Raw genomic sequence first — 57,671 nt, forward strand, 5'->3', positions numbered from 1 at the left:
TTTCTTGCCGCCTTCCAGCCGTTCAAGGATCGCCTGAATATGCCCCTGCGCAGAGGTGTAGCTGTCGAAATAGTTTTTCAGCTTGTTGCCGAACGGGATGATGCCAAACAGCTTGCGCGGGGCCAGCAGCTTGTTCTTGCGCCCCGGATCGAGGTCTTCGACGGTGCGGCGTAGTTCGGCCAGATCGCTGCCCACGCTGCTGTCGGCATCCATGGCGCGCACGGGCCGGTCCAGAAAACGGTTGGAATGCGCGGCGGCAGCGCGGATCTGTTCCTGACCCATGCGCGTGATCTGATCGACCTTTTCACCGAATTCTGGCGAGTTCGCATCGACCGAAACCAGATCGGCGACAAAGCCATCCACTTTCGTATCCAGTTTCGATTTCTGTTCGGTGGACACAGGGACAAGGCCCGCCGCCTTTTCAGGTGCAATTTCGGGCACGGGATCGGGCGGTGTCAGCTCGAAATCGGTGGCGGTTTTCGTCGCCGTTGCGATTTTGGTTTTCGGCGTAGTCTCTGTGCTCATGCTCGTCGCTTGCTCCCTCGGCGTGCGCTGCGCAAATCGGTGCGGCGCCCTGATCTCTGTTACTGTATTAGGTATCTAAAACACGGCTTTCAAGATTTTCAGCAAGCTAGCGTCTTTGCCCCGCCTTATCCAACAAATTGGCGAACCTGCCGATTTGCCTTTGTCGCCGGTATCGGTCTTTATGCGGCGCGAACCAGACAGCACCATCGCTGCGCGCTGCAAATCGCGCGCGGCACAGCCAATAATGTGAGCACACGTGACTGAACCACAAAGCCCATCCACCGGCACCGCCGCACCCGACAAGGTCGAGGAAAAAGAGGCAACGCAGGTGAAGGAGCAGGCGTCAACCTTCGGCAGCGTGGTTTTCAGTCTGCGCCGCTGGTGGCTGCGCGATGTGGTCGGCACGGTCGATCAGTCCGAAGTGATTGAAAAGCGGCGCGAGGATTGCCTGCTGTCCGAACGGTATCTGTTCATGACCGCGATGAGCGCGGGGATCGCGGTGCTGGGCCTGCTGCTGTCATCGCCTGCGGTGGTGATCGGGGCCATGCTGCTGTCCCCGCTGATGGGACCGATCATGGGTCTGGGATTTGCGCTGGCCATCGGTGATTACCAATGGCTCAAACAATCGGCGCGCAGTCTTGCCTGGGGAACCGTGATGGCCATCGGGCTGACCGGGTTGCTGGTGTATATGTCCCCGATCCAGACGATCACGCCGGAAATTGCCGCGCGCACGCAGCCGAACCTGTTTGACCTGTTCGTGGCGCTGTTTTCCGCGCTTGCCGGTGCGTATGCGATGATCCGCGGGCGAGAGGGCACGATTGTCGGCGTGGCGATTGCCACCGCCCTCATGCCGCCGCTGGCAACGGTCGGATTTGGCCTCGCGACGTGGAACTGGACGGTCTTTTCCGGCGCGCTGCTGCTGTATGTGACCAACCTTATCACCATCGCGCTGACCGCATGGGGCATGGCGCGGCTGTATGGTTTCAAGACCTCGCTTAGCCAGCGCAACACGGTGTTCCAGAATGTCGCCGTGGGCAGCGTGTTCATCGGGCTGGCGGTGCCGCTGGGTTTCTCGCTCCAGCAGATTGCGTGGGAGACGAACGCGCAGCGCATCGTTCGGTCGGAAATTCAGGAGCAGTTCGACAACCGCTCCCTGATTGACGAGCTGGATATCCAATTCGGGACAGAGCCACTCACGGTCAATGCGACGATGCTCACCCCGGTGCTGCAACCCGAAGCAGAGGTTGCCATTGAACGCTCGCTATCGGGCCGGTTTGAACAGCCGGTGGAACTGACATTGGTCCAGTATCAGGTCGGCACCAGCGCGAGCGCCGCCGAACAGGCCCAGCTTAGCGCCGCGCGCGCCAGTGAAGAGGCCGATGCCAATGCCCGCGCCGAAGACCTCGCACAGCGGCTATCACTGGTGGCGGGCGTTCCTGAAAGCGACGTAACCGTGGACCGCACGCGCCGCCGTGCGCTGGTCCGAGCCGAGGTGCTCGAAGGGGCAACCTTGGCGGCTTACCGCGCGCTCGAAGACCGCATTTCTGCGACCGAGCCGGACTGGACGATCCAGCTCTTGCCGCCCGCAGCCGCGTTGCCGTCCGTGATCGAGTTTGGGGAAGAGGGGCCGACAATGGCCGGATCGCGGGCACTGGGCGTGATCGAATGGGCATCAACGCGTGTCGATGTGCCGATAATGCTGGTGGGCGATCCCGAACAGGCGCAGGCAGCTGCCGATATTCTGAGCGAACGCGGCGTCAGCGTGGCGGTTCGGCCATCGCTGGGTCCGGTGCGCGCGGAATGGAGCAGCCCGGCAGAATAGCTTAGGCGGCGAGGTCGATCGGGACAATTTCGCCCGACAGATACAGCTTTTTCGCCTTGGCGCGGGAAAGTTTGCCTGAGCTGGTGCGCGGCAATGTGCGCGGGGGAACCAGTTCCACGACGCAGCTCATGCCGGTGACACTGCGCACCTTGTCGGCAATCTGTTCGCGCAGTTTGACCCGCTCCACCGGATCGGCAACGCGGCAATGGACGAGCACCGCAGGCGCCTCTTCACCAGCCTCGGTCTCAACAGAGAAGGCCGCAATATCGCCGTGGTTGAAGCCGGGCAGCTGTTCGACCGCCCATTCGATATCCTGCGGCCAATGGTTTTTGCCATTGATGATGATCATGTCCTTGGCCCGGCCAACGATGAACAGGTAGCCATCGGCAAGATAGCCCATGTCGCCTGTATCCAGCCAGCCATCGACGAGACAGTCTGCGGTCGCTTCCTCGTTGCGGAAATAGGAGTGCATGACGCTGGGGCCGCGGCACCAGACCTTGCCGATCTGGTGATCGCCGCGCGGATGGCCATCCTCGCCCTGAATTTGCACTTCCATATCGGGCAGCGCCTTGCCGCAATTGACGATGGCGCGGTAGCGGGCCGGGCGCGAGATATCGCGCGGAGTGCCCGACAGGCGCTCTTCCTCGACCAGTTCGACGCGGATCCCTTCGCCCGGCGGCATCACGGTGACGGCCAGAACCGCTTCGGCAAGGCCGTAGGACGGGGTGAAGGCGCTGGCCTTGAAACCCGCATCGCTGAACGCGTTGACGAAGTTTTGCATGACATCGGGCCGGATCATGTCCGCACCGTTGCCCGCCACGCGCCAGCGCGACAGGTCAAATCGTTCAGCGACATTGCTCTGGCTGGAAATGCGCCGTGCGCAGATATCGTAGCCAAACGTCGGTGAATAAGAGAGCGTGCTGCCCTTATTGGCGCTGATCATGTCGAGCCAGGCGAGTGGGCGGCGTGCAAAGGCATCGGGTTTCAGCATGTCGCCCGACACCTGATTGGCGATGAGCGAGAGGAAACAGCCGACGAGGCCCATATCGTGATACCACGGCAACCAGCTGATGCAGCGTTCGTTCTCGCCCAGATGCATCGTGGTCGAATGGCCGTAGAGGTTATGCAGCAATGCCTCATGCGTGACGGCAACGCCGGTCGGGAAACGGGTCGATCCGCTGGAATATTGCAGATAGCAGATATCATCCGGCTTTAATTCGGGTAGGTCGCAGTCGGGCGCATCGCGCTGGGCAAAATCCTGCCAGCTTTCGCCCTTGCAGCCCTGTTTGTCAGCGGCCGCCTGCGCCATTTCGCCAATGTCTTCGGGATAGATCAGGATCGCCGGATCGCTGCTGTTCAGCTGCACCGCAAGCTGTTCGATATAGCTGTCCTTGCCGCCAAACGTGGTTGGCAGCGGCAGCGGGACGGGCCATGCGCCGACATAGACACAGGCGCAAAACAGCGCAGCAAAATCGGGCGCGGTTTCCGCGATCAGGGCGACGCGGTCCTGCGGTTTGATCCCGTAAGCAATCAGGCGCCGGGCCATCACCAGCGCATCTTCGCGCATTTCGGAATAAGGATAGACCCGCGAAAGTTGTCCACGCATATCGTGGAAGTTCAGTCCCTTTTCGCTCTTCGCGGCGTAATCGATGGCCTCGGCAAACGTCGCAAACTGCGCGCGGATGCGCGGCAGGTCGCAGTCATTCGGCGTCGGCGTCAATGCGTCGTCGGTCATATTTTTCAAGCGATACCCGTCATTTGCAGCACGGCAAAGCGCACCCTATCATGTCCCAAACCCATCCCGGCAAATGCGCCGGACTCAGTCCAGACTTATGCATTTGATAAGGACTGTGGCACGAATAAGGCGAAAAAGTTTCAATGGATACGAATTCGTCACCAGATCGCAGCACTTCTCCCCGCAAAGATAAGGGGCGCAAAGACGCGCGCGTGGCCAAGAAAACGCGCCCGCTCGATCAAACCACGCTGCGCGATCTGGCGCTTTCCTATGCCGCGCGCTTTGCGACGACCGGAGCCAAGCTTGAGGGGTATCTGGCGCGTAAAGTTCGCGAACGCGGCGTGGCAGAGGATGACGGGCGGGCGGTGGAGCTGGACGTGACGGGGCTGGTCACGCGGTTGATAGAGCTCGGCTATGTCGATGATGATGCCTATGCGCGGGCCAAGACGCGCGATCTCACCGGGCGGGGATATGGCGCGCGCCGGGTTGAACAGGCGCTGTGGGCGGCGGGCGTGGAAGAGACTGTGCGAGAAGACAACGCGCCGGGCGAATATCGCTGCCGCGAAGCTGCGGTCCTGCTGGCGACGAAACGCCGCTTTGGCCCCTTTGCGCGGCCCGCCCATGCTGATGATGACGATGAGGAAGGCGATCCTGAACAGCGCCGCAAGCTGCGCGAGAAACAGGTTGCCGCCATGCTGCGTGCGGGCCATCAATACGACCATGTCCGCTTCATTCTGGACGCAAGCAGTCTCCGCGATATTGAGCAATGGCTGGAAGAAGCACGAGAGGACGGGGAACCTGATGGCTTTTGATTTCACTGCCTCTGCAAAACTGCCAGTCATCGCCGCGCTTGCGGTGATCGCCGCGGCATGCGCGCCTGTCGGCACGGCAGAGGACGCCGCCCCTGCCGCCGCATCGCAGGCCGATCCAGACGAGCATCCGGTCTCCGGTCTGCAAGTCATCAACCTTGAGGTGGTAAGCGGGGGCACCCGCCATCCGTTCCGGGTAGAGGTCGCCGCCTCTTCGCAGGCGCAGTCCGATGGCCTGATGTTCCGCACCGAAATGGGCGAGAACGAAGGCATGATCTTTCCCAGCGATCCGCCGCGTGCGCGCAGTTTCTGGATGAAGAACACGCCGCTATCGCTCGACATCATCTTTATCGGGACCGACGGGCGCATCACCAATATCGCAGCGAATACCGTGCCCTATTCGATGGAATCGGTGCCGTCAGCTGGCATCACCACGGGCGTTCTGGAACTGGTCGGCGGGCGCGCGGCGCAGCTTGGCATAGAGCCGGGCGATGCGGTAGTATTCGATCTGCCACCCCCGCAACCGGAGTGATCTTGACGCTTGGCGCGGGGCGGCAATTACGCTAATCGCGCGGCATGGGAATCTTCGGAAAAATCTTCACCTGGTGGGACGGCGCGACGCTGGGCACCACGTGGTGGGCAAAACGCGTTGGCGGCGACCATGTCGGCACCGATGCGCAAGGCAACAAATACTACCGCAAAAAAGCGGAAGACACCGGCGTATCAACCGGCTCCTACACGCAGGCGGAAAAACGCTGGGTGATCTATAACGGCGCAAATGATGCGAGCCGCGTGCCGCCCGAATGGCACGGCTGGCTGCACGGCGCGTTTGACGATGTGCCTGAAAGCAACCTGCCACCGGCCAAGATCTGGGAGACTGATTACACTCCCAACGCCACCGGCACCGCGCAGGCATACCGACCGCAAGGCGCGCTGGAACGCGGCGGCAAACGCGCTGCTGCAGTCGGCGATTACGAGGCGTGGTCCCCGGAAGGGTGAAGGCCATGGCCGTGCGCACTCCGATTTTTGCGGGCGTAATACTGTGCGCTCTATCGCTTGGCGGGTGCGGCTCCGACGCTGAAGAGGCGCAGCCGGTCGCCGTGCCGATTGACCAGAATGCAGAGGCGCAGCCGGCAGGCGCGGCCGATACAGCGGATGCTGGCGATGCAGCGGATGAGCCGCAGCAAACCGGCGCGACCACGATGGCGGACCGCGTGGCGACCATCGGCTTGCTCAACAAACGCAACAATGTCAGCCAGGATTTCGAGATGAGCCCCGGCGAAACGATCGAATCCGGCCCCGTTATCCTGACGCTATCCGCTTGCGAGCGCACCGCCCCGTGGGAAATGCCGCAGGAAACCGGCGCTTTCGTGCAGGTTGATGTGCTGAACCGGGGGCAAAGCGATCACACCCGCGTATTTTCGGGCTGGCTGTTCAAGGATTCGCCCAGCCTCAACGTGGTCGAACACCCGATTTACGATGTCTGGGTCAAGGACTGCGCGATGAGCTTTCCCGGCGACGAATGATCGGGATGCGCGCCTGCCTCGGCCAGCAGCGCGCTATAGGCATCGGCCAGCGTCCCGCCGGGCCGCATCCGTGCTCGCTCCACCAAAGCCATGTAATCGCGCTGAGGCAATTCGGCCGCTCCCATCGAGGCGAGGTGATCGGTCATGAACTGGCAATCGAGCAGTCTGTACCCGGCACGGCGCATCAGTGCGACGAGCCAGCAAAGCGCGACCTTGCTGGCGTTATCGGCGCGCGAAAACATGCTTTCACCGCAAAACACCGATTCGAAAGCGACACCGTATAGCCCGCCAACCAATATCGGGGCTTCGCTGCCGTTTTCCCTCCAGCATTCGATTGAATGCGCGTGTCCGGCGCCGTGCAAGTGCTGGTAACTGGCGATGATCCGTTCGCTGATCCAGCTTTCGGGATGGTCGGTGCGCGGCTCGGCGCAGGCGCGAATGACCTCTCCAAAAGCGGTGTTGATGGTGACGCGGTACCGGTCCTGACGAAGCACTTTGCGCAAGCTTTTGGATACATGCAGCCCGTTTAGCGGCAGAATCGCGCGCTCACGCGGCTCAACCCAGAAAACATCGGGATCATCGCGGCTGTCAGCCATCGGGAAGATACCGCTGCGATAGGCGAGCAGCAGGGTTTCAACCGGGATCGGGGTGCGCATGGGCGAATGCATCGTGCCGCTATAAATAGCACGCGGCCAGCGGCATACCATACCGGATGCGATTGCCAGTGCTTTAGATGCCGCGCTTTAGATATCGTGGGTCAGATGGGGCGCATCAGATGTTGCCTATCGCAAACGGCGCGGCTAAAGCGCGCGTCTCGTGCAGGGGCGTAGCTCAGTTGGTAGAGCGTCGGTCTCCAAAACCGAAGGTCCAGAGTTCGAGTCTCTGTGCCCCTGCCATTTCCCTTTGATTTGTGATGCTTGCACCCGTTTCCGGGCGGCGTTCATCGTGCCTGTTGCACATTCTATCCACATGATTGCGGGAACCAACGTAGATGCGCTCGGTTTAAATGGGCAATAAGATGAAACGATTACGCAAGGAGATCAACGCGATGACATCCGCACCCATCCGTTCGAGCAAACCAGACGCCTGGTCGAACCCGCGTCCGCATACCGATGCCTCGACTCGCCAACTGAAATATGGCCGTATCCAGCCAATGGAAGAGCCCGGCCTTCTGCAACGCTGGTTTGGCATCCGTTAACAGCGCATTCGCGAAACGGAGACTTACCGATAGAAAAAGGGCGCTGCGGGGATGAACCGCAGCGCCTTTTTCTTATGCTGTGAGCAAGACCGCTGGTTGACGGGGGCGCGCCGAAACGCGCCCGCCCGTCAATATTCCTCCGGCTCTTCCGGTGTGTCTGCGGTGAAAGTCTTGCCCGCGTCTTTTTTGCCCTTGGCAATGGCGAACACCACGCCTGATAGCAGCGCGAGCGCAAGCAGGTTGGGCAGCGCCATCGCCGCGTTGGAGATGTCGCCCAGACGCCAGACCAGTTCGGAAGGCTGCGCCGCGGCCAGCCAGATGACAACGCACCACAAGACGCGCCAGCCGATATGCAGCATTTTCTCACCGCGCCGGGTTGAACCCGGGATGCGGTCATAGATAAATGTAATCGCCCGCTCTCCGTAATAGCTCCACGTCAGCAGGGTGGTGAACACGAACAGGATCAGCGCGACGCTGGCGACCAGCGTGCCGATGGGGATCCCGGCCAGCATGACAGGGAATGCCGCAGCGAACGCACCGCTCGTCATTTCAAAGCCGACGCGGTCGGATTGCCATGCGTGCAGCACCGCTTCGCCGCCCGCGGTAAAATCACCGCGCACGGTGAGGATAACCAGTGCGGTCATGGTGCAGATGATGATCGTGTCGATAAACGTGCCCAGCATCGCCATGCGGCCCTGCTGTTCCGGGTCATTCGTCTGCGCCACGGCGTGGGCGATGGCGGTGGAGCCTTGCCCGGCCTCGTTTGAGAACAGGCCGCGCGCCACACCGGCACGGATCGCGAGGATCAGAGCCGCGCCGACGAACCCGCCGCTCGCCGCCTGAGGGTTGAATGCGCCGTGGAAGATCAGGCCGAATGTCTCGGGCAGATCGCCAAAGTTCAGGATCAGCGCAATTGCAGCCATGATGACATAGGCACCGGCCATGAACGGAATGACTTTTTCAGCCACGCTGCCGATGGATTTGATCCCGCCGATAATGACGATGAAGACAAGGATCGCGACAATCGCGCCGCCAATGGCCTCTTCGATGCCGAACAGCTCGTTCAGGCCATCCGCGACCGCATTGGCCTGGATCGAATTGCCCGTGACGAGAGCCGAAAACAGCGTGCCGATACAGAACACGATGGCGAGCCACGTCCATTTCGGACCAAGCCCCATCATGATGTAGGTCATCGGACCGCCGCGATAGACCCCGTCGGATGTCTTCTCGCGGTAACGGATCGCGAGCGACCCCTCGGCAAAAGCGAGCGCCATGCCGAACAACGCGGTGATCCACATCCAGAAAATCGCGCCCGGTCCACCCAGCGCAATCGCGGTGGCGACCCCTGCCAGATTGCCCGTGCCAACCTGTCCTGAAAGCGCGGTCGAAAGCGCAGCGAACGGCGAAATCTCGCCATCACCCGATCCCTTGCGACTGGCGAACAGCCCCTTGAACGCGCTGCCCAGCTTGATCAGCGGATAGAACCGCAGCCCGACCATGATCCACAGGCCAATGCCCAGCAGGATGATCGTCATCGGCGGGAACGGCAGAATTTCCACCCCGTTCCATGTGCCGCCCCAGATGAAATCCGAAACATTGGTAATGGGCTCGATCCACGCTTCCGCGCCGGACGGTGCTGCAGCCATTATGGCTTCCCCTCATACATTGATGTGCGTCCCCGAACGGGTATTCCCGAAATGAAGCGTCGCACGCTAGAGCCGCCTTGCGCCCTTGACTAGCCCCCAACCGGCTCTTCGCGCTTGCTTTCCGCAAGAGCGCACCATAATAGCAACCCAATTCCGAAATCAGTGAGAATCGAAGCCCATCCGCGATCTTGTCCCGGACGGCGAAGAGACCTATCTGAAACCCGGACAAAACTTATTCACGCGAAGGCGAAAGGCTGGTCATGGCCCAGGCACCCAAAGTCGAAGAAAAAAAGCGCAAGACATCGCTGGCCGAATTTGTGAACCAGGTTCGCACGGAAACCAGCAAGGTTGTGTGGCCCACGCGCGAAGAAACGGTTCGCACCGCGATCTTCGTTTTCATCTTCATGGTGATCCTGTCGCTGTTCTTCTTCGGCATCGACAGCCTGTTCAACGCAATCGTCAATTTCCTGCTCACGCTCGCATAATCGCGCCGCGTCAGACGTTCAGAATTTCAAGGATACTCCATGGCTCGCTGGTACATCATCCACGCTTATTCCGGTTTCGAGAACAAGGTCAAAGAGGCCATCCTGTCGGAGGCTGACCGTCTTGGCCTTGCCGAAGGTGTGGAAGAGGTCGAAGTGCCGACCGAGACCATCACCGAGGTGAAGCGCGGCAAGAAAGTCCAGGTCGAGCGCAAGTTCATGCCGGGCTATGTCCTTGCCAAACTGAACATGACCGATGACGTGTATCACCTTGTGAAAAACACGCCGAAAGTGACCGGTTTTCTGGGCAGCGGCAACAAACCGCAGCCGATCAGCGAAAAAGAGGCCGCCCGCTATTTCGGCGGTGTCGAGGAAGCCAGATCGGCTCCGAAACAGCAGGTCAGCGTCGATTACGAAATCGGCGATTCTGTCAAAGTGCTCGACGGGCCGTTCGCCAGCTTCAACGGCGTCGTTGAAGAGCTCGATTTCGACAAGGCGAAGGTCAAGGTATCGGTATCGATCTTTGGCCGGGCAACCCCGGTCGAGCTGGACTTTGAACAGGTCGAACTGGTCAAGTAAGCGGGCAGTTTCGGCGGGACGGCGATGAAAACCCGCCCCGGCATCTGCAATCGGAAAAAACGCTATTCGTCACGCGAGGCGGCGGAAACGGCTGCCGTAAGCGCGCCGTTCAAACTGCGCGCCTATCGCTGCGAGCTATGCCGCAAATATCACCTGACGAGCCGCACCAAAGGCATGAAAACGCCCCGGCATGAGCTCGAGCTTTAGGCCGGCTAGAATGTCCAGTCCGGCACGCCCGCGCCGCTTGGTTCGAAAACTAAGAGAAGGCGAACGGCGCAAAAGCGGACTGTCCGATAACGACCCATTTTCGGACATTCAGCTTGAGCGCTTGGACTTAGGCAGTCGCTCAAGAAGCTGTTGCGACCCGTGAAGATAAGTCGAGAAAATTACGCGGGAGCCGTCGCTAAATTGGATCCAACAATCGCCGCTAAAATCACTCTCTTTGAAAGACCGAATTTCCGAGAAATCCCAATGCCGATCTTTGCCGAGTGCGCGTCTAACTCGAAGACTGCGTCCTTTCCAAGCAATGGTCTGCGCGTAAGCAGTCCACCACAGATAAATCATCATACCTGCGAATACGGTCAGTAGGCCAACGAGATAGAGGTTTTGGGTATCGGCGTCTGGCGACGATGATCCTCCGCTGAAAACGATGTAGGCGAACAGAGAAGTGAGTGCCACGCCCAGAATGAAAATGGCATGTACAAAGAAGCTAGGGCAAAGTGTCTTCCAGCCGTCGCTGCTGACCCTCGCGTTCCGCTGGTTCCGAAGTGCGAAATAGCAAAGGACCGCAGCAATAGCGCCACCAATTAGGCCATTTATCCAAGGATTCATATATCACGGCATACCATGAAAGTCTCTCATGTCCAATGGCCGCTTCCCACCTAAATCAAGACATCAAAGCCCTTTTGTCATATGACATTAACGGACGGACTTGCCATTTTCCTACGGGCTCTTCTTATGGCACGGCGTGGCTATGATTTTGCGCCGCCTCTCGAAATCGCCTTGCGCCGTGTTGGACACATGTCACCCGTGTCCTACATGCGCAAAACCGCAGATTTCGGGGCGTTTTGCGTGTAGGCACCGGATGACATGTTGGGAAATGTGTCATGTGTGTTTTTGTTTGAGGTTTTTTGTTTGCGCGCGTTTTTTTGTGCGCCCTCAGGCGCCGGGCGCGGGCCATCCGGCCCGCTTGGCTTCGCCGCATAAGCGGCGGCGCGCGGTCGCGCGCTGGCTCGCCTGCGGCTCGCGCCATTCCAAGCCATCAGCCGAGCGCCCTGATACTTGGCGCTCGTGCGCGATGGAGCTGCGGAGCACGGCGCGCAGCGCCGCAAGGGCGACCGCCCGCCCGCAGGCCCGTCAGGGCCGAGGAAATCGCGCCCCGGATGGGGTGCGCATCAAAAAACGCGCACCAAAAACACACACAAACAAACCACTTCCCCCTCACCCCCCAACCCCTCACCACCCACCGCCGTCCCGCCCAAGCATTTCTTGCATATCCGGCCAGAATCGCTATGTGCCCCGCTTCCCAAGCAAAGCTTTGGAAATCCGTGCGGGAGGCAGGCCATCCGGTCTGCCGCTGGACCGCTTAACATGAGGCACCGCTGAAAATGCGTGCCGACAGTGCGAAAGGAGGCCCTTTGTGGCCAAGAAAATCGAAGGCTATATCAAGCTGCAGGTGCCAGCCGGCACCGCAAACCCATCGCCGCCAATCGGCCCGGCACTGGGTCAGCGCGGCGTCAACATCATGGAATTCTGCAAGGCGTTCAACGCCGCGACGCAGGACCTTGAAAAGAACGCTCCGATCCCGACCACGATCACCGTTTACGCGGACCGTTCGTTCACTTTCACCACCAAGACGCCGCCAGCGTCGTTCTACCTGAAGAAAGCTGCCAAGCTGAAATCGGGTTCGGGCGAGCCGGGCAAGGTTGTCGCCGGTTCCGTCAAAAAGAGCCAGGTGAAAGAAATCGCAGAGGCCAAGATGGCCGATCTGAACGCAAACGATATCGATCAGGCCATGAAAATCATCGAAGGCTCCGCGCGTTCGATGGGCCTCGACGTGGTGGAGGGCTGAACCCGTGGTAAAGCAAACTAAGAAACAGAAAGTCGTTGCCGAGCTGGACCGTGAAAAGCTCTACGGCATCGATGAAGCCATCGCGACCCTGCGCGAGCACAAGGCCAAGTTCGACGAAACCGTTGAAGTTGCCATGAACCTCGGTGTTGATCCGCGTCACGCAGACCAAATGGTCCGCGGGATGGTCTCGCTGCCTTCGGGCACCGGTAAAGACGTCAAGGTCGCTGTGTTCGCCAAGGGCGACAACGCTGACAAGGCGGCCGCCGCTGGCGCTGACAAGGTTGGCGCAGAAGACCTGATGGAAGACATGCAGAACGGCAATCTCGATTATGACCGTGTCATCGCGACACCGGACATGATGGGTGTCGTTGGCCGTCTGGGTAAGATCCTCGGTCCCAAAGGCCTGATGCCTAACCCGAAACTGGGCACCGTCACGCCGAACGTGGAACAGGCTGTTAAGGACGCCAAGGGCGGCCAGGTCGAATTCCGCGTTGAGAAGATGGGCATCATCCACTCCGGCATTGGCAAGCTTTCGTTCTCCGACGACGCGTTGAAAGCCAATTTCGAAGCGATGACGCAGGCTATCGTCAAGGCCAAGCCATCGGGCGCCAAGGGCAAGTATGTGAAGAAGGTCTCGCTGACCACGACCATGGGTCCGGGTCTGAAGATCGACACGGCAGGTATCGAGGGCGCGTAAGTCTTCGCAGCCTGCGCCGCACCGCGGCAGCGGGCTTTCCTACCTGGCAAAAGCCATTCAAGAGGGCCGGGAGCTGACGCTTCCGGCCTTTTTTGCGCCGGTCTGATGCCGCGATGCGGCAAACTGTTGGATTTCCTAGGGAACTTTGGCCTGCTCAAGCGTTAAGCTTGCAAAGGAGTTCGCTTTGAAAAACGCAGGCTGGGTAGTCGCATTCGCAGGATCGCTGGTTCTCGGCGGGAGCATCTTTGTGGAGACTCAGGTTGCGCCCCTGATCGGCGCGCTGATGCTGTCGGGCGGCCTGCTGTATTCGACGCTGCTCAATGCGCTGGATTCGAGAGAGGGCGAGGCGCACCTCGCCGGGCGGAGATCACGCCGGTTCGGCGGATGGCGCCGGCGGACGTAAGCGGCGCTCAGATACCGCCGGGGGTAAAGTCCCAACCGTTTTCGCCCAGCCCCTCGCACAGGGTGTCGAAACAGCTTTGCAGAGCCTCACGGTCAGTGGACCGGATGACGAAATTGGAGCCAACCTTGCCTTCCCGGAAAAAGGGGTAGGAGCCGATCTGGCAGTTTTCATGCGCCTGTTCGACTTCGCGAAGCAGGTGAGCGACTTCGCTTTCGGGAATGAACCCACCGACAGTTTCGGAAACGAGCGGAGCGCCGCCTTCCAGCTCTCCCGTAAGCGCATCGAGCATACCGGCGGTGATGTGCGGTACGCCTGCCATCAGGAAGACATTGCCGCGCCGAATACCGGGTGCACCCGATTTGCGGTTGGGGATCAGTTCAGATCCTTCGGGTGCGCGGGCCATGCGCAGACGGCCTTCGTTGATGCCGCCCTTGTCCGCGTAATAGCGTTCGAGCAGCGCGCGGGCCTCCGGGTGGATGATGACCGGCACGCCCAGCGCCTTGGCCACAGCATCGACTGTGATGTCGTCATGCGTCGGGCCGATGCCGCCGGTGGTAAAAAGATAATCGTTGGCCGCGCGCAGGGCATTCACAGCCTCGACGATGTGGTCTTCGATATCAGCGACCACCCGCACTTCGGCGAGGCGGATGCCCTGCACCTGCAGCCAGCTTGCGACTTGCGCGATGTTCTTGTCATGGGTGCGGCCCGACAGGATCTCGTCGCCAATCACGACAAGTCCAGCGGTCCATATCTTTTCGGATGAACTCATATCTCGCGGTCTAATCGAAGCGGGCCGTGATGACTACAAGCAAAGCGCGGCAGCTTACTCCGCAGCCTCCAATTGTTCATCAGCCGTGCGTGCATTCCCGCCAGCCTTGCGGAAAGAGAGCACGCCGTCATCGACGGGATCGTTCGCCATCCGTTTGCGGTCGACCACATATTCCTGATTGAGCCGCCATGGATAGGCCACCGCGTTCTTTGGCTGGATATGCTTGGACCGCTGGATGTATCCGCTGGAGAAATCGAAGATGTCGTCCTCCTCCAGGTCTGCTTCCTGCGCCGGTGTCAACACGGGCACCGCGATGTCCGCTCCCTTGGCCCGCATGTCATTCAAGACACGGCAGACATAATCAGAATTGATGTCCGCCCGCAGGGTCCAGCTGGCGTTGAGATAACCGAACACCACCGCCAGGTTGGGCAGGTTCGAGAACATGCAGCCCTTGTAATAATACCGTTTGCTAAAATCGACCGGCTCCCCGTTTACGCTGACGGCGATTTTGCCCGCGATCGCCATTTTCAGGCCGGTTGCGGTTATGATGATGTCGGCCTCTACCAGCTCACCCGATTTCAGTCGGATGCCGCCAGCCTCGAAGCTGTCGATGTGGCCTGTAACGATTGATGCGGTGCCCGATTTGATCGCCTCGAACATGTCGCCATCGGGAACCAGGCAAAGCCGCTCTTCCCACGGATTGTAGGGCGGCGTGAAAGCCTCCTTGTCATAATCGGGGCCAAGCACCTTGGTGATCCCTTTGACGAGGTTCTTCTTCACTTTTTCAGGATTCTTGCGGGCGGTTTTGAAAACCAGATCCTGCATCAGGATATTCTTGAAGCGGGTTATCCGGTAGGCAAGGTTTTCAGGCAGAACCTTGCGGATCGCATTGGCCAATCCGTCTTTCGCCGGACGCGCGGCCATCCATGTCGGTGTGCGCTGGAGCATGGTCACATGCGCAGCTTTTTCCGCCATCGATGGCACAATCGTTACCGCTGTCGCGCCCGATCCGATGACAACCACTTTCTTGCCCGAATAATCGAGGTCTTCGGGCCAGAATTGCGGGTGCAGCACTTGGCCCTCAAACGCGCCAAGCTGAAAGCCTGGGTCGTAGGGTTCGTCGTAATCGTAATAGCCCGATCCCAGATACAGGAAATTGGCTGTCAGCCGGGTGGTCGATCCGTCCTCCAGCTCCATCTCGACATGCCAACGCGCTTCATCTTCGCGAAAATCGGCAGAGACGACCTTGTGCCCGTAACGGATGTGTTCGCGGATGCCGCGTTCGTCCACGATCCGGTTCAGGTAGTCGAGAATGGCCGGCGCATCGGCGATGCTTTTTTCATGCCGCCACGGTTCGAAGTCAAAACCCAGCGTGTGCATATCGCTGTCCGACCTGATGCCGGGATACCGAAACAGGTCCCACGTTCCGCCCAAATTCTCGCGCCGCTCGGCAATGGCGTAGGTATGGCCCGGCGCCTTCATTTCCATATGTGCGGCCATGCCGATGCCGGAGATACCGGCGCCAACGATAAGCACATCGAAATCTGGTGGAGTGGCTAACATGATCAGGTTCTCTCTTCCCGTTTAAGCGGCGATGTAACCACACGCGCGCATGAAAAGCGAGTCTTGATGGCAAAATGCAACTGACTTTGACGGCAGGTTCGGTTAGGCGCATCGCCATGTTTATACAGCGCCCCCTTTCGACCCCGCTTTCGGTATTCGCATTTATCTGTTCCGCCATCGCGCTTTCCCATGCCGTCCCTGCGTCTGCGCAGGACACTGGTGCGGAAGAGGAACAGACCGCCGAGGAGTTCAGCGACGAAATCATCGTGACTGGGGAAGGGCTGGACCCGGCCCCGTCGGTTGGTGCTTATGCGATCACGGAAATCGACCGCGATCAGATCGTCTCCAGCGGATCTGGCCGGATCGAAGACGTGCTGGAAAATGTTGCGGGCTTTCAGCAATTTCGCAGGTCCGACAGTCGGTCTTCGAACCCTAGCGCGCAGGGCGTCACGCTGCGCGCACTCGGCGGCAACGCGACCAGCCGCGCGCTTGTCCTGCTGGACGGGGTGCCGATTGCCGATCCGTTTTTCGGATACATACCGCTGTCATCGATTACGCCGGAGACACTTGGCAGCATCCGCGTCACGCGCGGCGGCGGCGCGGGGCCATTCGGTGCGGGCGCGCTGGCCGGGACCATCGAACTGGAAAGCGCCGATGCGCAGACGCTTGGCCCAGTATCCGGCAGCCTGCTGATCAACAACCGCGAAGAGACAGAGGTCAGCGCCGCGCTCGCCGCTGAACTGGGCGGCGGTTTTGCCGTGGTCAGCGGGCGCTGGGACCGCGGGCAGGGGTTTTTCACCACTCCGGACGATCAACGTGTGCCCGCCAGCGCGCGCGCCGCATTCGACAGTTGGCAGGTCGGCATTCGCGCCGTTGCCCCGTTGTCGGATACGGTCGAACTGCAAGCGCGCGTCAGCGTTTTCGAAGACGCGCGCACGCTCCGGTTTGAAGGGGCGGATTCCACCAGCGAAGGGCAGGATGCGAGCATCAGGCTGGTCGGACGCGGGGAGTGGGAGTTTGACGCGCTGGGTTATGTGCAGGCCCGCAATTTCTCCAACGTCGTGATCAGCTCCACCCGGTTTGTGCGTGTGCTGGATCAGCGCAACACCCCCTCGACCGGGCTGGGCGGCAAGATCGAGGTGCGGCCACCGCTGGATGAGGCGCACACTTTGCGCGTCGGGGCGGATTACCGGCAATCAGACGGGGAGCTTCAGGAAGAAGCCTATAGCGCATTTACAGGTGCGCTGCGCGAACGCCGCCGGGCTGGCGGCACGAACAGCAATCTTGGCTTGTTTGTCGAGGATGACTGGCAGATCGGGCCGCTGCTGCTGACCGGCGGATTGCGCGCTGACTATACGCAGATCGAAGACGGTTTTTTCCGCGCTGTTGATGCTAGCAATGCCGTGATCAGTGAAACAATCGCCGCCGACCGGGATGACTGGTCGTTAAGCTGGAGGACGGGCGCGGTCTTTTATGCCACGCGCGATCTCGATCTGCGCGCAGCGGCCTATACCGGGCTGCGCCTGCCGACGCTGAATGAGCTTTATCGGCCCTTCGTCGTATTTCCGGTTGTGACGCAGGCCAATGCCGAGTTGGAAAATGAACGGCTGCGCGGGTTCGAGATCGGGGCGACATGGCAGCCCGTGCGCGCCGTGGTCGTGTCGCTTACTGCGTTCGATAACCGCGTCGAAAACGCGATTGCCAACGTCACGCTTGAGCCGAACCTGCGCCAGCGCCAGAACCTGCCCGCCATCGACGCGCAGGGGCTGGAGGGCTCGCTGGCCGTGAAACTGGGGCAGGTCGGGCTGGATGCGTCCGTTGCCTACACCGATGCGACCATTGACGGTGAGGGCACGTCGCTCGCGCTGGACGGCAATCGCCCGCCGCAAACACCGGAGATCGCGGCATCGGCCACGCTTTGGTGGGAACCGGCAGACGGGTATCGGCTGGCCGGTACATTGCGGCATGTCGGAGCGCAGTTTGAAGACGATCAGGAAACCAATTCCCTCGCCCCTGCAACCACACTGGACCTGTTTGCCGAGGCAAGGCTGGGCGGCGGGTTCAGCGCCGTAATTCGCGGTGAGAACCTGCTGGATGAAGAAATCATCACGCGAAATTCGGGTGGAGCGATTGATCTGGGCGTGCCCAGGACGGTGTGGGCCGGCATCCGGCTTAATTATTGATCTCGCAGCCCGCGATCCGAACGGCGTAATAAAATTACCTAAAGGGCGGCGTGTGAGCACGCATGCTGCGGCGCAACATAACATGTTGCATTTTTGCTACGGTTTCTGAAGAAGCGCCTATTACTCTTGGCAGGGCGAAACGCGCTGATAGTCTCTCATTCGACCCAATAAGCCAAAAGGTTATGGGAACGTGGAGAGGAAAATTTATGACACGTAAGTTCGCAGCCTATGCTGCCGGTCTGATGGCCTGCAGTTCGTTCACGGCCCCGGTGTTTGCGCAAGACGCTGATACCAGCGCAGCTCCTGAACCCGATGATAATGTGATTATCGTGACGGCCACACGCCGCGCGCAGGACGTTCAGGACATTCCTATCGCGGTTACTGCCGTGTCGCCGCAGCAGCTGGAAAACCAGGGCGTCGACAACATCCAGGAAGTGACCTCGGTCGCCCCAAGTTTTAGCAGCAGCCAGGCGCAGACATCTTCAGGTTCGGTTGTGCTGAGGGTTCGCGGTGTCGGTACGACATCAAACAATATCGGGTTCGAAAGCGCAGTCGGCATCTTCATCGACGGCGCGTATCAATCGCGTCCCGGCGTCGCGCTCAACGAATTTGTCGACATTGAGCGGGTCGAGGTCCTTCGCGGACCACAGGGTACACTATTTGGCCGCAACACGTCGGCAGGTGCGCTCAACATCACGACCAAGCGTCCCGATCTCGAGGAGTTCGGCGGGTTCGTGAACGCCTCCTACGGCAATTTCAACGAGATCAGCGTCCAAGGGGCCGTGAACGCGCCGCTGGTCGAGGATACGCTCGCCTTCCGTCTTACTGGCGCCTATCGCGAGCGCGATGGCTACATTGATGTGGTCGATGCAGACGGCAACAAGTTCGACGAAACCAACGATGCCGACCAGTACCTCATCCGCGCGCAGCTCGGCCTTGAGACCGAGAGCGGTCTTCGGGGGCGTCTGATCGCAGACTATTCGCGGAGCACGCCAAGCCTTGGCGGCGCGATCGAGCTATTCCAAGCGCCGTTGGTGACCGCTGGTGCCTATGCCGCAGTTGGCCTAGGTGCGAATGGCGGGAACGGTCAGCCATCGGTTGCAACCGATAAGTTTGATCAGACCGGTTTTGAGGAAGCACTCGACAACCGTGTGCTCTCGGCCAATTTCGCGCCGTTTGCGAAGGTCGAGAATTACGGTGTTACGGGCGAGATCGAATTTCCGATTTCTGACTCCGCAGACCTCATTTTCATCGGGTCATATCGGAAGTTCGATGCGAACGAGAACTACGATTCCGATTTCACCGCAGCTGATATTTTTAACGTCGGACCGCTCGACACCGAGATTGACACGTACACCGCCGAACTGCGCCTGCAGGGCGAGGGTTTCGATGGCAAGCTGAACTATGTAATTGGCGGCTTCTTCTCGGATGAGACGATCGATCAGTCGGTCGCGTTTGTAGCGGGCGAAGATTACGATGCGAATATCGGGGCACTGTTCGGCGGCATTGCCGGCCCCTCTCCGCTCCTGACCTTCACTGGATCGGATATCGCAGGCAACGGTGTTACCAACCGGTTCCAGCAGGAAGCGCAGAGCTATTCGATTTTCACGAACAACTCTTATGAGATCGCCGACGGGCTCGAAATCACGCTCGGTGCGCGCTATTCCTGGGAAGAAAAGTCCGGTGGCTTCACGCAGACTTCGGCCAACAACCCGACCTGCCCGGCTGTTCTCGACAGTCTGTTTACCGGTGGTCTGGCACCGCTGGGTGGTGCTGGCTCAACACTGGCTGCGCTGGGCTGTCTTGGCTTCCTCGCGCCAGCTGACCTTCCGGAAGCCGGGGTGTTCCCGCTGCCGGTCACCTTCGAGGAGACCTTCGATGACGAGGAACTCATCTGGACAGCGCGTGTCGCATACGCCTTTGCTGCGCCGGTCAACATCTATGCAAGCTTCACGCACGGCTACAAATCGGGCGGTATCAACCTTGATACGACCGCCGCCGTTTTGGGGGCGAGCCCGGTGTTCGATTCCGAAGAGGTCGACGCATACGAGATCGGTTTCAAGAGCCGCCTTATCGACGATGCGGTGACGCTTAACGTTGCGGCGTTCTATCAGGAATTCACCGACTTCCAGGTGCTCGAATTCACCGGCACCGCGTTTGCCACCTTCAACGTCCCGCGGGCGGTTTCGCAAGGTGTCGAGATCGAGAGCGTTATTCGTCCGACCGACGAACTGACCTTCAACGCATCAGCAACGATCCTCGATGCGAAATATCCCGAGGATTGCGCCGGCGATTCAATCTCGCCGCAGGTCGTCTCGCTCTGCGGTTTCTCGCTTACCAATGCTGCGGACATCGTCGCGATCTTCGGCGGTCTGTGGGAAAAACCGATTAACGACAGCACTGAATTCTTCCTCGCGGGCCAGATCCGCATGGAAGGTGACCAGCGCACCTCGACGCAGGGGATTGTTCCGCCAAGCGCGGCGCAGATCGCTACCCTCGGTGTTGACGCGGCCGTCGCCGCCCAGCCGTTGATCGTAGCAGACGTGCAGGATGGGAAGTCCTTCATCAACCTGCGCACGGGCCTGCGTTTTGCCGATGGCGCCTATTCGATCGAAGGGTTCGTCAACAACCTGACCGATCAGGTGGTGCGGGGCGTGACGTTCAACACCACACTGCGCGGCAGCGGCGCGAATAACTCGCGTTCAGCCTTCTCGCTGCAACCGCGCACTTACGGCGTTGCTGTTCGCGCCAAGTTCTAAACCGCAAGGTTCAGACGCAAAAAAAGGGCGGCTCGGGAAACCGGGCCGCCCTTTTTGTTATGACGATGAAAGCGGGCGCTACATTGAGCGCGCGATGAGCATTTTCATGATCTCGTTCGACCCGCCGTAAATGCGGGCGATACGGGTATCGCGGTACATGCGGGCGATCGGATAATCGTTGATATATCCGGCCCCGCCGTGGAATTGCAGGCACTTGTCGACGACTTCGCTTTGCAGCTCGGTCACCCAGTATTTCGCCATGCTCGCGGTGGCTACGTCCAGCTTGCCTTCCAGCAGCTTTGCGATGCAATCGTTGACGAAGACCCGTGCAGCCGTGCCGCGCGCCTTTAGGTCGGCGAGCGTGAACTGCGTGTTCTGGAAATCCCAGATCGTCTTGCCGAATGCCTTGCGGTTCTTGACATATTCGACCGTCACCTCGAGCGCTTTTTCAATGCCAGTCATCGCGCCCATGGCAATCACGAGCCGTTCCTGCGGCAGTTCGCCCATCAGCTGGTAGAAGCCTTTGCCTTCTTCCCCGCCAAGGATGTTGTCGCCGGGGATGAACACATCATCAAAGAACAGCTCGGACGTGTCCTGCGCATCCAGCCCGATCTTGTCGAGTTTCTTGCCGCGCGCGAACCCTTCTGCGCCGTCTGTCTCAAGCAGCAGCAGCGATATGCCCTTGGCGCCTTCGCTGGGGTCGGTTTTCGCAACGACGATCATGAAATCGGCGGTCTGCCCGTTTGAAATCCACGTTTTCGATCCGTTGAGGCGGTAGCCATTGCCGTCTTTAAGCGCGGTGGTCTTGATGCTTTGAAGGTCCGATCCTGCGTCGGGCTCGCTCATCGCGATTGCGCTGACCAGTTCGCCGGTCACCAGCTTTGGCAGGTATTTCTGCTTCTGCTCCTCGGTCCCGTGCCGCACGAGATAGGGCAGGATGATGGTGTTGTGGAGGCTGGCGGCGAACCCATCGACGCCGTGCTTCGCCTGCTGGTCGATCACGACCATATCGTGCCGGAAATCGCCGCCATGGCCGCCATATGCTTCCGGTACGGATACGCCGAGCAGCCCGGCCTCGCCGGCCTCGTTCCAGAATTCGCGTTCGACCTGGCCGTTCTCGCGCCATTTCTCAATCCGCTTTTGCGGGGCTTTGTCCTGATAGAATTTGCCGACTGCATCTGCGAAGATCGAGATTTCCTCGTCTTCCATGAATTCCGGCTGGGGTACGTCGATGACCGGCATGTTATTTTCCCTTCCAGTTGGGGGCGCGCTTTTCAGCAAAGGCAGCCGCACCTTCGCGCGCGTCTTCGGAACCGAAAACTGGCGCGATCAGCTGCGCCTGGTTCTTGTACCGATCCTCCATCGCCCAGCCGCGCGATTCCTTCATCACCTGCTTTGACACCCGCACGGCGAGCGGGCCGTTGGCGGCGATTTTCTTCGCCAGCGCCTTCGCACCGTCGAGCGCGGATCCGTCTGTCACCTCGTTGATAAGGCCCAGATCAAAAGCGCGTTCGGCACCGATGAAATCACCTGTTAGCGCCAGTTCCATCGCAATCCGCTCAGGAATCTGATCCGGCAGCATCATCACGCCGCCCGCTGCGGCGACAAGGCCGCGCTTGGCTTCGGGAATGCCGAACTTCGCGCCCGAATGGGCCACCACAAGATCGCAGGCGATCATCAGCTCAAGCCCGCCGGCAAGAGCGTATCCCTCAACCGCGGCGATCAGCGGTTTTGCAGGAGGAGCCTGCACCACACCGCCAAATCCGCGGTTTTCAACGCTGGGGCTTTCACCGCGCAGGAAGCCTTTCAAATCCATGCCCGAACAAAAGGTGCCGCCTGCACCCGTCAGGATGCCGACGCGCAGATCATCGTCGCTGTCGAGCCGGTCCATCGCCGCTGCGATGCCTTCAGCCGCAGCCTTGGTCATGGCGTTCTTTGCCTCTGGCCGGTTGATCGTGACGATCAGGACGCCGTCATCGACTTCGGTCAGGACTTCTTGGGTGGGGGTATCTGACAAGGTGCTCTCCCTAGCTAATTTGCCATTTCGTTTTGAAACTCAATTCTTGTGTGAGTGGTGCAGGGGGCTTACGAATACGTCAACCGCAATTTCAATAAGAGAAACAGAGGATCTCCATGGCCGAGGCATATATCATCGACGCAGTCCGCACTCCGCGCGGTATTGGCAAACAGGGCAAGGGCGCGCTGGCTGCCGAACATCCGCAGCACCTGGCGGCGACCGTGCTGAAAGCGATTGCGACGCGTAACGGGCTGGACACCTCAACAGTTGATGACGTGATCTGGTCGGTTTCGACGCAGGACGGGATGCAGGCCGGTGATCTGGGCCGCATGGCGGCTCTCGATGCGGGCTATGACGTAAGTTCATCGGGCACCACGCTGGACCGGTTCTGCGGCGGCGGGATCACTTCGGTTAGCCTTGCAGCAGCGCAGATCATGAGCGGGATGGAAGACTGCATCGTCGCAGGCGGCACCGAAATGATGAGCCTGACTGCTGCCATGTCGAAAGAGAAAATGCAGGCCGGGTTAAAGCCGCCGATGATGGGCAGTTACAATGAGCGACTGCAATCGGTTCACCCGCAATCGCATCAGGGCATATGCGGCGATGCCATCGCCACGATGGAGGGCTTCACGCGCGAAGAGCTGGACGAGGTTGGCTATCGTTCGCAGCAGCGCGCTGCGACGGCTTTGGACGAGGGGCGCTTTGAAAAATCAGTCATTCCGGTCACTGCGGATGACGGAACGGTGCTGCTCGACAAGGATGAATATCCGCGCCCGCAAACCACACTTGAAGGGCTGGGCCAGCTGGAACCTGCCTTTACCAAGATTGCCGACGTTCCGCTCGATGCGAACGGCACAACATTTCGCGGGCTGATCAACCAGAAATATCCCGACCTCGACATCCAGCATTTCCATCACGCCGGCAATTCCTCGGGCGTGGTTGACGGCGCGGCTGCGGTTCTGGTCGTCAGCAAGGAATATGCCGAAAAGCATGGGCTGAAACCGCGTGCGCGGATCGTGCAGACGGCGAATATGGGCGATGATCCGACACTGATGCTGAACGCTCCGGTCCCGGCGGCAAAGAAGGTGCTCGAAAAAGCGGGCATGTCGCTCGACGATATCGACCTGTTTGAAATCAACGAGGCGTTCGCGGTTGTTGCGGCGAAATTTGTGCGCGATCTGGGCCTCGATTGGGACAAGGTGAACGTGAATGGCGGCTCGATCGCTCTGGGCCATCCGATTGGTGCGACCGGATCGATCCTGATCGGTACGGTGATTGACGAGCTTGAACGCCGCGATCTCAAAACCGGCCTTGTCACCATGTGCGCCGCTGGCGGCATGGCCCCTGCGATCATTGTCGAGCGGGTCGATGGCTTCGTAGACTGATCGTGAGCGCGCGCATGATCGCCGACAACACGCCTGTCATCATCGGGGTGGGCCAATATTCCGAACGGGTCGGCGAGCCGCACTATGAGGCGCTGTCCTACATGGACCTCGCCGGGCGGGCACTGGCGGCGGCGATTGCGGATAGCGGCGCGAGCGAGGCGGTTGCACCTGCAATCGACACGCTCGCCGCAATCCGCGCGTTCGAAATGTCCCGTCCGGGGCGCGAGCCTCCATTTGGGGCGGCTAGCAATGTGCCGCGCGCCATCGCGAAACGCGCCGGCGCCGATCCGCAGCGCGCGATCCTGACACCGACGGGCGGGCAGACGAACCAGCAATTGGTCGGAGAATTCGCCGCGAACATTGCCGCAGGTGACAGCCAGTGTGCGGTGATTGTCGGGTCCGAAGCGATCTCCACTGTGCTTGCTCTCTCGGCCAAGGGGGAAAAGCCCGACTGGTCCGAGGAGGTCGAGGGCGATTTCGAAGATCACGGCTTCGGCGTTGAGGGGATGATGGAGAACGCGCTGTTTGCGCACGGCGCGGCGGGCGCAATTCCGCTCTATGCGCTGGCGGAAAACGCGCGGCGGGCAAAGCTTGGCAAATCTCTCGACGAATACCGCCGCGATATCGGAGAACTCTTCGAACCCTTCACCAAAGTGGCGGCGAATAATCCGCACGCGGCGGCACCTATCGAGAGGTCGGCGCAGGAGCTTGCGACGGTGACGGAGCGCAATCGGATAGTGGCGGAGCCCTACACCCGCATGACCGTCGCCCGCGATCAGGTGAACCAGGCCGCCGCGATTATCGTGGCCAGCGCCGCCAGAGCGCGGGCACTGGGCATACCTGAAGACAAATGGGTGCACATCCACGCAGTGACCGCCGCGACGGAACTGATGCTGTCCAATCGCCCGGACCTTTCCGCCAATCCCGCCTCCATCGCGAGCGTAGAGGCTGCGCTGGAGCGCGCGGGCAAGGGGATGGAGGATATGCGCTATCTCGATTTTTATTCATGCTTTGCCATCCCGGTTTTCAACCAGATCGACCATTTCGGGATCGCGCCCGATGATGCGCGCGGCCTGACGCTGACCGGCGGCCTGCCGTTCTTTGGCGGGGCGGGGAACAACTATTCCGCGCACGCTATATGCGAAGCGGTGCAGGCGGCGCGCAAGGATCGCGGCGCCTACGCTCTGGTCGGCGCGAATGGCGGCTGGATGAGCAAATATGCCACCGGCATCTACTCCACCGACACCGCCGACTGGTCCGCCAATGATCGTTACGCCAAGCTGCCCGACGCCAATAACGCCGTCCCCGCCGCGAAGGGCGCATTTTCCAAAGCGGTGGTAGAAACCTACACTATCAACAACACCAAAACCGGCAGCGTCGCCGTCTTCCTCGGGCGCAATCCCGATGGCGAGCGGGTGTGCGGCAATGCCGATCTGGAACATGGGCCGACCCGCGCGCTGTTCGAAGGCGGAAAACCGTTCGGCGCACGGCTGTCTGTCATTCAGGATGACAAGGGCCGCAATATCGGCCGTGTGGCCTAAGCGGGGGCGACTTTTTCTAACCCGACTGCGCCATCACACCTTTGACAAACCAGTGCCTTTCCCGTATTTAGTTACAAACGTAACTAAATTGACATATTCAGAGGCCCCCTCCCATGACCAAGCATCCCGGCGACCTATTCGATAACCCCGCCGGCCTCGACGGCTTTGAATTCGTGGAATTCTGCGCGCCGGAAAAAGGCCAGCTTGAACCTGTATTCGAAGCAATGGGCTTTACCCTCGTGGCCAAGCATCGCAGCAAGGACGTTCACCTTTGGCGGCAAGGCGGCATCAACCTGATCGCCAATTACGAACCGCGCAGCGCCGCATGGTTCTTTGCCCGTGAACACGGCGCCAGCGCGTGCGGCATGGCGTTCCGCGTGCGCGATGCGAAGGCAGCGTATGACCATCTGATCGCTCAGGGAGCAGAGCCTGTTGCCAATGAGCCGGGTCCGATGGAGCTTCGAATTCCGGCCATCCGCGGCATCGGCGGCGCGATCCTGTATCTGGTGGACCGGTATGCCGGGGCCGACGATAAGAGCCTTACTATCTATGACATCGATTTCGATTACCTGCCCGATGTCGATCCCTATCCAGAGGGCGCAGGTTTCCACACGATCGATCACCTGACGCACAACGTCTATTCCGGGCGCATGAAATACTGGGCCGATTATTACGAAACGCTGTTCAACTTTCAGGAAATCCGGTTCTTCGACATCAAGGGCGAATATACCGGCCTCACGTCAAAGGCGCTGACCGCACCGGACGGCAAGATTCGCATTCCTCTCAACGAAGAAGGCGAGGGCGGCAAAGGCCAGATCGAGGAATTCTTGCGCGAATTCAACGGCGAAGGCATTCAGCATATTGCCCTGATCTGTGACGATCTGATCGGGTGCTGGGACCGGCTTAAAGAATTCGGCGTACCGTTCATGACAGCACCGCCCGAAACTTATTACGAGATGCTGGATGAGCGTTTGCCGAACCACGGCGAACTTGCCGACGAGTTGAAAATGCGCGGCATCCTGCTCGACGGAACGACCGAAGGCGGACAGCCGCGCCTGCTGCTGCAAATCTTTGCCGAGGCGCAGGTCGGTCCGGTGTTCTTCGAATTCATCCAGCGCAAAGGCGATGACGGCTTTGGCGAGGGCAATTTCAAGGCTTTGTTCGAAAGCATCGAACGCGATCAGATTGCGCGCGGCGTGCTCGACACTAAACCCGCGCAGCCCGCCGGGGAGCCTGCCGAATGAGCGCGGTGAAGCCATCGGGCATCCACCACGCGGCCTATCGCTGCAAGGATGCCAAAGAGACGGTCGAATGGTATGGCCGCGTGCTCGGCATGGAATACACCACGGCCTTTGCCGAGGATCATGTGCCCTCGACCGGTGAATACGATCCGTACATGCACGTCTTCCTCGATGCGGGGAACGGCAATATCCTCGCGTTTTTCGAACTGCCCAATCAGCCGGAAATGGGCCGCGACGAAAACACGCCGCAATGGGTTCAGCACCTCGCCTTCCGGGTCAGCAGCGAAGAGGAATTGCTGGCCGCAAAAGCGCATGTCGAGGCAGAGGGCATCGACGTGCTTGGCCCGACGCATCACGGCATTTTCAAATCCATCTATTTCTTCGATCCCAATGGTCACAGGGTCGAACTGGCGGCTGATATCGGCACCGACGATCAATATGCCGAGTTGGCGCGCGTTGCGCCGATGATGCTGGACGAATGGAGCGAGACCAAAAAGGCCCCGCGTCATGCCGATTGGCTGCACGAACTCGCCCGGGCGGCACATCAAAACGACTGAAGCGCTGGGTTGGCCACGCAGGGCGGCGTTCATCGATTGATGATCGGCGTTGGTCGGTGCTGTTCATAAAGCTGCTTTACAACGGTAACACACCTCCATAGCTTGCCTTGCAACAGGAGGGATTGTTGCAATGCTCGAACTCAGCGGTGTCAGCCACGTCTATTCAAACGGCGTTCGCGCGCTGGACAATGTAACGCTCTCCATTCCCAAGGGAATGTTCGGACTGCTTGGGCCCAATGGCGCGGGCAAGTCCACTTTGATGCGAACCGTGGCGACTTTGCAGACGCCGACATCGGGCGGGATAACGTTTGGCGGCATAGATATCCTTCAGGACCCGGAGGCGCTGCGCAAACGGCTGGGCTACCTGCCGCAGGATTTCGGTGTCTATCCGCGCGTATCGGCATACGACATGCTCGATCACATGGCCGTGCTGAAGGGCATCGGATCAAAGGGCGCGCGCAAGGACACAGTCGAAACCCTGCTCAATCAGGTCAATCTGTGGGACATGCGCAAGAAAGCGATTGCCGGCTTTTCCGGCGGGATGCGCCAGCGGTTTGGCATTGCGCAGGCGCTGATCGGCAATCCTGATCTCATCATCGTCGATGAACCGACCGCGGGTCTGGACCCAGAGGAACGCAACCGGTTCCTGAACCTGCTGGCCGAGATTGGCGAGAATGTGGTGGTCATCCTCTCGACCCATATCGTCGAGGATGTCGCCGATCTGTGCCCGCGAATGGCGGTTATCGTGGAAGGGGCAATCCAGCTGGAAGGCGCGCCGCTCGACCTCATCCAGAAATCGCAAGGCACCATCTGGGCGAAGGAAATCGAACGCGGCGAACTCGAAGCGTATCGCAAGATGTACGAGGTGATCTCCACCCGGCTGTTCGCGGGAAGGACCATCGTGCACATCCTGTCGGACACCGATCCAGGCGATGGATTCTCGTCTGTCGATGGCGGGCTTGAGGATGTGTATTTCTCGACCCTCGCCTCCAGCCGCCGCGTCGATCCCGCCGCAATCGCAGCCGCCTGAGCGCAGGGAGCCACCATGTTCGCAAAAATCGCGCTGTTTGAACTGCGTTACCAGATCCGCAACCCGGTGTTCTGGGTCGCGCTTGTCATTTTCTTCCTGCTCACATTCGGCGCGACCGCCAGCGACAGCATCCAGATTGGCGGCGGCGGCAATGTGAATGTGAACAGCCCATTTGCGATCCTGCAAACGCAGATGATCCTCTCGCTGTTCTATATGTTCGTCACCACCGCGTTCGTAGCGAATGTCGTCGTGCGCGATGATGAAAGCGGTTTCGGGCCGATGGTCCGCACCACGCAGGTTTCCAAGTTTTCGTACCTTATCGGGCGGTTTGCCGGTGCAAGCATCGCCGCGCTGCTCGCCTTTCTCGTCATTCCGCTGGCGATTTTTGTCGGTTCGATGATGCCGTGGGTCGATCCTGAGACTGTGGGGCCGAACAGGCTATCCGATTATCTCGTAGCCTATGCGCTGTTCGCAGCGCCGACGGTTGTGCTGCTGTGCGCGATCTTCTTCGCCGTGGCGACGATCACTCGATCGATGATGTACTCATACGTCGCGGTCGTCGGTTTTCTTGTGCTCTACGTCGTGTTCAGCGTCGTGGCAGGGGATGAACCGGAATACCGCGAGCTCGCCGCGATGATCGATCCATTGGGCTTCAGCGCGGTCGCAAACGAAACGCAGTACTGGACCGCGGCGGAGCGCAATTCGATGCTGCCCGCATTTGAGGGCAACATCCTGTTCAACCGGCTGCTTGCACTCGCGCTTGCGGCACTCTCGCTCGCTTTGGCGTACTGGCGTTTCAGTTTTGCTGACAACGGTGTCTCCGCGCGCAAGGCGAAACGGCTGGCGAGAAAGGCTGAAAAGCTGGGCCGCAGCAAGCCGCAAATGGTTTCCGTGCTGCCGCCGACCGAACCGGAAAAAGCAGGCCTTGCAAGGCTGCTGAAAACCACCCGGTTCGAAATTGGCCAGGTGCTGCGCAGTCCGGCATTCGTCATCCTGCTCGCAATTGGCCTGTTCAACAGCATCACTGCGCTCATGTTCGGCAATGAACTTTACGGGACGCCGCCTGTCCCGGCGACATTTGCGCTGATCCCGCTTTTGGAGGGGTCATTCACGCTCATCCCGATCATCATCGCGATCTATTATGGCGGCGAACTGGTCTGGCGCGACCGCGACCGGAAATTCCACGAAGTCATCGACAGCACATCGCTTCCGGGCTGGGCTTACATGGTGCCAAAGACGATTGCGGTGACGCTTGTGCTGCTTTCTACCCTGCTTGTATCGGTCATCGCGGCAGTCGGCGTGCAGGCCGCGCGTGGGTATTTCAACTTTGAAATCGACAAGTATTTCGCGTGGTACATCCTGCCGACGACGGTCGATCTGGTTTTCATCGCCGTGCTATCGGTGTTTGTGCAGGCGCTTAGCCCGAACAAGTTCGTCGGCTGGGGCATCATGGTCCTTTATCTCGTAGCGTCGATCACGCTGTCCAATCTCGGTTTTGATCACCCGCTGATCCTCTATGGATCGATTGGACCTTCGCCGGTTTCCGACATGAACGGTGATGCGGTTGGCGGCGCGCTAGGTTGGCTGATGCGGCTGTACTGGGGCGGAGTGGCATTGCTCCTGGCGGTCCTTGCCCATCTGCTCTGGCGGCGCGGGACAGAGACGCGTCTGATGCCGCGCCTTAAGCAGCTGCCCCGTAAGATTGCCTCACCTGCAGGCGGGCTGGGCATTGCAGGCGTGCTCGTCTCGGTCGCCACCGGCGCGTTTCTCTACAACCAGATGAATGTCGAGAACACCTACCGCAATCAGGACATGACCGAAGAGCTGCTGGCCAATTACGAGAAGGAGTATCTCCAATATGCCAGCCTGAAACAGCCTTCCATCACCGACGTAACGCTTGCCGTGGATATCTACCCGGAAGAACGCCGGCTGGAGGCGAGCGGCACTTATCAGTTGGTCAACGACACCGGCGCCCCGGTTGAGATGCTGCATGTTCGCCTGACCGATCCCGAGACAGAACTGCTCGAAGTTGAAATTCCGGGTGCGACGCTGGAAAACAATGACGAAACGTATCAGCACCGGATCTACCGCTTCGACACACCGCTTGCCTCCGGTGAAACGGCGACGCTCAGCTTCACCAGTCGGCGTTGGCACAGGGCGCTGTCTACAAACGGATATGGCACGCGCCTGGTTGAGAACGGCACGTTCCTGAACAACAGCGAATTTGCGCCTCAAATCGGGATGGACCGCAGCGGTCTGCTGACCGACAGGGCGACACGCCGCAGCTATGATCTGGAACCGGAACTGCGTCTGCCCAAACTCGAAGACGATAGCGCGCGCGAGCGGAACTATGTCGGCAATGTCGATTGGGTGAACTCCGACATCACTATTACCACATCGGCGGACCAGGTGCCGATTGCGCCGGGGTCCAAGGTGTCGGACGAAACGCGCGGCGACCGGCGTGTTGCCCGGTTCCGTTCAACCTCGCCCATCCTCGCATTCTTCTCGATCCAGTCGGCTGACTACGAAATCGCTACCAAGAATGCAGACGGCGTTGAACTGCAGGTTTATTACGATGCCCAGCACCCCTACAATGTGGACCGGATGCTGGACGCGATGGACCGGTCGCTTTCCTATAACCGTGCCAATTTCGGGCCCTATCAATTCGACCATGCCCGCGTGATCGAATTTCCCGGCTATGCCTCGTTCGCTCAGGCATTTGCAGGCACGATGCCGTATTCCGAAAGCATCGGTTTCCTCGCCAATCTGGGTGATCCCGGAGAGATCGATTACGTCACCTACATCACCGCGCACGAGGTCGCCCACCAATACTGGGCGCACCAGCTGATCAGTGCGGACATGCAGGGCGGCACGATGCTGGTGGAAACGCTGGCGCAATATTCCGCGCTGATGGTGATGAAAGAGATGTATGGCGAAGACCAGATGCGCCGGTTCCTGAAATACGAGCTCGACAGTTACCTGCGCGCACGCGGCAGCGAAGCGATTGAGGAACTCCCGCTGGAGCGGGTCGAGAACCAGGGGTATATCCATTACCGCAAGGGTTCGGTGGCGCTTTACCTGTTGCAGGACCGGCTGGGTGAGGACCGCGTGAATGTCATGCTGTCAGACCTGCTTGACCGGTATAAATTCAAAAGTCAGCCCTATGCGAGCTCCAAGGATCTGGTCGAAGGATTTTATTCGCTGACCCGCAGCGATGCCGAACGTGATCTGGTTCGCGACCTGCTGCAGCGGATCACAGTTTACGATTTGAAGGCGGATAATGCGCAAGTGCGCGAGCTTTCCGATGGCCGGTTTGAAACCACGCTGACGATTGCCGCGGCAAAATTCTATGCCGACGGCGAGGGCGCTGAAACCGAGGCTGACCTGTCCGATGAGATTGAAATCGGGTTATTCACCGAACGGCCCGGCGGGGAGGCATTCGACAAAGCAAACGTGATCCTGTTGGAGCGCCGTCCGGTGGTTTCAGGTGAGCAGAACATTACCGTAGTCACAGACCAGCGCCCGTCATGGGCAGGGATCGATCCATATAATAAATATGTCGATCGGAATTCGGATGACAATCTGGTTGAACCTGACTGAACCGATAGGGTCGCAGCTGCCCTTGGTCACAACCAGTCCTGCAACCGCGGTGCGCGCAATTTTGATTGTCATGCTTGCGGGAGTTTCATAGATCGTGGTTAACAGATCACTTGATCGCGGCGTCACTCAACACCTCGGCCGCGCAAATCTTTATGGTCGATTAACCATTGTGCACTAGCCGCTGCTTTGGCCGTCAAATATGACTGATTGGCCGCGATAAAGAAATTCAGCTTAACCCCCGAGCATTTCATTTCACACGACGCTTAAATTTAACTGGTCTGGTTTTACATTAGGCGCACTTAGAGGATGATATGACGGTTGTAATCGGGGCGAGCGGACGTTTGGGGCAGGGGCTCATCCGGGCACATGGCGCTCAAGATGTAGTCGCCTTGGGCCGGACCGATTGCCACGCTTGGGCGGAAGATGACGCGTCAGACCGCGTCGCCGATAAGTTGGCAGCCGCTACGAGGCCCGGTGACACCGTTTACGTGGCGACAGGGCTTCTCGACCCCCGGCTCCCGGCACACGCGCTGGACGAGGTGAATTTTACCCTTCCCCGAAATGTGATCCTTGCAGCCGAAGAGCTGGGGTTGAGCGTCGTTACATTTGGCACCGTGCTTGAAGGCATGATGAAGCAGCCCAACGCTTATGTCCGATCAAAAGAGCGGCTCTCCGCCTATGTGGCAGAAGCCGTGTCGCGCAATGCAAACGTTCTGCATTGCCGTATGCATACCCTGTTTGGATTGGGCGATCCGCCGCCCTTCATGTTCCTGGGACAGCTATTTGCAGCTGCGCGGGCGCGGGTGCCGCTGGAGATGACATCGGGACTGCAGCTGCGCGAATACCAGCACGTTCTCGATACGGCTGCAGCGGTATGCGCGGTTCAGGAAAGCGGCTGCCGGGGCCATGTGACAATCAGTCACGGCAAACCGGTAACGCTCAGGGACATTGCGACGTCCGTTGCAGAGGCGGTGCAGTTTCCCGAATTGGCAAAATTTGGAGCTCTCGCCGATCCGTCAGAAGAAAATTATGGCGTGGTTTTCGAAGCCACTTTGCTGCCCGAACAGATTGAGTTTCGCGATACGCTGCCTGCCATTGCAGAATATGCTGCACAGCGTATTAAACTGGACGCTGATGACTGACCGGGGCGCTGTTGCGGCAAACCGATCGGTCCGATGCGTTGCTGCGGGAACTTGAAAGACGCTATGACAGAAGATGCAAAGCCTCTCATTTCGATCTCGGTTCCGGTTTTCAATGAAGAGGAAAACGTAGAACAGCTCTATCAGCGACTATCTGCGCTTGCAGATAAAATGTCCGACCGGTGCATGTTCGAATTTGTTTTCTCCGACAACCATTCCAGCGATGAAACCTGGTCCAGGCTAAGGCATCTGGCTGAAAATGATGGGCGCGTGCGGGCCATCAGATTTTCTAAAAATTTCGGGTTCCAGAATTCGATCCTGGCCAATTACATGCACACGCGCGGCGATGCCGTGCTGCAAATCGATGCAGACCTTCAGGATCCGCCCGAGCTTCTGGAGGAATTCTTTGACCTTTGGCAGCAGGGTTATCAGGTCGTTTACGGCATCCGAAAGGGCCGCAAAGAAGGGCCATTTGTTAATCTATTCCGAAAGATTGGGTATTGGGTCATCGATAAGGTGAGCGAAAATCCGATCCCCAGAGACGTCGGTGATTTTCGTCTCGTCGATCGCCGGGTTATCGAGGCTGTTTCCCGCAGTGGTCAACCAAACCCTTACCTGCGCGGTATAATCGCAGGAATGGGCTTCAACCAGACCGGCGTTGCATATGACCGGGATGCCCGGACAGCTGGCCGAAGCCAGTTTGGCACTTTGCGGCTTGTCAGCCTTGGTCTGACAGCAGTTCTCAATCATTCGACCGTCCCGTTGAGAATTGCGACATACACTGGCCTTATAATCATCCTTGGCACTGTTGCCCTGACAATTTTCTATTTAATTTCAAAGTTCCTCAATCCCAATCTGCCTCCGGGCTTCATCAGCATCCAGCTTCTGATTTTGTTTGGGATCGGTCTGAACGCATTTCTTCTGGGTATTATTGGTGAATATATCTTGAGAATTTACCGCACAATCCGCTCTGATCCGATAGCAATCATCGAGCAAAGCCTAAACATCAAGGATGGCGATTTGAAACTCTGACAGCACCAGAGGCAGCAGCAATTACACATAAGCCAGCGCGGCTTTCGATGTCTGATGACGATGGATTGAATGCCAGATGCCAGCAAAACTGGCCAAGATTCAGTCCAGCGCAAGCCAGACACTTAATGAGATAATGAAAAGACAAGAGGGCAGGACAAATGCAAGTTGCGATACTTTGTGGCGGACTGGGAACGCGGATCCGGGAAGAGACCGAACTGAAGCCGAAGCCGATGGTCGAAATCGGGCACAAACCGATCCTGTGGCATATCATGCGAAGCTACAGCCATTTCGGTCATAACGATTTCGTGCTCTGCACTGGTTACAAGAGCGATGTAATAAAACAGTACTTCCTGAATTACCCGAACCACAGCCAGGATATCGAAATCGATCTCGAGTCTGCTTCGGTCACCAACCTTGGTTCCGCTGAAGAGCAGTTGCCGTGGAAAATCCGCATTCAGGATTCCGGTGTCCAGACGCTGACGGGCTCACGCTTGAAACGCGCGACCAAGTATATCGATGATGATATTTTTCTGGCGACCTATGGTGACGGGGTGAGCAATGTCGATATCAACGCCGTGATCGAACATCACCGGGCCAATGGGAAGCTTGCGACAGTTGTCGCCGTTCGCCCGTCATCGCGTTTCGGCGAACTCGCTCTTGACGGAGATGTCGTGTCTTCGTTCACGGAGAAACCGCAGACAGGCTCTGGCTGGATCAATGGCGGCTTTTTTGTTTTCAGCAAAAGCATTTTCGAAGGCCTGTCGGATGCGGATGACATCACGCTTGAAGAAGGTGTCTTGCAAGGGCTGTCCGAACGAGGTCAGCTCAGCGTGTATCGCCATGACGATTACTGGCAATGCATGGATACGCAGCGCGAGATGAACCTGCTGGAATCCTACTGGCAATCCGGGAAAGCGCCGTGGAAAACGTGGTGACCCCTGATAATTGGTGGCAAGACAGACGCGTTTTCGTAACGGGCCACACCGGCTTCATGGGCGGCTGGCTTTGCAGCTATCTGCTTAGCAAAGGTGCGACCGTATCAGGCTACGCGCTGTCGCCGATCACCACGCCGTCATTCTTTGAATCCGTTTCGCTTGGTGACAGGCTGCACAAATCGACAATCGGTGATGTCCGCGATCTGGAAAGCTTGTCAGCCGCAATGAAAGAGGCTGCGCCAGAGATCATATTTCATCTGGCAGCGCAGCCACTGGTGTTGACGGCCCACCATGACCCCGTCGAAACTTTCGAGACCAACGTGATGGGCACCGTGAATGTCCTGCAGGCCGCCCGAAGCCTTGCGGATTTGAAGGCATTGTTGCTGGTTACGACCGATAAGGTTTATCAGAACAACAACTGGCATTGGCCCTACCGGGAAAACGATCCTTTAGGCGGAAAAGAGCCTTACAGTTCGAGCAAGGCGGCCAGCGAGCACGTGATCACGGCTTATGCGAACAGCTATTTCCCCGATCTCGGGATAGCGGCGCTACGCGTTGGCAACATTATCGGCGGCGGCGATTGGTCTGCCAATCGGTTGTTGCCTGACGCCGTGCGCTGTTTCGCAGCTGGTGAGCCGCTGACCTTGCGCAATCCGCGCGCCACGCGGCCATGGCAGCACGTGCTTGATCCGCTACCGGGATACCTCGCTTTGGCAAAGGCGCTGGCTGAAAATGGGACTGCATTTTCTGGCGGCTGGAATTTTGCATCAGCTGCCGAGGATTGCCAGCCTGTCGAAATTGTCGCTCGCCAATTATCCGATATCTGGGGCGCGGGGGCCGAAGTCGAGGTTGAGCAGAATTCCAAGGTATTTGAAGAAAAACTGTTGGCGCTCGATAGTTCCAAGGCCCGCGCCGAGCTTGGGTGGTCGCCGAACTGGCGATTGTCCGACGCGATTTCGGCTTTGGTCACGTGGTACAAATCCCATGCCGAGGGTGCCGATATGTGGGCAATGACCCAAACCCAAATTGCTCAATTCGAAAGTGACGGGAGCCAGCATGGCCAGTGAATGTAGATTCTGCAAATCACCTCTTGAGCATGTCGTGGTCGACCTTGGGTTAAGCCCGGTTTCGAACCATTTTCGCGATTCAAGCCGTGTCGATCATGAGGGGCAAACCTTCTATCCGCTCAAGGCATTGGTGTGTGAGAGCTGCTGGCTGGTCCAGTTAAGCGATGTGGAGACACCGCCCCATTTTTACGAAGACTACGCCTATTTCTCGTCGTTTTCGACCTCATGGCTGGCGCATTCCGAACGCTATGCAAAAGAGATGCAAAAGCGGCTCGGCCTTGGCTCGGAATCGTTCGTGCTCGAACTTGCCAGCAATGACGGATATTTGCTGCAACACTTCAAGAATGCCGGCATCAATGTTCTGGGCGTGGAGCCATCGGAAAATGTCGCTGCCTATGCAAAAGAGCATCATGGCATTGATAGTATTGTTGAATTTTTTGGCAAATCGCTCGGCGATGAGCTGCGGGGCAAGGGTATCTCTGCAGACCTGATTTGCTGCAACAATGTGCTGGCCCACGTTCCCGACATTCGCGATTTTGTTTCCGGTATCGGGCCGGTGTTGAGCCCCGATGGAACCGTAACGATCGAATTTCCCCACCTGCTGCAAATGCTGACGCAAGGGCAGTTCGATACGGTCTATCACGAACACTATTTCTATCTCTCCCTGCTCAGCGTGGAGCGCATTCTCGGAGAATGCGGCTTGGCCGTTTATGGTCTTGAACAGCTCAATACTCACGGCGGATCGCTGCGGGTCTTTGCCAAGCATACCGAAAGCGATGTCAGTGATGAGGCTTTGGCCGCGACACTGACAGAGGTGCGCAATGCCGAGGCGGAATTCGGGTTGAACAGCATCGCTGGATACAGCGGTTTTGCCGCGCGGCCGGCCGACTGCAAGGCGGACCTTCTGTCGTTCCTGATTGACGTCCGGAAAGCGGGCAAAACGGTCTGTGGCTACGGTGCGCCCGCAAAAGGCAACACAATCCTGAATTATAGCGGCGTGGGGCCGGAGTTGCTGCCTTTCACCACGGATTTAAGCCCGCAAAAACAGGGCAAATTCCTGCCAGGGGTCAACATTCCGGTGTTTCACCCCGATCATATCAAAGCCACGCGGCCAGATTATGTGCTGATCCTGCCATGGAACCTGCGGGAAGAAATTGTGCAGCAATTAAGCGATGTTCGTGACTGGGGCGGGCAATTTGTCGTGGCCATCCCAGAGCTTGAGATCTTTTGATGGAATTTGCCGAGACATCATTACCGGGTGTCTTCCGGATCACGACGACGCCTCATCATGATGCCCGCGGGCACTTCGCGCGAACATTCTGCCAAGAAAGCTTCGCAGCTCATGAATTGGAGCAACCAACGGCGCAGATGGCATTGTCCTATAATGCTAAAAAGGGGACGCTGCGCGGTTTGCACTTCATCCCCGCCGCGGAGGGTGAGAGCAAACTTGTCCGCTGCGTATCCGGCGCGATTTTTGATGTTGCAGCCGATCTGCGCCCCGCATCGCCGACTTTTCGCCAATGGACCAGTGTTGAGTTGAACGCCGAGAATATGGAGGCACTCTACATCCCTCGCGGCGTCGCCCATGGCTTTGTGACGTTAACCGATGACGCGCAGGTTCTGTATCAGTTTAGCGAGCCCCATCGCGCTGGCGTTGAAAAAGGCATTGCGTGGAACGACCCGGATATCGGCGTCGAGTGGCCGGTTGCGCCAACAATCATGTCGAGCCGTGACGAAACGCTGCCTTTTCTTGCTCAAATAGATCCGTTGTCATGACGACGCCGCGGGTCTTGATCACAGGCGCGCGCGGGTTTGTCGGATCGCAAATCCGCGCGTGTCTGCCTGATGGCTATGATGTGCACGCGGTCGCGCGCGGTCGTGTCGCCGCCGATGGTGCCACTTGGCATCAGGCGGATCTGCGTGATCCTGCCGACTGCCATGCGCTGATCCGGGATGTCAGGCCCACGCACCTCGTCCATAGCGCGTGGGAAACGACCCACGGTGCGTTTTGGGAATCGGACAAAAACCGCGCCTGGCTGGAGGCGGGTAAGGCGCTTTTTACGGCTTTCCATACCAACGGGGGGCAACGCATCGTCGGCTGCGGGACCTGCGCCGAATATGTCGGCGCATCAAGGCCGCTGCGTGAGGAGGATGACGATCAGGTGCCGCCTTCGCAATATGGACGCGCGAAACGCGACCTGCTCAATGCGCTGCGCGAAATGCCCGTTTCCTTTGCATGGGCGCGGATTTTTTATCCCTATGGAGCGCATGAGAACCCGGCGCGGTTCGTGCCGTCAATATGCCGATCATTGTTGCAAGATGATCCGGCGCAATGTTCGTCCGGCACCCAGACACGCAATTTCATTGATGTAAGAGACCTGGGGGCGGCCATCGCCGCGCTCGTCGATAGCAACCTCGTTGGCCCAATAAACGTGGGGAACCCCATTTCTCACAGACTTGGCGATGTGGCCAAGCTGCTGGGACAGATCGCAGACCGTCCTGATTTGATAGCGCTTGGAGCGTTACCGGACCGGGAGGGTGAGCCAGCCATCCTGATCCCTGACTTACGGCGCCAGACCGAGGAATTGGAGTTCGGTCCAAAAATTAACATATCCCGCGGCATGAGCGATGCTTATCGTTGGTGGGCGGATGAGATGGCCGTTGGCCACGCAAAAGACTTATCTTGATCACGAGACACTTAACCTGAGGGCCAGACATGACAGACAACGCGTTCCAGACTGAACGAAATGAAAATATCGCTGCGATCGGCAATGATGAAGAATTCGCAGCCAAAACGAGTGCCTGGCTGCACCACGCTCAAGAGCGTAAATATTCCTATCAATTTGACTGGATGGGCCTTCCGATCATTCAGTATCCGCAAGACGTCTTGGCGATGCAGGAACTGGTCTGGAACATTAAGCCAGACTTGATTGTCGAAACGGGCATCGCGCGGGGCGGCTCTGCTATCTTTTACGCATCACTGCTTGAACTGAATGCGATGTGTGGCGGACCCGCCGATGCAGAAGTGGTCGCAGTCGACATTGATATTCGCGATCACAACCGGCAGGCAATCGAGGCGCATCCGATGGCAAAGCGGCTGCATATGATCGAAGGCTCCAGCATCGACAGCGGTATCGTCGATCAAGTCAAATCGCGCGCGGCCGGGCGCAAATCAATCCTGGTCTGCCTCGATTCCAACCATACCTGCGATCATGTGCTGGAAGAACTGCGGGCCTATGCCCCGCTGGTTACCAAAGACAGCTACATGGTCGTTTTCGATACCTTGATCGAGGAACTGCCCGCAGGTGCAATCGGGGAGCGGCCATGGGGCCCCGGCGATAACCCGCTCACGGCGATCCATAAATATCTGCAAGAAGATGACCGGTTCGAGATCGATCACGATCTGCATACAAAGCTGCAGATCACCGTCGCGAAAGAAGGTTACCTAAAGTGCATCGGCTAAAATAATGGGACAGTTTTCTGTCCTTATTCCGGTTTACAACGGAGCCACGTTTTTGGCGGAGGCGCTGCAATCTGTTGCCGATCAAACGCTTGAAGATATTCAAGTGGTTGTAAGTGATAATGCATCTTCCGATGGCACGTCCGAGATACTCGACCAATGGAAAGATCGACTGAATTTGCGCGTGGTAACGCAGCAAAAGACCCTGCCTATGCAGGATCATTTCAACGCGATCCTCGGCCTGGTCGAGACGGAATTCTACATCCTGCTTTGTCACGACGACTATCTGGCGGACCCGGATGCGCTGGCGCTTGCGCGTGATGCCCTGATGGCTGAGCCAACAATCGCAGCGGTCTATTGTGATCTGCTTTATGTCAGCCCGGAACGACGCGAGCTTGCGAGACGCACGTTTCGGCGTGACCGCCTTTTTTCGGCAGAAGAGGCGGGAGTGAAGACGCTTAAAACGGCGCGCAATCAGTTCGGGATTCCCCTCGGAGTGCGCCGCTCAAGTCTGGGCGCATTGCGATATGATTCGCGTTTTCATTATGCGATGGATGTCGATCTGAGCTGGGCCATATCACGTCACCAAGATGCGCTTCACATCCCGCAGCCGCTCATCGCGAACCGATACGGCGGCACGAACATGACGTGGTCCTTGTTATCCAAGGCGCGCAAAGAATTCCTAGAGCTCGCAAACAAATACGGCATCGCCCTGGGCCCCTTGGGTCTGGTGCGTCTGACTGCTGTCAATTTTGTTGTCAGCCAGCAAAAGCGGATCTTTGGATTGTACCAAAGCCTGGTCACAAGGTGGGCGTGACCTCTAGAAACCTGTCAACGGTGGCGCAAAGCCAGTTCGTGCGGTTTGGCGTCGTCGGCGCGTTCAACACTGCGCTTAGTTTTGGCGTTTACGCCTTGGGCATTTACGCCGGGCTGACATATTATGCGGCCAGCTTTGTCGCATTGGTTTTCGGCATCGGTGTCAGTTTTGTTGTGCAGGGCAAACTTGTTTTCCAATCGCGGCTTAAAGGCCGTTTTCCGGCTTTTCTCGCGATGTGGTGTTCGCTCTACCTGCTGAATATCGCAATCATCAGACTGCTGGTGACATTTGATATGAGCTATTATCTTGCGGGACTTCTCGCGACCTTTCCGGTGGTCCTGCTTTCGTTCATTTTGCAAAAATTTATCGTATTCAAAGCGCCGTAACAGTGCCGATCCAACCTGCCCAAACCGGTTCATTCAAAGTGCGAACGGCTCTCGTGCTGATGCTGTTCTCAGTCGCGATAATGAGGCTTGTTCTGACGTTTCTTCATGAAGCCAATTGGGACGAATATCTGAATCTTGCCATGATCTACGATCATCAACGCGGCGAACTGCGCGAAATTCTTCAGACCGGTTTTGTCCATTTGTTCGGCTGGGTCACTTGGGTATCGCACAATGAAGCCGATCAGGTCATCGCCGCGCGCATCGTGTATCTTGGCGTCGGCCTTATAACATCTGCCGCGATCTGGAAGACAGCGCGAAGCCTGGTTTCGGCCGAAGGCGCGTTTTTTGCAGTCCTTTGCTATTGGGGTTTTAGCTTCAATCTGGTCCACGGCGTGTCGCTTAGGACTGATCCTCTTGCAGCAAGTGCGATGATGTGCGCGCTGTGTCTGGCCATCTCGCCGAGCCTCTCAATTCGCCGCGCAGTCGCGGCCGGTATATTGGTGGGATTGGCGGGTTTCTTTACGATCAAGGCGATTTTTTACGTACCGGCTCTGGTTGCGGTTGTTTTGATCCGCTCTGCAGGGAACGAGGCCGCATCGATGATGAAGGGTGTTGTAGCCGTCGTCATAGTCGGGGTGGCCGCCTTGCTTTCGTTTGCAGGCTTGAGTTTGGGACATGCCGCGACGTTTTCCGATGCGGCCTCTCCATTCGAATTTGTCGGCCGCACTGCAGACAGCACGTTGGCCCCGCAAAACCATCTGGTTTTAATCACGTATCTGCGTGCCGCACTTTATCAGAACGTTGTTCTGGTCGCTCTTTGGTTGGTGGGATTGTTCGGTCTTGTCATGCGTTTGAGAAATCGTGAAAGCCGAACGCAGGGTTTGCTCGGTCTGGCATTGGTCATGCCGCTACTTTCGTTTTTGATCTATCGGGATACCTATCCCTATTATTACCCGTTCATCCTCGCACCGGTCATGGTCATCACAGGTTTCGCTTGGGATGATATAAGGCGTAGATACGGGGTTATCATCGCGATGACGGCTGGTGCTGCGGCGTGTATTTCTGCTTTGCTCGCGACGGTTGAACAGGTGCAGAAACCGATTGAACGGCAGCATATGACACTAGAGGTCATCCATCGCCTGTTCCCTGATCAAACATCATATATAGACGGGCGCTCGATGGTGTCATCGTTTTCGAAACGCGGGCCTTTTATGAGCACCTGGGGGATGACTGATTACCGGCGTGACGGTGTTCCTGTCATGGGTGAACTTATCGAGCGACACCAACCTAAATTCTTGCTGGCTAACACATGGCATTTGCAGCTTGATCGGTTGTCGCCAGCACAGTCTGAGGCACTCGAATTTGGTCTGCTCTCTGCGGATATGCAAACACTGCGAGACAATTATATGCGCTATTGGGGGCCCCTTTACGTGCCGGGGAAGACCATCAAAGTAGAAGACAACAGCGTACAGATATTGGTATCGGGGACTTACCGATTAATCGCTGATGCGCCGGTTTTCATTGAGGGGAAGCCTTTGATGCCCGGCAGCGAGATTGCATTGGATGCAGCAGAATATAACGTGTCGGCCACAACCACCTCGAAGCTCATCCTGAGTGTCGAAGCACCACGTGAACCGCCCCCGGAAAAGCTGCTGTTCGGCGGGTTCTAACGAACATCTTCTGATCTCGAACTTTTGCGCCCCCGGACGAACCGCCCCGCCTCCTCCGTATGCGAAATCATCGCGCCATGCAGGCGAGGGCAAAACCCGCCGCGCTCCCGCTCAGGGCCAGGCGGTCATTGCTGCGGCCAGCACTGGGACCTCGGCCACGGGCACCTGCCACACGTGTAACAAGCCAGCCTCACCATCATATGCAGGGCGATCCGAGGTGAAAACCAGCGTCTTTCCATCAGGGGTGATGCGCCCTGCAAACTCCGAATAATCAGAATTGACCGTGTGTCCGAGCATTCGCGGCGTGGTCCATGATCCATTTTCAAACGTGGAGACATGCAGATTGGCAGGTGCCGTGCTGCCGCGCTCGCTTGTAGTGAGCAGCATCAGGCGGCCACCGGGTGCGACCCACGCGCCGTCATTCTCGCCATCATTGTTGATCGGGGCGGGCAGAATTTCCGGCCTTAGAAAGCCGCCGGCCCCATCCGAGCGAGCAACATAGATGTCGCGCAGCCCCGCTCCGTCGAGCCGCTCCGTCCAAAAATACAGATCGCGATCGCGGGTTACGACCGGCGCGGTTTCGTTGTTCACGAAACGGGTTTTGCGAATGGAGCCGCCGCGGATGCGGTTGATGTCGGGTTCGTCAATAGCCTCGGGCACCGTGAGCGGATCGGTAAGGTCGAGTTTGAACAGATCGAAATCTTCGTAGACGTCTTCGCCGGCGTGGCGATCCCGCTGCGCTGCCCATGAAAAATACAGGGTGCTGCCGTCCGGCGATACGCTGGGCCAATCCACCCGCGCCTTTTGCGGGAGTTTGACAGCCTGGGGCTGCGACCAGCCTGTCTTGGTGCGGCTTGATCGCATGAGCAGTTGCGGGCAATTCCAGATGCGTTCGCAATCGGCCTGGGCAAAATAGATCGTGTTCCCGTCGTGGGAGAAGGCCGGGGAAAGTGTGATGCGGCCTGACTGGCGCAAATCCTCATATGCGAACAGGGATGCGCCCTGCGCCGAGACTTGCCCAGAGGCCTGCCCTGAGACCTGAGCTGCGCCTTCGGGGGTGGAGGGGCCATCGCCCTCAGCGGTGCCCATCAGGCCAAGCGAGACCAAGAGGCTGAAGAAAAATTGTGTGAACGGGGTCATGTGATCGGTGAACCTTGTAATATGTCGTGATCCCGCCTTAGCTTCTAACAGGGCCGATCAGCCGATTGCGCGCGATCTTGTTCATCGACTAGATGATTTCGATCATTTAAGCAGGCCATATGACCGAAAACGATCATTCCGCGATTGATGCCACCGACCGCCGTATCCTCATTGAAATTCAACGCGACCTTCGCCGGCCTCCGGAAGACATCGCGGATGCGGCTGGTATCTCGGTATCAAGCTACCGCCGCCGGTTGAAGCGACTGCGCGCATCGGGCGTGATCGAACGTGAGGTTGCTCTGGTCAATCCGGGCCGTGTTGGCATCGAAGTGATCGTCATGGTCAGTTTGAACGAGGAACGCGGCGCAGAATATGACCGGCTTAAACGGGCATACCGCGCCTCACCAGAAGTGACGCAATGCTACAGCGTGACAGGCTGCGGACCTAATATTGCACGTGCACATGCCCGATATGGCGGGTTTCGAAACCTGGATCGAGGCAAATATTATCGAGGATTCTGCGGTGAAACGGTGCACCAGCCACGTGGTCTATTCGCGGGTGAAGTTCGACACGGCAGTCATGTTTTAGGGCAGCGGAGTAAGTGACGGTCCATTCGCGCCTGACCCGGTTGTCGGTCTGATTGAGCGAGCAAAACAATCAGGTCAATCCTTACCAACAGACACCTGAAAAACATGCTTGTGAGGCCATATCCGGGGCACGGCGAAGAATGTCTGCGCCACCGTATTAGAGTGGCATTCGAAAGCTTTCTGCTCCCCCTGGGCCTGCCAGTCGGAACAGGCAGGTCCGTCGCGGCTTATTAGGTTGGCGATGAGGTCCACAGCGGGAGAAAGACGATCGAACACTTAGCTGAAAATTTTTGGAATATCCGCGGGGTTTTCAAAATCGCGCACACGCTCAATATCGGCACGCAGATGTCATTGGTGCGCAGGCCGAGTGGCGCTTTCGTTATGCTTGATTCGTATCAACTGGACGATGCAGACCGCAGCGATTTGATGGCATTGACCAACCAAGGTGCGCAGATTGAGGCGATCCTGAACGTGCATCCATTTCATACAGTTGACTGCGAATTTCTCAGCGAATTGCTTCCTGACGCCCGATTGATTGGAACACGCCGTCATCATCAAGAGCTGAGCCATCTGAAATGGGATCCAAATCTGATCGAAGAGCAAGCTACCCAGCAGCAATTTGCAGACTGTCTCGATTTTTCCATCCCTGACGGGGTCGAGTTTGTGTGTGACGATGAGAGTATTCACGTGAGCTCGGTTTTGGTCCGGCACGGGGAAAGTGGCATCGTCCATGTTGATGACACGCTGATGTATCTCGATTTGCCGACGCTATTAGAAAAGTTCGGCGCAGGACCGAAGCTGCGATTCCATCCCAAACTTGCCGATGCCTTGCAGAAACGACCCGGTGCTGCCGACGATTTCATAGCGTGGGCGCGCCGCCTTGCTCTGGAATGGAAAGATACCCAAACCATTTGCGCTGCTCATAAAGGGATCTTGCATTTGCAAGATTCAACCTTCGGCCAAGCCATTGAGAAGGCGTTGGACCATTCTTCCAGCGTGCTCGAAAATCACCGTGAGACGTATGGATGAATGCGGACACTGCCGCGTCTTGCGCATTCACATAAAAACCGAAATTGTTCAAAAGATTAGCTTATGATTGCCCACGTGATTGCGACGAAGTTTTAGAGTGGCCGGCGATTTGCATTGCGATGTCGCTGTAATTGGCGCTGGCACGGCTGGATTGGCCGCCGAACGGGCTGCACGTTCGAGCGGTGCGACGACTTTGTTGATCGACCCTGAGTATGCAGGGACGATGTGTGCGACCGTTGGCTGCATGCCTTCAAAACTGCTGATTGCAGCAGCGCACGCAGCCCATGCCGCCAATTCCACAGAGATGTTTGGCATAAAGGTCGATAGCATCAGAATTGATGGCGCTGCAGTGATGCGGCGTGTGCGCAAGGAGCGCGATCGCTTCGCCCGGCTGACGCGCGAAGGGATAGAAGATATACCTGAAGCCGTGCGCATAACCGGCCGTGCCCGGTTTGCTGGCGCGAGCACATTGATGCTGGACGATGGCCGCACGATTGAGGCTCGGTCCGTGGTGATCGCAACAGGCTCTACGCCGTTTGTCCCTTCGGAATTCGCGGGATTGGGCCGCCGAATCCTCACCAACCAAACCATCTTTGAACTTGAAAACCTTCCTGATCGGCTTGCAGTGATTGGTGCGGGTGCAATTGGCCTGGAGCTTTCGCAGGCCATGGCGCGGCTTGGTGTTGCGGTGACGCTGTTCGACAATGGCCACCGCCTCGGCGCGATCCGCTGCGACAAAGTCCACTCAGCCCTGCGGGAAATCGTCGCGAAAGATGTCGAACTCAAAATGGGGACGACGCTCGATGCGAAGGCGAACGATAATTCAGTCACGCTCGAATGGAGCGGGGATTCAACCGGCGAGGCCGATTTCGACTACGTTCTTGTCACCACCGGCCGGCCGCCCAATCTGGAAAGTCTCGACCTTGGCCAGACTCGACTTGAGCTAGGCGATGATGGCGTTCCGCTTCATGACAGGGAAACGATGCGCTGCGGCGACAGCCCCGTTTTTCTTGCCGGCGACGCCGCCGATGATCTGCCACTGCTTCACGAAGCGTCGCATGACGGCACGATCGCCGGACGCAATGCCGCTGCGTATCCCGCTACGATTTCAGTCGATCGGTTTGTGCCGTTCAGTCTGACTTTTACCAGTCCACCGGTTTCCCGGATCGGACAATCGGAAGAAGACGGCGTGATTACCGGCACTGCCAGTTTCAGCGATCAGGGACGAGCGCGAGTAGAGGGTAAAAACGAGGGGGTGCTCACACTTTATGCAAAAGCTCCCGACGGCCGCCTGATCGGAGCTGACCTGTGTACGCCAGCGAGTGAGCATCTGGCCCACATGCTGGCATGGGCCATTCAGCAAGGGCAGACAGCTTCGCAATTGCTAGAAATGCCATTCTATCACCCGACAATGGAAGAAGGGCTAAAGCAAGCTCTGCGAACAATATGTGCAGCCACCCCGATTGAACTGCCTGATAATCAGGATCGCGGCGATCCCTCCGGAACCTGAGAGCCGAAGCAGAGGTCGCTGGATGTGAGCAAGGCCTCGAGCAGTCCAGGAACGAATTAGAGACTGATGGTTCAAGCTATACCCGAACCGTTAGGATCGACCGTGCCGCAGAGTGCTATATCGATACACTGACTATTCGGGGGCCACAATCGAAGCTGAAGGCCAAAGCAACAATATTGGCGATGTGTTTGAGGAATATAACCTTGAGCGAAATCAGCTGTTCGTCGGCATCGGCGTGGGATTTTTAAGGTTGCAAGTCTTAGTATAAGAAGGGGCCTCTCGAATTACCGAGGGGCCTTTTTTATATTTGAGGGGCACGATTGCAGGCATGTCATTTGATAGAAGCGATGATTGCGTGGCGATGAGCTTGGAATTCCACCGGGTCAGCTTGGCAAAATTGATAAGTCAGCAGCCGACTAGCCGGGGCTCGAAGTGGGCCGAGAGCGGAACGTTTCTTCTTTGCTGAAAGATAGCAGGAACCCGACATGCTCCTTGCGGCTCCTTTGTCAGCTCTCGCTTATATCGTTGGTTGAGGTCTCGTTTTTCAGGTGAAGGTTCCGCGTTTCTATCTCTGAAGCTGTCCGATTTCCGGGCGAGGTTTGAGCTGGCAGGACTTCTGATTTGCTCTGATTACTTTGCAAATGTCAAAAGCCGATCCTTATGTTTGTTTACGCTTCGCCCCCACATTCACCCCACAAAGTGTGACGGACATTGTGAGGGCACTAGGAGCAAAATAAGAACACGAGATCCCATTGCAAGTCCGAAAAACCTCCGAATTCTCCGGCTTTCAAGGACTTTCTGGGATCTCTTGGGATGGTATAGGTGGCGGAGACGGAGGCCTTATAACAACCTAACGTAATGATTTGATTAGATTTCAGAACTCCAAAACTGCCGCTCTCGTTCCCACATTTTTGACCACGCACATTCTGAAACTGCCAATTTCCAGTAGTGAAACAGTGCTCCAAATAGGTCACTCTTGTCCAGTGTTTTCCGGTTTTGTCTATGGTTGACCGAGATTGCAGGAAAGCGCTGACGGCGATCGGATCGCGGTACGGAATGATCCGCCCTCAAGAAAGGTCCCGGCCATCCTATCTACCGACCAAAGTTCTTTTGGGCGCGCATGGCTTAAGCCATGGCGCCTGCCCTCTGGCGAGGATGGGAGGGGGAGGGAAAACCGCAAATCGATGCTCTGGCGCGGGCCAGCGGGCGTCAGCCCGCCACCCGGGGGCGTCTATTTGCGGTTTCGGGAACGAGAGGGCGAAGCCTTTGGCGTTCCCGCGCAAGGATCGCGTCAGCGATCCGCACAAACAACGGCACCCTTGCACGGCGCGAAGCCGCCGGACGTCCTGCGCGCGGGCCTGTGGGCCAGCGGGCGTCCGGCAATGAGAGAGACAAGAGTGCCTGCGGGTCAGCACAAGAACGCCGCGCCCTCAGGAGCGCGTCCACCACAAACTCCCGCTCGATACCAAAATGCTCCTGATCGTCACCCGAATGGGCCGGGACTACGGGCCCGGTCCGCGCAGCGGATAGAGCAGGTCGCCCGCAAGGGCAGCGCTATAATTCGAATGAAATGACGGGATACAAATAACAAATCCTGGGCCTGATGGGGTCTGTCCGCTTTGAATGTATGAACGCTACGAAGCGGACTTTCCGCTAACGACCCAATTGCGGACATTCACGCCATTCGCCATATTTGAAATATGAAGTGTCGAATGCATCCGGTCGTAAACATCATCTGCCATGGTGTGCAAAGGCCTCAAGGAAGATGGAAAAGGCCGCTTCTCGCTGTGCTATCGCTTCCGATTATTGCCTTCGGTGCGGTCTTAGTGTTCGCCAGTATCGCCGAGAAATTGTGGGTGTTGATGCTAGGGTTGCCGGTTCTCACGTATGGCTTGTTGGCCTTCATGGTCGCTATCTTGGGTTGCGATGAATGCGTCGCGAAAATTTATGGCGATTGGAAGCATGGCTGGCCCTAGGCCATCGACCAAATACATATTTCTGAGTCCATGGCTGCGGCGTTGATCAAGGTCGCGGCCAATTTCCCAATAGCGTGCAGCGAAGTCCGCTTCCCACCCCCATTTGCTGACTATTGGCAATCACTTACCGCTAAATGAAAGCGGACTGGCAGCTATCTGGCCTTGCCAGACAAAAGCGGCTGGCCGCTTGCGACCCAAATACGGTCAATATCGAGCATCGCGCATAGGCGGCAGAGCTGACAGTAGGCAATTGCGCTGGATTGCACATTGCGGTGCAATCTCGACATGTTAGGCTCACCCCCTAGTTGATGAAGGAGAAGAAGGTGCGCTCAGGAGGATGCCGCTGCGGACAAATACGATTTGCGGTGCGTGGAGAACCGCTAGGAGGAGTGGCATGCCATTGCCGCGACTGTCAGTATATGTCTGGTGGCGCAGCAAACCTGACTTGGGTTTTCCAACGATCAGATTTTCAAATCGAGCAGGGAACCCCCCGTTGTTTTAAGGCAAAGCAATCCAGCGGTGGCACGTTCTTCTGTCCCGAATGCGGCGTCCAGATGTATTCCAAGCCGGACAGCAATGAAGCGCTGATTGCTATAAAGGTTGGGGCTTTGGATGATGCGACCGGCTTTGCTGTCGATGCTGATATGTGGATGTCCTCTGCGCCCTCGTGGCATTCGCCGCACATTAATGCTGCCCAGTTTGAAAAGAACATTCCGGTTGAAGAGTAATCGCTGCGACGCGTTCGGCGTGATATGAAAATGTTAGTTGTCAAAGTGTCCGCTCTTAAAACCAGACCGACCGCTTACACCCCCAATCTCGGTCATTGATCAGTGGCTCGAGTTGGGCCGGGAAGAGACCGTCCGGTCATAGCTCACGAAATGAGGAAAGCTGCCCTTCTAGCCATCAGCTTGCAAAAACAGCTTTGGCCAAATGGCCAGCGTCAATAGTCTGAAGGCAGGCCGGCAGCGTTCCAAGAATCAAACTCTTTGATGACGATCGCAAAGTCGCGCTTTTCCTTCGGGCCGCCTTTGTGGACGATACCGACGACCTCATCATTGGAGTTGATCACCGGACCGCCAGACATACCCTGGATGAACTTGAAGTTCACTTCGAGAAGATTGATCAAACTCTTCACAGTCGTGGAGCTGACCGTTCCTTCGCGGAAATTGACCTTGTCAGCTGGACTGAAGTCGGGATAGCCGATCGCGACAATGGGATCGCCGGTCACGGCGGCTGTAGCACTCTTGCTCAGCTCGTAAAAATCGGTTGCGGGAATTGTATGCGTCAGTATCGCTAGGTCGCGGTGCTTTGAATAGTGCGCTACCGAGACCTTGAACTTATTCGATGGCCGCGATGGGTGATGAACGATCGCGTCCTTGACCCCAGCAACGCAATGCGCCGCTGTAACTAATCCGACACCCGCGAGAAAGAAGACGCTGCCCTGCGCGTATTTGTCCATGTCGTTGAGGTGATGCTCAATCACCCAAACAGATCTGTCCAGTCGTTCGTGACGGGTCGGTTGGACTTTGATAGCTTGCTTTGGGAAGGCGGTGTTGAACCGGAGAGCGAGTGCGCGATAAACGGGATCAGCAAGACCTTTCACATTGCCAAGCCACGCAATCTTTCCTTCAAGATGAGAACTGATGTCAGCCTTCCCACCAAAGTCGGCGGCATAGCGAGCTTGAGCAGCAACTGCATCTTTCTCCACTGCGTAAAGTGCCGCGCGAATATTGCGGACGAACCGCCGGTCAACGTTCAGTCCCTCGTTGACCTTTAGCCCGGTCACTACGCGCCTTGAGTGGCGGTCTGCGTAGTGAATTTTCTCGGGGTTGAGCGCGAAACCGTTACTGACAAATGCCGCCTGGACCGCAGCTGACAAAATCTCAGGGGCAACGCGGCCCGTCGTCGGCAATGTACCGTCGAACAGTGCGGTGAGCGGACGTAAGCTCGACAGGCTGATATCATCCGCATAGCGCGTGTAGATACACTTTGCGTCCTTCGCGAGTTTGAGCAACGCCCGGTCGAGCCGAAAGCATACCATGTTGGAGAGAACCGGGCTCGCGGGACCACCTTGCGGCAGGTGGCCGCGGTAGCAGCAGATACGTGCGATCGTTTCCGCCGCATCGCGCGGGACGCCAATTGCGTGGAGAACTCCGAAAACCCTGCGCTCAGTTATCGAACTAAAGAAGTCCTTTATATCGAGATTGAGGATAAAGCGCTGCTTCAGATGAGAAGTCGCGTTCGATTTCACCGATTTACCCTGGACGTAGCCATGGACCGGATTGCGAATCGGGTATAGCTGGTCGAGCAGCTTAGCGATCTGCCGCTGGAGGAACTTTAGACGCCGATCGGGAGCGGTGATGAGCCTCGGCCTGCCGCTCTTCTTAGCAACATTGAAGCACTGATACATTTTCTCCCTGTGATACCAAATCTTCTTCAATTCAGGTTGGGAGACGCCGAGATAGGAGAGAAGCGCCGTCTTGCTCGAAAGCTCTGTAGGTATTGGCACGTGGATTGGAGCGGGGATGCCGAAGCTTAGCCAGCCGTTAGTCACGAGGTCTCCCTTCCAATCACGCCACGGTCAATCATCAATCGTCATGGCGCGCACGACATATCTAGACATTTGCTCTTACGCCGCAGTTGCTACAGCGCGTATGCGAGGGGAGACCTCGTCCGGATTGAATATCAAGAAACCTGTCTCCCTGCTAGTGCTTTGATTAGATTTACTAAGACTGCGAACACATAGTCCGAATCGCTCCACCCAAGTCCATCTTTGGTTGGACAACAAGCAATAAGGCGTACTCTGGGCGTGGGTAGCGTCTTGTGGTTGCCGACATCCACGTGCCAGTTTTAATACTCGCTGCGATAATCGGAGGTCAGTCCCATCTGATCGGCGAGGTCATCTAGTACTGCGATCGTCGTTTTGAGCAACAGCCTCATGCGGTCCGCGTCATTCCAATAAGCGCTGCCGTGCTTGCCGCCGTGGAACAGATTGTTACGCACGGTTTGGGCTAGGCGAACGACGCGTTCAAGATCGCTTGCGTTAGGATTGAAGCCCACGTCGCGAAAATCGAGATTGGACTCGGTCACGACCTGTCGTTGGGGGTTCGCCGCGATAAGCGCCTCGCCAGCTGTTCCAATTCGGTAGTGGTCCTTGCAGTCGTTGATGAAACGGGTCCAGCCGGGCTCGGCATTTGCCCCTGGCTCGAGATTCTTCAGAATGCGTGCCTCTTTCAAAGCAAATTCGAAGCGCGAGAACCAGAAGAAAAAGTCGTATACGAGTGGTCGCAGATTGTCCGGAATTTCATCGTGTCGCATCAGAACGGTATGTCATCGCTGAGCTCGTCCCAGCTTGATGTCACCGCCGGGAGTGCGCCACCGGGCAAAGGCAGACTATTGACCACAAACAGATTTAGAATGTCATCACGGTCCATGAACATCACCTGCGACCGCTTACTGGCATCAAGCTTGTTACCGATCCAGTTACGCGCTTGTTTAGTAATCTCTCCGCCCGCGACGATGAATGCGTGATCAACCAGCACCCGCCGGCTGAGCTCTGGATCGAAGATTTCGTGCCCTAGCATCATCGCCACCTGATTGTGGATCTCTGCGACATTACGGGTGCTCATTCCTGAAGAGTCTAGCTTCCCCTTCTTCGCTTGTATGCCAAAATAGAGGACGTGGAGGGTCGGTAGCGTATACTTCATCCACACGTCTTTACCATATTCCAGTGCTTTGTCCTTGTGCCCGGCTGCAGTAATGCGGTGGAAGCCGAGCTGGCGAAAGAGCGGCAGCAGAACTTCTTCGATCAATTCATCTTCTGAGCATTTGCCGAGATAGGCGAGCAATTGGTCGCGACGCTCGATCTCGGATTGCGTGAAGGGGCGATGGGGATTGGCTATCTGCCCGATTGTGTTGGTTGCGATATGCCGGAGTTGCGCGAGGCCATTCTCATCGTAGAACGCAGCCCAGCCTTCACGCGCCAGCACGATGTTGAGCGCGGCTAGCGCCTTGGCGCGATCGATATCATCACCCTCGGCTTCGCTTTTGTCGAGCAAGCGGCGTAGAATGCGCATGAAAGCGTCCGGCATCACTGATGGTGTAGGGCGCGGCATTGCGAGCACTTCTTCGATCCGCTCTGCCGCCCAAACTGGGCGCGTCTCGCCGGTGTGGACGAATTCCAGCTCACAGTCCTCGAAGAATTCGGTGATGTATTTGCTTGACCGGTACGGGAAATACTCGGCGTCTCCGACAACCATGCGGGCAAATTCACGAAGGTTGCGCGGTTTCCATTTCATAGATTGTGGATATACAGGCCCCGCCATTGCTTCAAGCAGTGTCGCTTGGCGAACGACCGCTTTTAGGTTTGTCGAGACTGCGGCCCAATGACAGCCATTAGGGCGCAAAGCTGACGTGCGATGATGTGCGCGAAGCCGCCTATCATCGCTGCGAAAGTGCGACCACGATACTTGCGGCAATAACATCTTCAGCGCGGCTGCGTCGTTCCGGCACGTTCGAGACCAGCTGTCGCTTGTTGTTCTCCGGAAGTTTGACGATGGCAGCTAGGATGATGGCGTGCGTAATATCGGGGTGCATCGTCAGGTCTCTCCGATCGCGGCCCGTGGCGTGAGGGTCTCTCGCCTGCGTTCAACCAGACCCTTGAGGCTTTCGGTGAGCACAAGGGTTGAACTCCCCAGCTTAATGATCTCGATCTCACTTTTGGAGATCAGCACGTAAAGCGTGCTGCGACCGATCCCGAGATAGCGACAGGCTTCCGGAACGCGCAGCGCAATCGGCTCGATGGCGAGGCTCTGGTTCTGATCTTTGACGGGCTGAGTGGCTGCTGACGCCATGGCGGTCGGTCCTTTCATCGTTCGGGTGATGGCGGACCGACCTGGGGCTGGAGTAGGGGGAGCAGACCAGCCCGCCATCAATCACGATTATCGCTCGACAGAACCCGATTTCGCCACATGACGTTTGTGCGCTGGAGCCGCCTTTTCTGCGATGTCGCCACGATGGTCACAGACAGTCGGCCCGATCGGACAATCAGGTGTGTGCTTGCATGCTTATGGACAGACGGATGGGAACGTTCGAGAAGGACGAAAGGGTTTCAACGCAGGACCGCCGTCGCATTCTACATTGAAAACAAAAGCAATTTTCGCGACACCGCCAGCTTAGGATAGTGGGAGCCGTCGCATATTGCTCAATAAAACCAACCACGTACCGCCCGACCGACGGCGGTGCTTTTATCTCGCCCTCCTTTCCTCCCTTCAAAATTCCCCAGATACTGCCGCCATTTTGAGAATCGCGATCTCGGCACTCAAGACGACCATGACAGGCGCGCAAAACGTGCAACAATTCTTGCAACCAGACTGCAACGCAACTGCAGCGTTCTTGCAGCCACGCTGCGGCACTGTCACACGTGGTGCGATGGAGAGGGATCACAGAGCTGTCGTTGACGCCGCAATTGAGCGCGCACCGCGCTGGATCAAGCTCGACCTTGCGGCAAAGGATGATGCGACCCGGCAGCGCGCCGAGGACGCGCTTGCTATGATCATCGCAAAGGCAATCGAGGGCGAGCGCAGCCTGTGATTGAGCGTGCGGCCAGACGCGCCCAATGCGCGTTCTAGCCTGGCCCGCTTGCGTCGCTCTTTAGCTTTTCAAGCCGCTCCGAACATATCTTGTGCACAACGCGACCTAGCTCTTCGACTTGTTCTACTAGCCACTCGATCTCGTCCTGAGAAACGCGATAGTGTTTTGAATAGCGAGCCTTGACGTACGCCTCTTTGAGCTTCTCGAACATCGCCCGGTCCTTCCTCGTGTCGCGCGGCCAAACATACGTCAGACGCGGATCGATGCGCTCGGCTTGGGTACGCAAGAAGCCGAGATTGTGCACATGGGGCGTGTAGAATGTGCAGACCAGCAATACACAGTGGTACAGACTCTCGGAGGTTTGATGCAGGAGAAATGCTGCTCTTTTGTAACGACCTTTGCCGATAAGGTGAGCAGCGCTATCAGCGAAATCAGTGGCGCTTGGGATCCACTCGTCGAAATACTCCTGCGCCATAGCGATCGCCTGCTCGGGTGTCTTTGGCTTCGGCGTGTGCAGTTCGGTGTCGTCGGACTGGTAAAGCGCAACGCCGTCCTGCTTGACGTCCATAAAGAAATAGCGACCGTGGGCCAGCCCGTCGTTCACCTCCTGCAGTGTGTGAACGATGAAATTGACCGGCGTCTTGAGCGTTTTTGTGACCCCGTACTCGCGCATGAGCCGGTCATCGAGCTTCGACCAGTATTTGATGCGATCCGTGAGGCGGCTGTCGTTGACGATTAGAAGCAGATCGTAATCGGACTGGTAGCCTTTGGCCGTATGCGGCTCGTCGACCCAAGTGCCGCGCGCATAGCTGCCGTAGAGAATGACCTTCAGGATGCGCCCGGCCTTCTTCCAGTCGTGCTTGGCCAGCGCAAAGGCGTCGTCGAACTCTTCAAAGATCAGCTGCACCACACGCTCTAATTCGCGCTGTTTTTGCGGTGGCAAATGATCGAGATCGGTCTTCATCGCTTAGACTCTAGCAAGCAGTTGGAAAGCTTGCACCTGCCAAGTGCCGAAGCGCGCGGCGACGTCGCACCCCAAAGCGCTGAGGAGCCGCGCGCTGGTGGTTGGCGTTAGCAACAATCCGACAGGATTGTTTGTTAGCATAGTTAAGGGGCCATATTGTCCAACAATACCAGATGGTTGAAGGTGGTTTAGGTTCCCGATAGTCCGAGCTTTCGGTTCCTGATCGTCCGAATCCAGCGGTTCCCGATAGTCCGAAAAGTCCACAGCTTTATCCACAGGGTTAGCCATCCCCATTTCTGGGGAGGGGGCTTGAACTGCGGAGCTGGTAGGTTTGTGCTGGCGGGTTTCGAACCGCCAGTGTTGCTGCTGATTACGCATCTCTGTTTCACCCGCCCGTGCAGCAGTAAGCCGCCCAGTCGTCCATCAGCAGCCGACGCTTCTCCAAGAGATTGCCGCGCCGGTAGGCCGCTTCGGTCTTGTCCTTAACCGCGTGCGCCAGCGCTGCCTCGGCCACATCGCTCTGATGGTTGGTTTCTTCGCTCGCCCAATCTCTGAAAGCCGAGCGGAACCCGTGAACCGTGCAGGTCTCCTTCATATCGCGCAGCAGCTTTGTGAGCGTCATGTCCGACATCGGCTTACGCATCCGCGCGCCGGGAAAGACCAGCGGCAGGCCGTGGATGCGCAGTTCGGTGCAACGCTCGATGATCCGCACCGCGCGGGGGCACAGCGGCACCACATGCTCGCGGCGCGCTTTCATCCGCTCCTCGGGGATCGTCCAGAGCTTTGCTTCAAGGTCGAACTCGTCGAACACCGCATGGCGGACCTCGCCGGATCGCGCAGCAGTCAAAATAGTAAACTCCAGCGCCAGTCTGCTGTAGCTCTCGCGCTCACGTAGGCGCGGGATGAACGCTGATACCTTGGAATACTGCATCGCGGCATAGTGGCCGTCCTTCTTGGGCTGGCGCGGCAGACCCTTGCTGATCGCCCGCATCGGCGCTTCGCTATCGCGGTAGCCCGAGGCATAGGCCCAATCGAGCACAGTGCCGATCCGTTGGCGCACGCGGCGCGCGGTTTCTGGCTTGGAAAGCCAGATCTCCGCTAGCACGTTTCTAATCATCGGTCCGGTGATGTCATTGACCTGGACATTGCCCAGATGCGGGAAGGCATGAACCTCCAGCGTTCTGATCCATTGCTTTTCATGCTTCTCATTGCGCCAAGTGCTGCGGTGCTGTGCCAGCACTTTAGCGGTGGCCTCGCGAAAGGTCGGGATGCCCTGCGCCTTCCGCCGTTCGAACAGCGGATCGAGGCCAAGCTCAACCCATGTCCGAATCTCTCGTGCCCTTTCGCGGGCAATCGCCAAAGACACCTTTGATGCGCTTCCAAGGCCAAAATCACGGCGATTGCCGTGTTTCTGGACCCTGACCATCCAGCTTTTGGAGCCAGATGGCTTCACGACAAGATACAGACCGTCGCCATCGCCGAGTTTGCCGGGCCTTGTTGCGGCCTTCACCGCTGTTGCTGAAAGCTTTCCCATAACCGCCCAAATCTCCCACATTTATTCCCACAAATCCAATCGGATACCGGCGGATTGGCAAGGACAGGTGAGGACCCGAATCACCTCGTAAACCTAGAGAATCACTAGGCTTTCTCGGTCATCGGTGGAAAATTGGGAACAAGGTGGTGGCGGAGACGGAGGTGGCAAGTAGGCTGATGCAACGGCTTGTGGTTTAACGGAAATGCGAGGCGTTTCGAGGGCTATTTACCACAATTGTTCCCCGACTTCGCTAAACCGCGATTTGGGCCTCTGACTTTGAGTAACTTTAGACTCAGTGTCACGAATTTTTCGAAACGTTTAATATGTCCCGTGCGGGAAAGCGCACTTTTCAAAGTCGCCTTTTGAATGGTAAATGTCCCTTTCGGGAAAAATATCTTGAATTTGATCGACTATCTGCATAGATTTCCCGATCGGGAAAGGAAGTGCTCATGCTCGATGTTGCCGCTATCGGCCAAATCATTCGCGAAGAACGCAAAGAGCTTGGTCTGCGCCAGGACGAGTTGGCTGCTGCAAGCGGCGTCGGCTTGCGCTTCCTCGTTGAACTGGAGCGAGGGAAGGTAACCGTCCAGATGGGCAAGGTGCTCGATGTTCTCGCCGCACTTGGTTGTGAATTGCAAATCAAGCGGCCTGACGGGATCGTGATAGCGGGTCGAGCGGTCGCGCCCAAGAAGGAT

The 57,671-nt window shown here is 57.8% G+C and carries 53 protein-coding genes and 1 tRNA gene (2 of these 54 only partly in view); 38 read left to right on the forward strand and 16 right to left on the reverse strand.

From position 1 onward, the window contains the following. Positions 1 to 525 carry the 5' end (the start) of a toxic anion resistance protein gene (locus ACGHU1_RS14610; RefSeq protein WP_390588118.1) on the reverse strand. 708 nt of this gene lie to the left of the window's left edge, so the window shows 525 of its 1,233 coding nt (coding positions 1-525); it begins with the start codon at positions 523 to 525; its stop codon lies off the left edge, out of view. A gap of 256 nt (positions 526 to 781) precedes the next feature. Between ACGHU1_RS14610 and ACGHU1_RS14615 the strand changes: the two genes are divergently transcribed. Next, complete coding sequence (locus ACGHU1_RS14615) at positions 782 to 2,347, forward strand: TIGR00341 family protein (RefSeq protein WP_390588119.1); 1,566 nt, start codon at positions 782 to 784, stop codon at positions 2,345 to 2,347. Between the two features lies 1 nt (position 2,348). Here ACGHU1_RS14615 and ACGHU1_RS14620 read toward each other — a convergent pair whose 3' ends face one another. Next, positions 2,349 to 4,082, reverse strand: coding sequence for a fatty acyl-AMP ligase (locus ACGHU1_RS14620; RefSeq protein WP_390588120.1), 1,734 nt, complete (start codon positions 4,080 to 4,082; stop codon positions 2,349 to 2,351). 212 nt (positions 4,083 to 4,294) lie between these two features. Between ACGHU1_RS14620 and ACGHU1_RS14625 the strand changes: the two genes are divergently transcribed. From ACGHU1_RS14625 to ACGHU1_RS14640, 4 genes are read left to right on the forward strand one after another with little or no spacing between them, the layout of a single operon-like run. Continuing rightward, positions 4,295 to 4,894 carry a regulatory protein RecX gene (locus ACGHU1_RS14625; RefSeq protein WP_390588121.1) on the forward strand — a complete coding sequence of 200 codons (600 nt, stop codon included), beginning with the start codon at positions 4,295 to 4,297 and terminating at the stop codon, positions 4,892 to 4,894. Then, complete coding sequence (locus ACGHU1_RS14630; RefSeq protein ID WP_390588123.1) at positions 4,884 to 5,423, forward strand: DUF192 domain-containing protein; 540 nt, start codon at positions 4,884 to 4,886, stop codon at positions 5,421 to 5,423. The genes ACGHU1_RS14625 and ACGHU1_RS14630 overlap by 11 nt, the downstream gene beginning before the upstream one ends. A 44-nt stretch (positions 5,424 to 5,467) precedes the next feature. Beyond that, complete coding sequence (locus tag ACGHU1_RS14635) at positions 5,468 to 5,890, forward strand: NADH:ubiquinone oxidoreductase subunit NDUFA12 (protein ID WP_390588124.1); 423 nt, start codon at positions 5,468 to 5,470, stop codon at positions 5,888 to 5,890. A gap of 5 nt (positions 5,891 to 5,895) precedes the next feature. Next, complete coding sequence (locus tag ACGHU1_RS14640; RefSeq protein WP_390588125.1) at positions 5,896 to 6,417, forward strand: DUF2155 domain-containing protein; 522 nt, start codon at positions 5,896 to 5,898, stop codon at positions 6,415 to 6,417. On the opposite strand, the gene aat is transcribed toward ACGHU1_RS14640, so the two are convergent. Continuing rightward, positions 6,366 to 7,085 (reverse strand): leucyl/phenylalanyl-tRNA--protein transferase, encoded by a 720-nt coding sequence (gene aat / locus ACGHU1_RS14645; RefSeq protein ID WP_390588127.1) that lies wholly within the window; start codon positions 7,083 to 7,085, stop codon positions 6,366 to 6,368. The genes ACGHU1_RS14640 and aat overlap by 52 nt on opposite strands. A 152-nt stretch (positions 7,086 to 7,237) precedes the next feature. Between aat and ACGHU1_RS14650 the strand changes: the two genes are divergently transcribed. Beyond that, a tRNA-Trp gene (locus ACGHU1_RS14650) sits at positions 7,238 to 7,313 on the forward strand. 152 nt (positions 7,314 to 7,465) lie between these two features. Then, a complete protein-coding gene (locus ACGHU1_RS14655; RefSeq protein WP_390588129.1) occupies positions 7,466 to 7,615 on the forward strand; it encodes a hypothetical protein in 150 nt (49 codons plus the stop codon). Positions 7,616 to 7,743: 128 nt separating this feature from the next. Here ACGHU1_RS14655 and ACGHU1_RS14660 read toward each other — a convergent pair whose 3' ends face one another. Next, on the reverse strand, positions 7,744 to 9,261 hold the full coding sequence (locus tag ACGHU1_RS14660; RefSeq protein WP_390588131.1) for an alanine/glycine:cation symporter family protein: 1,518 nt from the start codon (positions 9,259 to 9,261) through the stop codon (positions 7,744 to 7,746). 260 nt (positions 9,262 to 9,521) lie between these two features. On the opposite strand from ACGHU1_RS14660, the gene secE reads away from it, so the two are divergent. The 6 genes from secE (at position 9,522) to ACGHU1_RS14690 (ending at position 13,493) form a co-directional block, all read left to right on the forward strand. After that, positions 9,522 to 9,746, forward strand: coding sequence for a preprotein translocase subunit SecE (gene secE / locus ACGHU1_RS14665; RefSeq protein WP_390588133.1), 225 nt, complete (start codon positions 9,522 to 9,524; stop codon positions 9,744 to 9,746). A gap of 39 nt (positions 9,747 to 9,785) precedes the next feature. Beyond that, positions 9,786 to 10,322, forward strand: a complete 537-nt coding sequence (gene nusG / locus ACGHU1_RS14670) for a transcription termination/antitermination protein NusG (protein WP_390588135.1) — start codon at positions 9,786 to 9,788, stop codon at positions 10,320 to 10,322. A gap of 24 nt (positions 10,323 to 10,346) precedes the next feature. Next, positions 10,347 to 10,529, forward strand: a complete 183-nt coding sequence (locus tag ACGHU1_RS14675; RefSeq protein ID WP_390588137.1) for a hypothetical protein — start codon at positions 10,347 to 10,349, stop codon at positions 10,527 to 10,529. Positions 10,530 to 11,961: 1,432 nt separating this feature from the next. Next, complete coding sequence (gene rplK, locus ACGHU1_RS14680; protein WP_390588139.1) at positions 11,962 to 12,393, forward strand: 50S ribosomal protein L11; 432 nt, start codon at positions 11,962 to 11,964, stop codon at positions 12,391 to 12,393. Between the two features lie 4 nt (positions 12,394 to 12,397). Beyond that, the gene (rplA, locus tag ACGHU1_RS14685; RefSeq protein ID WP_390588140.1) at positions 12,398 to 13,090 is read left to right on the forward strand and encodes a 50S ribosomal protein L1; all 693 of its coding nucleotides are present in this window, start codon (positions 12,398 to 12,400) and stop codon (positions 13,088 to 13,090) included. 184 nt (positions 13,091 to 13,274) lie between these two features. Next, positions 13,275 to 13,493, forward strand: coding sequence for a hypothetical protein (locus tag ACGHU1_RS14690; protein ID WP_390588142.1), 219 nt, complete (start codon positions 13,275 to 13,277; stop codon positions 13,491 to 13,493). 7 nt (positions 13,494 to 13,500) lie between these two features. Here the strand turns inward: ACGHU1_RS14690 and ACGHU1_RS14695 are convergent, their stop codons facing one another. After that, positions 13,501 to 14,262 carry a competence/damage-inducible protein A gene (locus tag ACGHU1_RS14695; protein ID WP_390588144.1) on the reverse strand — a complete coding sequence of 254 codons (762 nt, stop codon included), beginning with the start codon at positions 14,260 to 14,262 and terminating at the stop codon, positions 13,501 to 13,503. A 54-nt stretch (positions 14,263 to 14,316) separates the two neighbouring features. Then, positions 14,317 to 15,825: a flavin-containing monooxygenase gene (locus tag ACGHU1_RS14700; RefSeq protein WP_390588146.1), complete on the reverse strand. Its 1,509-nt coding sequence runs from the start codon at positions 15,823 to 15,825 to the stop codon at positions 14,317 to 14,319. Positions 15,826 to 15,941: 116 nt separating this feature from the next. Here ACGHU1_RS14700 and ACGHU1_RS14705 point away from each other — a divergent pair, with 116 nt between their 5' ends. After that, complete coding sequence (locus ACGHU1_RS14705; protein ID WP_390588147.1) at positions 15,942 to 18,008, forward strand: TonB-dependent receptor; 2,067 nt, start codon at positions 15,942 to 15,944, stop codon at positions 18,006 to 18,008. A 206-nt stretch (positions 18,009 to 18,214) separates the two neighbouring features. Continuing rightward, positions 18,215 to 20,767 (forward strand): TonB-dependent receptor, encoded by a 2,553-nt coding sequence (locus tag ACGHU1_RS14710; protein ID WP_390588149.1) that lies wholly within the window; start codon positions 18,215 to 18,217, stop codon positions 20,765 to 20,767. Between the two features lie 78 nt (positions 20,768 to 20,845). Here ACGHU1_RS14710 and ACGHU1_RS14715 read toward each other — a convergent pair whose 3' ends face one another. Continuing rightward, complete coding sequence (locus tag ACGHU1_RS14715; protein ID WP_390588150.1) at positions 20,846 to 22,009, reverse strand: acyl-CoA dehydrogenase family protein; 1,164 nt, start codon at positions 22,007 to 22,009, stop codon at positions 20,846 to 20,848. Position 22,010: 1 nt separating this feature from the next. Further along, the gene (locus tag ACGHU1_RS14720; RefSeq protein WP_390588152.1) at positions 22,011 to 22,784 is read right to left on the reverse strand and encodes a crotonase/enoyl-CoA hydratase family protein; all 774 of its coding nucleotides are present in this window, start codon (positions 22,782 to 22,784) and stop codon (positions 22,011 to 22,013) included. Positions 22,785 to 22,900: 116 nt separating this feature from the next. Between ACGHU1_RS14720 and ACGHU1_RS14725 the strand changes: the two genes are divergently transcribed. From ACGHU1_RS14725 to ACGHU1_RS14805, 17 genes are all read left to right on the forward strand, one after another. After that, positions 22,901 to 24,169: an acetyl-CoA C-acetyltransferase gene (locus ACGHU1_RS14725; protein WP_390588154.1), complete on the forward strand. Its 1,269-nt coding sequence runs from the start codon at positions 22,901 to 22,903 to the stop codon at positions 24,167 to 24,169. A 14-nt stretch (positions 24,170 to 24,183) separates the two neighbouring features. After that, positions 24,184 to 25,710 (forward strand): acetyl-CoA acetyltransferase, encoded by a 1,527-nt coding sequence (locus tag ACGHU1_RS14730; protein WP_390588156.1) that lies wholly within the window; start codon positions 24,184 to 24,186, stop codon positions 25,708 to 25,710. Positions 25,711 to 25,823: 113 nt separating this feature from the next. Further along, positions 25,824 to 26,954 (forward strand): 4-hydroxyphenylpyruvate dioxygenase, encoded by a 1,131-nt coding sequence (gene hppD, locus ACGHU1_RS14735; RefSeq protein WP_390588157.1) that lies wholly within the window; start codon positions 25,824 to 25,826, stop codon positions 26,952 to 26,954. Beyond that, positions 26,951 to 27,508: a VOC family protein gene (locus ACGHU1_RS14740; RefSeq protein ID WP_390588159.1), complete on the forward strand. Its 558-nt coding sequence runs from the start codon at positions 26,951 to 26,953 to the stop codon at positions 27,506 to 27,508. The genes hppD and ACGHU1_RS14740 overlap by 4 nt, the downstream gene beginning before the upstream one ends. Before the next feature lie 130 nt (positions 27,509 to 27,638). After that, positions 27,639 to 28,538 (forward strand): ABC transporter ATP-binding protein, encoded by a 900-nt coding sequence (locus tag ACGHU1_RS14745; RefSeq protein ID WP_390588161.1) that lies wholly within the window; start codon positions 27,639 to 27,641, stop codon positions 28,536 to 28,538. Between the two features lie 15 nt (positions 28,539 to 28,553). Continuing rightward, complete coding sequence (locus ACGHU1_RS14750) at positions 28,554 to 32,138, forward strand: M1 family aminopeptidase (RefSeq protein ID WP_390588163.1); 3,585 nt, start codon at positions 28,554 to 28,556, stop codon at positions 32,136 to 32,138. Between the two features lie 311 nt (positions 32,139 to 32,449). Continuing rightward, entirely contained in the window at positions 32,450 to 33,280 is an 831-nt protein-coding gene (locus ACGHU1_RS14755; protein WP_390588165.1) for an NAD-dependent epimerase/dehydratase family protein, read from the forward strand. A 63-nt stretch (positions 33,281 to 33,343) separates the two neighbouring features. Then, positions 33,344 to 34,309, forward strand: a complete 966-nt coding sequence (locus ACGHU1_RS14760) for a glycosyltransferase family 2 protein (RefSeq protein ID WP_390588167.1) — start codon at positions 33,344 to 33,346, stop codon at positions 34,307 to 34,309. Between the two features lie 158 nt (positions 34,310 to 34,467). After that, positions 34,468 to 35,244, forward strand: a complete 777-nt coding sequence (gene rfbF, locus ACGHU1_RS14765; protein ID WP_390588169.1) for a glucose-1-phosphate cytidylyltransferase — start codon at positions 34,468 to 34,470, stop codon at positions 35,242 to 35,244. Then, positions 35,229 to 36,311: a CDP-glucose 4,6-dehydratase gene (gene rfbG / locus ACGHU1_RS14770; RefSeq protein WP_390588170.1), complete on the forward strand. Its 1,083-nt coding sequence runs from the start codon at positions 35,229 to 35,231 to the stop codon at positions 36,309 to 36,311. Before rfbF ends, rfbG begins: the two co-directional genes overlap by 16 nt. Next, on the forward strand, positions 36,301 to 37,542 hold the full coding sequence (locus ACGHU1_RS14775; protein ID WP_390588172.1) for a methyltransferase domain-containing protein: 1,242 nt from the start codon (positions 36,301 to 36,303) through the stop codon (positions 37,540 to 37,542). Before rfbG ends, ACGHU1_RS14775 begins: the two co-directional genes overlap by 11 nt. Continuing rightward, entirely contained in the window at positions 37,542 to 38,087 is a 546-nt protein-coding gene (rfbC, locus tag ACGHU1_RS14780; protein WP_390588173.1) for a dTDP-4-dehydrorhamnose 3,5-epimerase, read from the forward strand. The genes ACGHU1_RS14775 and rfbC overlap by 1 nt, the downstream gene beginning before the upstream one ends. Then, complete coding sequence (locus ACGHU1_RS14785) at positions 38,084 to 38,998, forward strand: NAD-dependent epimerase/dehydratase family protein (RefSeq protein WP_390588174.1); 915 nt, start codon at positions 38,084 to 38,086, stop codon at positions 38,996 to 38,998. The genes rfbC and ACGHU1_RS14785 overlap by 4 nt, the downstream gene beginning before the upstream one ends. A gap of 29 nt (positions 38,999 to 39,027) precedes the next feature. Further along, positions 39,028 to 39,774: a cephalosporin hydroxylase family protein gene (locus tag ACGHU1_RS14790; RefSeq protein WP_390588176.1), complete on the forward strand. Its 747-nt coding sequence runs from the start codon at positions 39,028 to 39,030 to the stop codon at positions 39,772 to 39,774. A 4-nt stretch (positions 39,775 to 39,778) separates the two neighbouring features. Next, complete coding sequence (locus ACGHU1_RS14795; RefSeq protein ID WP_390588178.1) at positions 39,779 to 40,588, forward strand: glycosyltransferase; 810 nt, start codon at positions 39,779 to 39,781, stop codon at positions 40,586 to 40,588. Continuing rightward, positions 40,585 to 40,974, forward strand: a complete 390-nt coding sequence (locus tag ACGHU1_RS14800) for a GtrA family protein (RefSeq protein WP_390588180.1) — start codon at positions 40,585 to 40,587, stop codon at positions 40,972 to 40,974. Before ACGHU1_RS14795 ends, ACGHU1_RS14800 begins: the two co-directional genes overlap by 4 nt. A 2-nt stretch (positions 40,975 to 40,976) precedes the next feature. Next, positions 40,977 to 42,644 (forward strand): hypothetical protein, encoded by a 1,668-nt coding sequence (locus tag ACGHU1_RS14805; RefSeq protein ID WP_390588181.1) that lies wholly within the window; start codon positions 40,977 to 40,979, stop codon positions 42,642 to 42,644. 111 nt (positions 42,645 to 42,755) lie between these two features. On the opposite strand, the gene ACGHU1_RS14810 is transcribed toward ACGHU1_RS14805, so the two are convergent. Continuing rightward, positions 42,756 to 43,784, reverse strand: coding sequence for a hypothetical protein (locus tag ACGHU1_RS14810; protein ID WP_390588182.1), 1,029 nt, complete (start codon positions 43,782 to 43,784; stop codon positions 42,756 to 42,758). 119 nt (positions 43,785 to 43,903) lie between these two features. On the opposite strand from ACGHU1_RS14810, the gene ACGHU1_RS14815 reads away from it, so the two are divergent. From ACGHU1_RS14815 to ACGHU1_RS14830, 4 genes are all read left to right on the forward strand, one after another. Beyond that, complete coding sequence (locus ACGHU1_RS14815; protein ID WP_390588184.1) at positions 43,904 to 44,389, forward strand: Lrp/AsnC family transcriptional regulator; 486 nt, start codon at positions 43,904 to 43,906, stop codon at positions 44,387 to 44,389. 363 nt (positions 44,390 to 44,752) lie between these two features. After that, a complete protein-coding gene (locus ACGHU1_RS14820; protein ID WP_390588186.1) occupies positions 44,753 to 45,400 on the forward strand; it encodes a hypothetical protein in 648 nt (215 codons plus the stop codon). 97 nt (positions 45,401 to 45,497) lie between these two features. Then, on the forward strand, positions 45,498 to 46,910 hold the full coding sequence (locus ACGHU1_RS14825; RefSeq protein WP_390588188.1) for a dihydrolipoyl dehydrogenase: 1,413 nt from the start codon (positions 45,498 to 45,500) through the stop codon (positions 46,908 to 46,910). A gap of 2,284 nt (positions 46,911 to 49,194) precedes the next feature. Then, positions 49,195 to 49,614: a GFA family protein gene (locus ACGHU1_RS14830; protein ID WP_390588190.1), complete on the forward strand. Its 420-nt coding sequence runs from the start codon at positions 49,195 to 49,197 to the stop codon at positions 49,612 to 49,614. Positions 49,615 to 49,826: 212 nt separating this feature from the next. Here the strand turns inward: ACGHU1_RS14830 and ACGHU1_RS14835 are convergent, their stop codons facing one another. The 5 genes from ACGHU1_RS14835 to ACGHU1_RS14855 form a co-directional block, all read right to left on the reverse strand. Continuing rightward, complete coding sequence (locus tag ACGHU1_RS14835; RefSeq protein ID WP_390588191.1) at positions 49,827 to 51,440, reverse strand: reverse transcriptase domain-containing protein; 1,614 nt, start codon at positions 51,438 to 51,440, stop codon at positions 49,827 to 49,829. A 296-nt stretch (positions 51,441 to 51,736) separates the two neighbouring features. After that, positions 51,737 to 52,204 (reverse strand): hypothetical protein, encoded by a 468-nt coding sequence (locus tag ACGHU1_RS14840; RefSeq protein WP_390588193.1) that lies wholly within the window; start codon positions 52,202 to 52,204, stop codon positions 51,737 to 51,739. Beyond that, positions 52,204 to 53,292, reverse strand: coding sequence for a hypothetical protein (locus ACGHU1_RS14845; RefSeq protein ID WP_390588194.1), 1,089 nt, complete (start codon positions 53,290 to 53,292; stop codon positions 52,204 to 52,206). Before ACGHU1_RS14845 ends, ACGHU1_RS14840 begins: the two co-directional genes overlap by 1 nt. Positions 53,293 to 53,326: 34 nt before the next feature. Further along, a complete protein-coding gene (locus tag ACGHU1_RS14850) occupies positions 53,327 to 53,482 on the reverse strand; it encodes a hypothetical protein (protein WP_390588196.1) in 156 nt (51 codons plus the stop codon). Between the two features lie 2 nt (positions 53,483 to 53,484). Further along, positions 53,485 to 53,739 (reverse strand): helix-turn-helix domain-containing protein, encoded by a 255-nt coding sequence (locus ACGHU1_RS14855; RefSeq protein ID WP_390588198.1) that lies wholly within the window; start codon positions 53,737 to 53,739, stop codon positions 53,485 to 53,487. A 577-nt stretch (positions 53,740 to 54,316) separates the two neighbouring features. On the opposite strand from ACGHU1_RS14855, the gene ACGHU1_RS14860 reads away from it, so the two are divergent. Then, a complete protein-coding gene (locus ACGHU1_RS14860) occupies positions 54,317 to 54,478 on the forward strand; it encodes a DUF6771 family protein (RefSeq protein WP_390588200.1) in 162 nt (53 codons plus the stop codon). Positions 54,479 to 54,512: 34 nt separating this feature from the next. On the opposite strand, the gene ACGHU1_RS14865 is transcribed toward ACGHU1_RS14860, so the two are convergent. Both ACGHU1_RS14865 and ACGHU1_RS14870 read right to left on the reverse strand, forming a co-directional pair. Then, entirely contained in the window at positions 54,513 to 55,442 is a 930-nt protein-coding gene (locus ACGHU1_RS14865) for a HEPN domain-containing protein (RefSeq protein ID WP_390588202.1), read from the reverse strand. 385 nt (positions 55,443 to 55,827) lie between these two features. Further along, positions 55,828 to 56,976: a tyrosine-type recombinase/integrase gene (locus ACGHU1_RS14870; RefSeq protein ID WP_390588204.1), complete on the reverse strand. Its 1,149-nt coding sequence runs from the start codon at positions 56,974 to 56,976 to the stop codon at positions 55,828 to 55,830. A gap of 449 nt (positions 56,977 to 57,425) precedes the next feature. Between ACGHU1_RS14870 and ACGHU1_RS14875 the strand changes: the two genes are divergently transcribed. Next, on the forward strand, positions 57,426 to 57,671 hold the 5' portion of the coding sequence (locus ACGHU1_RS14875; RefSeq protein ID WP_390588206.1) for a type II toxin-antitoxin system Y4mF family antitoxin. Its footprint extends 12 nt past the window's final position; 246 of the gene's 258 nt are visible here — the first part of the coding sequence; the start codon lies at positions 57,426 to 57,428; its stop codon lies off the right edge, out of view.

This window comes from Erythrobacter sp. MTPC3, from assembly GCF_042854385.1.
Taxonomy (GTDB): domain Bacteria; phylum Pseudomonadota; class Alphaproteobacteria; order Sphingomonadales; family Sphingomonadaceae; genus Erythrobacter.

Excerpts from the sequence above, each read along its gene's own strand:
- ACGHU1_RS14870 (WP_390588204.1), bottom strand. The coding sequence starts at position 56,976 with ATGGGAAAGCTTTCAGCAACAGCGGTGAAGGCCGCAACAAGGCCCGGC.
- ACGHU1_RS14760 (WP_390588167.1), top strand. The coding sequence starts at position 33,344 with ATGACAGAAGATGCAAAGCCTCTCATTTCGATCTCGGTTCCGGTTTTC.
- ACGHU1_RS14695 (WP_390588144.1), bottom strand. The coding sequence starts at position 14,262 with ATGAGTTCATCCGAAAAGATATGGACCGCTGGACTTGTCGTGATTGGC.
- ACGHU1_RS14865 (WP_390588202.1), bottom strand. The coding sequence starts at position 55,442 with ATGAAGACCGATCTCGATCATTTGCCACCGCAAAAACAGCGCGAATTA.
- aat (WP_390588127.1), bottom strand. The coding sequence starts at position 7,085 with ATGCATTCGCCCATGCGCACCCCGATCCCGGTTGAAACCCTGCTGCTC.
- ACGHU1_RS14840 (WP_390588193.1), bottom strand. The coding sequence starts at position 52,204 with ATGCGACACGATGAAATTCCGGACAATCTGCGACCACTCGTATACGAC.
- ACGHU1_RS14655 (WP_390588129.1), top strand. The coding sequence starts at position 7,466 with ATGACATCCGCACCCATCCGTTCGAGCAAACCAGACGCCTGGTCGAAC.
- ACGHU1_RS14740 (WP_390588159.1), top strand. The coding sequence starts at position 26,951 with ATGAGCGCGGTGAAGCCATCGGGCATCCACCACGCGGCCTATCGCTGC.
- ACGHU1_RS14620 (WP_390588120.1), bottom strand. The coding sequence starts at position 4,082 with ATGACCGACGACGCATTGACGCCGACGCCGAATGACTGCGACCTGCCG.
- ACGHU1_RS14715 (WP_390588150.1), bottom strand. The coding sequence starts at position 22,009 with ATGCCGGTCATCGACGTACCCCAGCCGGAATTCATGGAAGACGAGGAA.
- ACGHU1_RS14745 (WP_390588161.1), top strand. The coding sequence starts at position 27,639 with ATGCTCGAACTCAGCGGTGTCAGCCACGTCTATTCAAACGGCGTTCGC.
- ACGHU1_RS14635 (WP_390588124.1), top strand. The coding sequence starts at position 5,468 with ATGGGAATCTTCGGAAAAATCTTCACCTGGTGGGACGGCGCGACGCTG.
- ACGHU1_RS14860 (WP_390588200.1), top strand. The coding sequence starts at position 54,317 with ATGGAGAGGGATCACAGAGCTGTCGTTGACGCCGCAATTGAGCGCGCA.
- ACGHU1_RS14700 (WP_390588146.1), bottom strand. The coding sequence starts at position 15,825 with ATGTTAGCCACTCCACCAGATTTCGATGTGCTTATCGTTGGCGCCGGT.
- ACGHU1_RS14725 (WP_390588154.1), top strand. The coding sequence starts at position 22,901 with ATGGCCGAGGCATATATCATCGACGCAGTCCGCACTCCGCGCGGTATT.
- ACGHU1_RS14730 (WP_390588156.1), top strand. The coding sequence starts at position 24,184 with ATGATCGCCGACAACACGCCTGTCATCATCGGGGTGGGCCAATATTCC.
- ACGHU1_RS14830 (WP_390588190.1), top strand. The coding sequence starts at position 49,195 with ATGAAGGAGAAGAAGGTGCGCTCAGGAGGATGCCGCTGCGGACAAATA.
- secE (WP_390588133.1), top strand. The coding sequence starts at position 9,522 with ATGGCCCAGGCACCCAAAGTCGAAGAAAAAAAGCGCAAGACATCGCTG.
- rfbC (WP_390588173.1), top strand. The coding sequence starts at position 37,542 with ATGGAATTTGCCGAGACATCATTACCGGGTGTCTTCCGGATCACGACG.
- rfbF (WP_390588169.1), top strand. The coding sequence starts at position 34,468 with ATGCAAGTTGCGATACTTTGTGGCGGACTGGGAACGCGGATCCGGGAA.
- ACGHU1_RS14630 (WP_390588123.1), top strand. The coding sequence starts at position 4,884 with ATGGCTTTTGATTTCACTGCCTCTGCAAAACTGCCAGTCATCGCCGCG.
- ACGHU1_RS14750 (WP_390588163.1), top strand. The coding sequence starts at position 28,554 with ATGTTCGCAAAAATCGCGCTGTTTGAACTGCGTTACCAGATCCGCAAC.
- ACGHU1_RS14820 (WP_390588186.1), top strand. The coding sequence starts at position 44,753 with ATGCTTGATTCGTATCAACTGGACGATGCAGACCGCAGCGATTTGATG.
- ACGHU1_RS14795 (WP_390588178.1), top strand. The coding sequence starts at position 39,779 with ATGGGACAGTTTTCTGTCCTTATTCCGGTTTACAACGGAGCCACGTTT.
- ACGHU1_RS14855 (WP_390588198.1), bottom strand. The coding sequence starts at position 53,739 with ATGGCGTCAGCAGCCACTCAGCCCGTCAAAGATCAGAACCAGAGCCTC.
- hppD (WP_390588157.1), top strand. The coding sequence starts at position 25,824 with ATGACCAAGCATCCCGGCGACCTATTCGATAACCCCGCCGGCCTCGAC.
- ACGHU1_RS14660 (WP_390588131.1), bottom strand. The coding sequence starts at position 9,261 with ATGGCTGCAGCACCGTCCGGCGCGGAAGCGTGGATCGAGCCCATTACC.
- ACGHU1_RS14790 (WP_390588176.1), top strand. The coding sequence starts at position 39,028 with ATGACAGACAACGCGTTCCAGACTGAACGAAATGAAAATATCGCTGCG.
- ACGHU1_RS14815 (WP_390588184.1), top strand. The coding sequence starts at position 43,904 with ATGACCGAAAACGATCATTCCGCGATTGATGCCACCGACCGCCGTATC.
- ACGHU1_RS14705 (WP_390588147.1), top strand. The coding sequence starts at position 15,942 with ATGTTTATACAGCGCCCCCTTTCGACCCCGCTTTCGGTATTCGCATTT.
- ACGHU1_RS14810 (WP_390588182.1), bottom strand. The coding sequence starts at position 43,784 with ATGACCCCGTTCACACAATTTTTCTTCAGCCTCTTGGTCTCGCTTGGC.
- nusG (WP_390588135.1), top strand. The coding sequence starts at position 9,786 with ATGGCTCGCTGGTACATCATCCACGCTTATTCCGGTTTCGAGAACAAG.
- ACGHU1_RS14850 (WP_390588196.1), bottom strand. The coding sequence starts at position 53,482 with ATGCACCCCGATATTACGCACGCCATCATCCTAGCTGCCATCGTCAAA.
- ACGHU1_RS14675 (WP_390588137.1), top strand. The coding sequence starts at position 10,347 with ATGAAAACCCGCCCCGGCATCTGCAATCGGAAAAAACGCTATTCGTCA.
- ACGHU1_RS14775 (WP_390588172.1), top strand. The coding sequence starts at position 36,301 with ATGGCCAGTGAATGTAGATTCTGCAAATCACCTCTTGAGCATGTCGTG.
- ACGHU1_RS14640 (WP_390588125.1), top strand. The coding sequence starts at position 5,896 with ATGGCCGTGCGCACTCCGATTTTTGCGGGCGTAATACTGTGCGCTCTA.
- ACGHU1_RS14755 (WP_390588165.1), top strand. The coding sequence starts at position 32,450 with ATGACGGTTGTAATCGGGGCGAGCGGACGTTTGGGGCAGGGGCTCATC.
- ACGHU1_RS14785 (WP_390588174.1), top strand. The coding sequence starts at position 38,084 with ATGACGACGCCGCGGGTCTTGATCACAGGCGCGCGCGGGTTTGTCGGA.
- ACGHU1_RS14710 (WP_390588149.1), top strand. The coding sequence starts at position 18,215 with ATGACACGTAAGTTCGCAGCCTATGCTGCCGGTCTGATGGCCTGCAGT.